The following is a 56,829-nucleotide window of genomic DNA, read 5'->3' on the forward strand; positions in this document are numbered from 1 at the left end:
TGTGTTAAGCACGCCGCCAGCGTTCAATCTGAGCCAGAATCAAACTCTCCAGTTCAAATTCTGTACAAGATTCTCACCCTTGCGGGCGAAAATCGGAATCTCAAAGATTTCCTTCCCACTCGCTATTCACTTGTCAATGAACCACCGGACCTTCCGGCCCCGCCGGACCTTTTCGGTCGGCGCGAGGAGTGTTTATGCTCCCCTTCGCTTCCGGAGTCAACCGTTTTTTTCGCTTCCGGCAAAATTTCTTTTTTGCCGCGTGTTGCTCAAAAATCCGTTTTCTCAAGTCGCGTTGCAGGGTTATGCACCCCACTGCCGTCTCTGTCAACCGTTTTTTTCGCTTCCCGCAAAATTTCTTTTGCCGTGGGCCGAACCGTTCCGGTTTCAAGCGGCGAAAGACGAATGTAGTCCGGCGCCCTCTCCCTGTCAAACACTTTTTGGATTTTTTTCAAAAAAACCCGCAAGTCCGCGCGGGGCACTGTCCTGGCCAAAGGGGCGTCGCCAGGGCCTGCCGCGCCGCAGTGGTTTTACCCCCGGCACAGCCGCCCGGCAACGCGGAAGATGCCCCCGCTGGAGCAAATTCCCCTTGGGGATGCGTATGCTCAAAGTTTACGGCGCGCTCGTTCCGACGTTTAAGCGCGCAAGTAGCTAGCGCTGCGGTTTTTGCCCGTAACTTCCTTCGTCGCAATGGCTGCAGCTGCGCTTACGCAGCCGCCAGAACATTGCAACGTTGCAATGCCCTGGCCGGGGTACGCCTTGTGCGCCACTTGAGGAAAAGTGTTGTAACAGGACAAGAGCTGTAGGGGGGGCAGAGTATTTTTGTAGACAAAAATACCTTGCCCCCCCCCCACCAAGGTCTAACTGCACATGGTAAGGAAGTACTGGTGCAGGCGAGGATCGTCGGTGAGCTCAGGGTGGAAGGAGGTGCCCAGCACATTGTTCTGACGTACGGCCACGGCCTGGCTGCCCACTTGAGCCAGCACGCGCACGTCCGGCCCCACGCGGGTGAGCACGGGCGCGCGGATGAACACGGCGTGCACAGGTTCCGCCCCCAGGTCGGGCAGGGTCAGGTCCGTTTCAAAGCTGTCCACCTGGCGGCCAAAGGCATTGCGCCGCACGGTGGCGTCCAGCACGCCCAGGCGGGGCTGGTCCGAACCTTCGACATCCGTACAAAGCAGGATGAGGCCGGCGCAGCTGCCGTAGACGGGCATGCCCGCCAGGATGCGTTGACGCAGGGGTTCCAGCATGCTCCATTCCTGCAGCAGCTTGCCCATAACCGTACTTTCGCCGCCAGGCAGGACAATGGCGTCCAGCCCGTCCAGATCCTTGAGCTGGCGCACCTCGCGGACTGTGGCGCCCAGACGGGTCAAGGCGTCCCCATGCTCGCGAAAGGCTCCCTGCAGGGCCAGCACGCCCACGCAAAGCCCGGCCACGGCTACCAGCCCCGTTCCTGCATGCGCTGTTCGGTGGGAATAGTGGAGATTTCAATGCCCACCATCGCCTCGCCCAGATCGCGGGAGATTTCGGCCAGCATGGCGAAATCCTTGTAGTTGGTCACGGCCTGCACAATGGCCTTGGCGCGCTTGGCGGGGTCGCCGGACTTGAAAATGCCGGAACCCACAAACACGCCGTCGCAGCCCAGATGCATCATCATGGCAGCGTCGGCCGGCGTGGCAATGCCGCCGGCGGCAAAGTTGACCACAGGCAGGCGGCCTTCCTTACGCACGGCGTAACAGACTTCCAGGGGCGCGCCGATCTCTTTGGCAAAGTTGGCCACCTCTGCTTCAGGCAAGGCGCAGAGCGTGCGGATTTCGTCCATGACCTGCCGGCAGTGGCGCACGGCTTCCACCACGTTGCCGGTGCCGGGTTCGCCCTTGGTGCGGATCATGGCCGCGCCTTCAGCAATGCGGCGCAAGGCCTCGCCCAGATTGCGGCAGCCGCAGACAAAGGGCACGGTAAAGTCGCGCTTGTCAATATGATACTTGTCGTCGGCGGGGGTGAGCACTTCGCTTTCGTCGATATAGTCCACGCCCAGAGCTTCAAGGATGCGGGCCTCCACAAAATGGCCGATGCGCGCCTTGGCCATGACCGGGATGCTGACCACTTCCATAATTTTTTTAACAATGGTGGGGTCGGCCATACGGGCCACGCCGCCCGCGGCGCGGATGTCGGCGGGCACGCGCTCCAGGGCCATGACGGCGCAGGCGCCCGCGTCTTCGGCTATCTTGGCCTGTTCGGGCGTGGTGACGTCCATAATCACGCCGCCTTTGAGCATTTCCGCAAGGCCTGTCTTGAGGCGGATGGTGCCCTGTTCCATGATGCATACTCCTTGTTGTGCCGGGAACCGGCCGGACTTGCCCCGCCTGCCGGAACGGCAACGGGGCTGGCGTGTATATATGCAAATACGCCGCTTCTGACAATACTGCGCCTTGCGCTTCCTCCCGCCACCGGCTATGCTTTTGCCCAGAGGAGAAAGGATGCCGCATACCACTATTGAGGATTGGCGCCGTTCCGCCGGATGCGCGGCGCGGCGGCTGCAGGAGGCCGGGTCATGAGTGCCCGGCTTTTTCCCCACGGGCTCGCCGGGGTCATTTTTGACTGCGACGGCGTGTTGCTGGATTCGCGCGAGTCCAACAGCATTTTTTATAACAGGGTGCTGGCCGTCTTTGGCCTGCCGCCCATGACGCCGGAGCAGGAAAAGTACTGCTTCATGGCCACGGCAGGGCAGGCTTTACGGCATATTGTGCCGCCAGCGTTGCACCAGCGCATTGACGAGGTGGTCAGCCATCACGTGGTTTATGACCGCGACATCGTGCCCCTGCTGCGCCTGCAGGAGGGCTTTCGTCCTTTTGTTGATGACCTGCGCGCCCGCGGGGTGCGCATGGCTGTGCACACCAACCGTCGGCTGCACGGCATTCAGAGGGTTCTGGACATTTTTGCCCTGCCCTCCTATTTTGATCCTGTGGTCGCGGCGGATACGGCCGCGCCCAAGCCCTCGCCGGAAGGCGCGCAGCGCATCTGCGCAGCCTGGGGCTGCAATCCGGCGGACGTGCTTTTTGTTGGCGACAGCGAGCACGACAAAACCACCGCGGAAGGGGCCGGGGTGGTTTTTGCCGCCTTTAACGCCGGCCCCCTGGGCGGACAGATCAAAACCGAGAGTTTTGACGAGCTGCACGCGGCCCTGGCCGAGGCCCTGCCCGGCACTGCCGGCCGCAGCGCCTGACAGACGCGCCGCCGGGGCGGACGCCCTGCGGATTTTTGCGTCGGCACGGGGCGGCAAAGGCGTACGCGGCGTACTTGACCGCACAGATGAAGCCCATCGGGGCGCAGCGCCGGACATGGCGCGCACAGGCCGCGGCGGACGTAAAAAACAGTTGCAATTGCAGGGCGCACTGACGCACTGCTCAAGACAGCCACGCTGGAGGGCGCATGATTGTTCTTGCCAACACCCTGAGCGCCGTTGCCCTGGTGCTGGGGGGGCTTTTGAACCTCTATTTCTGGATTGTTATCATTGCGGCCGTGCTGACCTGGGTGCGGCCCGACCCATACAATCCCATTGTGCGGGCACTGCGCGCACTGACCGAACCGGTCTTTTACCGGGTGCGCAAATGGCTGCCCTTTACCTACACGGGCGGCATGGATTTTTCCCCGGTGGTGGTGCTGCTGGCCATTGAGCTGTTCAACCGCATAGTGGTTGCCTCACTGGCCCAGTACGCCATGACCCTTGTATAGCCCTGCGGGGCGCAAAACCACGGTTTCACGCGCGGGGGCAACGCCCTGTGCACGAACACTATAACACGGGAGCGTTCGTATGGATCAGCACGAACTGGAACTACTAAAAAAGTACGCGGCCACTGATCCGGAGCTGAAATCCCTTTGGGACGATCACGTACTCTACGAAAAGCAGGTGGAAAAACTGGAGCACAAGGCTTTTCGCACACCCACCGAGGAACAAACCCTCAAGCAGCTCAAAAAGCAGAAACTTGAGGGTAAAACCCAGCTTATGGCCATCCTTGACCGTCTGAAAAAGCAAGGATAGCCGAGCTGTTGTAAGGAGCCGGTTATGGAATGTACAGGTGCGCAGATTCTCCTCGAGTCCATGAAGAGAGAAGGCGTGGACGTGCTGTTCGGCTACCCCGGCGGTGCGGTCATTGACATTTACGATGAGCTGCCGCGGCATCCTGAACTGCACCACGTGCTGGTACGGCACGAGCAGGGCGCCGTACATGCGGCCGACGGCTATGCCCGCGCCTCCGGCAAGGCAGGCGTGTGTCTGGTAACCTCCGGTCCTGGGGCTACCAACACGGTAACCGGCATTGCCACGGCCTATGCCGACTCCATCCCGCTAGTGGTATTTACCGGGCAGGTACCCACCCAGCTCATCGGCAACGACGCCTTTCAGGAAGTGGACATCGTAGGCATCACGCGCCCCTGCACCAAGCACAACTTTCTGGTCAAGGATGTGCGCAAACTGGCCAAAACCATCCGCCAGGCCTTCTTCCTGGCCCGCTCCGGCCGTCCCGGCCCCGTGCTGGTGGACCTGCCCAAGGACGTCATGCAGGCCCGGACGGAATTTGTCTGGCCCGATGCCGTTTCCATGCGCAGCTACAACCCCACCTACAAGCCCAACCTGAACCAGTTGCGGCGCACGGTGGAAGAACTGGCCCAGGCGGAACGCCCGGTCATTCTGGCCGGCGGCGGCGTGATCATGGCCAACGCCGGCCAGGCCCTGACCGCTCTGGCCCGCAAACTGCAAATCCCGGTCACCTGCACCCTCATGGGGCTGGGCTCCTTTCCCGCCACAGACCCCCTCTGGCTTGGCATGGTGGGTATGCACGGCACCTACGCGGCCAACCTGGCTATCAACAATGCCGATGTGCTCATGTGCGTGGGCGCACGCTTTGACGACCGCGTCACCGGCAAACTGGCCGCCTTTGCGCCCAAAGCGCGCATCGTGCATATTGATATCGACCCCACCTCCATCCGCAAGAATGTGGAAGTGGAAGTGCCTGTGGTGGGCGACTGTCGCCTGGCCCTGGAGGGCATTGCCGAAATCTGCGACGCCAAACAGCAGGGCCGGGACTGGGCCGATCAGCACGCCGCATGGCTGGCGGCCGTGGCCCAGTGGAAAGAAAGCAAACCCCTGGGCTATCAGAAAAACGGCCACCTCAAACCTCAGGAAGTGATCGAGACCCTCTACGATCTCACCGGGGGCGAGGCCATCATCACCACCGAAGTGGGCCAGCACCAGATGTGGGTGGCCCAGTTCTATACCTTTACCAAGCCCCGCACCCTGCTCACCAGCGGCGGCCTGGGCACCATGGGCTACGGCTTTCCCGCCGCGGTGGGGGCGCAGTTCGCCTTTCCACAAAAGAAAGTCATTACCGTGGCCGGCGACGCCTCGCTGCAGATGAACATCCAGGAGCTGGCCACCGTGGTGGCCAACAAGCTGCCCATCAAGGTCATCATTCTCAACAACCGCTACCTTGGCATGGTGCGCCAGTGGCAGGACCTCTTCTACAACCAGAACTACAGCTCCACCAATATGGAGGCCCAGCCGGACTTTGTAAAACTGGCCGAAGCCTACGGAGCTGAAGGCTACCGCATCACCAGCGCGGCGGACCTGCGCCCCGTGCTGGAAAAGGCCCTGGGCACGCCCAACCCCGCCTTCATCGACGTGGTGGTGGAACGGGAGGAAAACGTGTACCCCATCGTGCCCGCCGGTGCGGCGCTCGACGAAATGTTGCTGGTGTAAGGGAGGCGGTTATGCAAAGACATGTGCTTTCCGTGCTGGTGGAGAACGAACCCGGCGTGCTCTCGCGCGTGGTGGGTTTGTTCAGCGGGCGCGGCTTCAATATCCATTCGCTCAATGTGGCCCCGTCCCTCGAAGAGGGCGTTTCACACATGACCATCACCACCGACAGCGACAGCCTGATTCTGGAGCAGATTATGAAGCAGCTCCACAAAATCGTGTCTGTCATCAAGGTGGTGGACTTTGCGGACATTCCCGCCGTAACGCGCGAGATGATGTTCGTCAAAGTGCAGGCCGAAGGCACGGCTCGCGGCGAAATTCTGCGCACCGTGGAAATATTCCGCTGCAAGGTTGTGGACGTGAGCCACAACGAAATGACCATTGAGGCGACCGGCGACCAGGAAAAACTGGACGCCATCCTGGGCCTGCTGCAGCGTTTCGGCATCAAGGAAGTGGCCCGCACAGGTGCAGTGGCCATGCGCCGCTCCAAAAAAACCGATTGACGCCACCCCCCTTCCGGGGGCATGCCCGAAAGACGCGCACACTGTTCCTCCCCGCGCGGGCGGGGAGGAACCCTTTTTTAACCGTGAGTACCCAGAGGAAGATCAGATGAAAGTTTATTACGATCAGGATGCGGACCTCAGTTGCCTCAAAAACAAGACCGTGGCCATCATCGGCTACGGCAGCCAGGGCCACGCCCACGCCCAGAACCTGCGCGATTCCGGCGTCAAGGTAGTGGTGGGCCAGCGCCCCGGCGGCGCCAACTACGAACTGGCCAAAGAGCATGGCTTTACCCCTGTTTCCGCTGCCGAAGCCGCGGCCCAGGCCGACCTGATCATGATCCTGCTGCCTGACGAAGTGCAGGCCACCGTGTACGAAAGCGACATCAAGCCCCACCTTACCAAGGGCAAGGCCCTGCTTTTCGCCCACGGCTTCAATATCCATTTCAGCCAGATCCTGCCGCCCAAGGACGTGGACGTCTTCCTCATCGCGCCCAAGGGCCCCGGTCATCTGGTGCGCCGCACCTTCACCGAGGGCGGCGGCGTGCCCTGCCTGGTAGCCATTGAGCAGGACGCCACCGGCTCCGCCCTCAAAACCGCCCTGGCCTATGCCAAGGGCATCGGCGGCACCCGCTCCGGCGTTATCGAAACCACCTTCCGCGAAGAAACCGAAACCGACCTCTTCGGCGAACAGGCCGTGCTTTGCGGCGGCCTCTCCGCCCTCATCAAGGCCGGCTTTGAAACCCTGGTGGAAGCCGGCTACCAGCCGGAAATGGCCTTCTTTGAATGCATGCACGAAATGAAGCTCATCGTGGACCTCATCTACGAAGGCGGCCTCTCCCGCATGCGCTACTCCATCAGCAATACCGCCGAATACGGCGACTATGTTTCCGGACCGCGCCTCATCAATGAGAACGTGAAAAAAGAAATGAAGGCCGTGCTCAAAGACATCCAGAGCGGCGTCTTCGCGCGGAACTTCATCCTTGAATCCCGCGCCCGCTACCCCATGTTCCTCACCACCCGCCGCAATGAATCCGAACACCAGATCGAAAAGGTGGGCAAAGAACTGCGCAGCATGATGTCCTGGCTCAAAAAAGACAAGGTTGACTAAAAGGGAGCTTTTTGTAGGGGAGAAAACCTTTTGTGAACAAAGGGGTTCCTCCCCTACGCCCCTTTTTTCAAAAAACATTCTTCTTCCAGGGCGCGCCACCGTGCGTACCCTGGCCCCGCCTCAGCAAGAATTCTGAACACAGAAGCCCCTGTCTTTTTTCGGTCAGGGGCTTCTGTGTTCACGGCACGACAAAAAAATCTATCCTCTAGAGCAGTTAACACTTGAAATGCTCGCTTACGGCAGGCAAAAGCCTGCCTTCTCGCATTTTGTGGCAAGGATTTTCAAGAAAATCCTTGCAGAGCAGTCGTCAGCCATCCCCGCTCTCTGGGGGCCGATGCCCCTCAATATGCCGACGCCACTTCCGTAACTCTTTATCCGATGCCTTTCTTCCCCCCTGCTTGCCCAGGGTCGCGTGTGGCCATGGGGCATAGGGTCGCAAAAGACATCTTCCCCTACCTGCTCAGGGTACGTCCTGCGCAGTTCCGTGAAAGAAAAAAGTTTTTTGAGGGATGGGGGGTGTGGGGGGAAGGGAACTTTTGTGTACAAACGTTCCCTTCCCCCCACAAAAAATCTCAATTCCAAATATGGTGCAGCAGCTTGTAAGCCACGAAGCCCACGCTGCCGGCGGCGGGGAGGGTCAGAATCCAGGCGGTGATGAGGTCGCCGGCCACGTTCCAGCGCACGGCGGAGAGGCGTTTGGTGGAGCCCACGCCGAAGATGCAGGCGGTGATGGTGTGGGTGGTGCTGACGGGCGCGCCCAGAAGGGATGCGCCGGTGATGACCATGGCTGCGGAGCTTTCGGCGGCAAAACCGTGGACGGGTTCCAGTTTGAAGATGCGGTGCCCCATGGTGCGGACAATTTTCCAGCCGCCCACGGCCGTGCCCAGGGCCATGGCCCCGGCGCAGCCCAGTTTGACCCAGAGGGGCACTTCCAGGGAATCGGATTTGCCGAAGATATAGAGCGCCAGGGCGATGATGCCCATGGTTTTCTGGGCGTCGTTGAGGCCGTGGCTGGTGGCCATGAAGGCGGCGGAAAGGAGCTGCAGCCGACGGAAGGCGGCGTTGACCTTACGGCGGTGGATATGCCCGCAGATCCAGTAGATAATCCACATGCTGGCAAAGCCCACGGCAAAGCCAGCCAGGGGCGACCCCACCAGGGGAATGAGCACCTTGTCCACAATGCCCTGAATGTTGAGGGCGTCAAAGCCCACGTCGGCCACGGCCGCACCGATAAGGCCGCCGATGAGCGCGTGGGAGGAAGAGGACGGGATGCCGAAATACCAGGTGATGCAGTTCCAACTGATGGCCCCCACCAGGGCGGCCAGCACGAGCACATGGCTGCCCTCCACCACTTCGGGCAAGACGATGCCGCTGCCCAGGGTCTTGGCCACCTCGGTGCCCAGCAGCGCGCCGCCCAGGTTGAGCAGGGCCGCAGCCCCCACGGCAAAGCGCGGGGTCACCACCTTGGTGGAAACCACGGTGGCAATGGCGTTGGCGCAGTCGTGCGCGCCGTTGGTGAAGTCAAAGAGCAAGGCCACCAGCACGATGAGGGCCAGCAGCACAGGGACGTCAAACATTTTTCAGCACCGCTTCCTCAAGGGTTTCGGCCAGGGCGTTGACCTGCTCCAGCAGTATGCCCATGCGTTCGTAAGCCTGGCTCCACTTGAGCACCTGCATGATCGTGGAGGGCGAAAGTTCCTGGTGTTCGTCCATAAGCTCGGCCAGGCCCACGGCCAGCAACATGTCGCATTCGCCACGCAGGTTGCGGAAGGCGCGGGTTTTGTGGCAGTCGCGGCGGTTGGCAAGGCCCTCAAGCATGAGCCTGGTGAGGTCGATCATGGAACCGATGGTGCGCACCATCTGCAGGGCGGGGAAACGGATGCGGGTAAACTCAAAAATGTGCAGGCGCGTGCTCAGGCTGTGCAGGCAGTCCATACATTCTTCCTGCTCCTGATTGATGCGCAGGATGTCTTCACGGTCAATGGGCGTGATGAAAGTCTGGGAAAGCGCGCGGATGATTTTGCCGTGCAGGACGTCCGCCGATTCTTCCTGAAAGGCTATTTCCTTGTGGATGGCGTCCATGCGGGAGACGTCCTCCAGCATTTCCACCAGCATGCCGGCCATGCGGCGCAAAAGGCCGTTCTGCTCTTCCAGCATGGCGAAAAACGGTGCGGATTTGGGCAATAGTGCGGGAAACATGCATACTCCCTGACCCTGCGCGGGCTCAAGGCCGCCCCGGGGCGGCATTCACTGTGTCTGTCCGCCGAATGTATCCGGCCCGGCGGGTTGTGCCAAGAGGGTGACCCCCCGATAAATCAAACTTTTTCCAACAGTTCAAAAAACTTCTGCAGTTGCGGGCGGGTGAAAAAAATCTTTTTTCGCGTCGCACCACCCGGCAGCAGCAGCCGCCGCCCGCGGCGGCAAGGGCCAGGGCGGCGGCAAGGTGCAGGCCGCGCCGGGCAGGCCCAGCCCCCCGTGGTGCAGCCAAAAAATCCCTTCTCCCAAGCCGCCGTAGAGGCGGTCGCCCCACAGGGGGTGGCCCAGGGCGGCGGCGTGGGCCCGGATCTGGTGCCGGGCGCCACGCCGGATGCGGCAGGCAGCCAGGGTCAGCCCTCCCGCTACGGGCGGGGCAGTGCGGCCTCCAACACCGGGGACAAAAAAAGCCGCCGTCAGGGCAAAAACCCTGTCCGGCGGCCAATAGCACAAAGGAAAGAATTCGGTAGTGTGCTCCAGGTCTACGCTGCCGGGCAATACCCGGCTGCGGCGACGGTCGGCCGTGTCCAGCGCCTCGCGGGCCGTTGTCGGCGCGGCGAGGCGGCCCTGAAGCAGGGCCACATACCTTTTGTCGCACAGGCCGCGCGCCTCGGCCCGCCGAAAGGCTTGCACCGCCTCCGGGCGCAGGGCCGCGCAGACCAGGCCGGAAGTTTCCCTGTCCAGCCGCTGCAGCAGACGGCAAAAGGGACTGACCGCGGACGGGTCTGGACGGGCTGCGCCGACTTCAGGCGCAGGCAGCTCGGCCGTGAGCGCGGGCAACAGACCTTCCAGGCTGGGTCCGGCGTCGCCGGCCAGGGCCGCCGTGTGCAGGCCCGCGGGTTTGAAGAAAAAAGCGTAGTCCCCCTGGCGGGAAAGCAGACGCGCTCCGGCCACGGCCAAGGCCTGGGCTGCGGACAACGCGGCGACCGGCGACACAAGGGTGAGCACATCGCCGGACACCAGCCTGTGGGCTGCCGAGACCGGGCAACCGTTGCACAGGGCTCCGCCGCGCTCCAGGCAACGCCGACGGCCGCGCAGCCCCAGGTGGGGCAACAGCGCAGCCAGGGCCTGGTCACAACGCTGGCCCACCAGCCCGGCGGCAGCGGCCTCCACGGCAACGGCAGGCACGGCAGCGGCCTCCACGGCGGCAGCGGCGGCCTTTGGCGTATCCATGTCCATCACACGCCCACCGCCGCCTGCTGCGGCACTAGGGCCAGGAGCGCCCTGGCCGTGCGTTCCGGGTCATGGCGTGCGGGGTCTTGAGGGCAGACCATGTCCGCATCCACCACTTCCAGCCCCAGACGCTCCAGGGCCGCGCGTTCTTCCCGGTCCAGGTCGCCGGCGTAGCGGCCGTGTCGGCTGTCCACCAGCACCTGCTGCAGCAAGTCCGCGTTGGCCGCATGGGGCGCGTCCTCCCGCAGGCAGCGCAGCAGCGCCGCAGCCTGCGCGCTCAGGGGCAGACTACGGGCTTCGACGTCCAACCCGGAGTTGGGGATGAATATCTTGGGGCAGGCGGCGGCGGCTACAGTGCGGCCGACGCCCTGGGGCAGCAGATTGGCCAGCACGCTGGTATAGAAGCTGCCCATGGGGTAGCAGATGGCCCCGGCCGAACGCAGATAATTGGCGGCCGTAGGGGAAAGGGGCGGCCGACAAGGCGTGCGCGGAAACTGAGCTGCATCTCCCGCACGGTCGGGCTCATGCACGGTAAGGAACAGGCGGCGCACCGGGGCGGGCAGGTTTTTAAACAGATGCTGGCCCACCAGCACGGAACCGTCCTCCAGCTCCGCTGCCAGGTGCAGGCTTTCATTGACAATGGGCAGGACCACGCCCCGGATCTGCAGCAGACGGCTGAAAAAGGCCAGCACCGGCCCGAAAGAGCGTTTGTGCTGCAAATAGCCCCCGGCCAGGACAAGATTGCCCAGGCAGGCGTGGAAGGGATCGAAATCTTCGGGCATGCGCTCAAGAAAAAAATTTAAATGCAGGCGCAGGGCGTCGCCGAAGAGCGTGGGCATACTCTGCCAGACGGCGTGCTGCGGACGGCCCATGGCCGTGAGCTCATGGCGCAGAGCCTGTGCATCCCCGACGGCGGGCAGACGGCGGGCGCAGAATTCCAGCACAGAAGCAGGCACCACAGCGCTGTCGGCCAAGGCCAGAAGGCGGTTGCGCAGGTCACCCACAGCGGGCATGGCAAAGGCCCGCCGCAGGGCCGCGGAGCTGCCGCCGGAATCAAAGGTGGTGACCAGATGTACGGAATTGTGGGTGTGGGCGGTGAGCCTGCGGCTCAAATCGCGCAGGGCTGTACCGCCGGTAAAAAACACCAGACGGGGGCCCAGGGGGGGAAAAGACGAAGCCGCAGGGTTCACGCCGCGCCCCCGTCGTCGGCCTGTCGGCCCAAAGACGCGCGGGAAGACGGAATCAGCCCCAGCTCACGCATGCGCAAAAAAATCAACCGCCCTATCCAGGCGTCGGTGGCGGCGTAGACGATCTGGCGCGGGGTCAGCTCCTTGAGGCTCCAGTTGGAGCACTGCGACCCCTTGGAGATGCGCCAGCCGAATAAATTGGCGGCCAGGGTGCGCAGGCCCTGGCTGGAAAGACGGTGAGCCCGGGCCACGCCCCCCAGATCCACCAGTCCGGCGGGTTCAAAAGCGTGCAACCGGGCCAGGTCGCGCATATCGTCGCCAATGCCCACCCCGGCCTTGACCTGGGAGGGATTGGCCAGAATTTCCGCCACCGGCGCGCCAAAAGGCAGGTTGGCGAGCTGCACCAGGTACACGGACCTGGCCGTGGCCAGCTGGATGAGGGCCGGAGCGTTGCGTCGCCCCTTGCGGAATGAAGGGCGCGTTTCCGTATCAAAGCCCAGCAGGTTTTCGTCCTGCAGGTCCGGCAGGGCCTGCTTCCAGTCGTTCAGACTGCGGATGACCAGCACGGGCCCCGTATAGTGGTACAGGGGCAGATCATTGATTTCGTCGCTGGTCAGCCGACGGCGCAGAATATCCATATCCATAGGCTAAGCTACTTGCCGATGCAGAATTGGTCAAAGATGGCGTTGAGCACCTGGGCGGGCGTATCCAACCCCGTGACCTCGCCCAGATGAGCGGCCGCCGTATCCAAGCGCACCGCGCAGCAATCGTAGGGACGGCCCTCCAGGATGTCCCCCCGCAGCAGTTCCAGCTCCGCCAGGGCATGTTCCAGAGCCAGGGCCTGCCGCCGGTTGGGGGCCAGGCCACCCTCGCCGACGTCGCCCGCCGCCGCGCCCAGCAGCAGTTCCCGCAGAGACGCCGCCAGCGCTTCCATATGTGTACCGGAAAGAGCGCTCACCGCGCAACAGGGATGTGGCCCCAGCCAGCGGGGCGGAAAAACGCGCGGCAGGCAGAGGTCGCACTTGTTCCAGACCGCAAACAGCGGCGTATGGCCCACGGCGGCCAGCACTTCCGCAGCCGCCGCATCGGGGCAGACTGCAGCGGCGGCTCCGGCTTCGCCCAGGCTGCCGCCGTCCAGCACCAGCACTACGGCGTCGGCCTCGGCCAGCTTTTCCCGGCTGCGGGCCACGCCCAAGGCCTCCACGGCCCCGGTCGCATGGCGCAGGCCGGCCGTATCCGTGAGGCGCACGGGCAGGCCGTCCAGGTCGCAGGCTTCTTCCAGAAAATCGCGAGTAGTGCCGGGCAGATCCGTAACCAACGCCCGGTTGCGGCCCAGCAACGCGTTGAGCAGGCTGGATTTGCCCGCGTTGACGGCCCCGGCCAGCACTACCAGGGCCCCCTGCTGCATGAGCCGCGCGCGGCGCTGCCCGGCCAGCAGACCGCGTACCGCATCGGCTACGCCATCTACGGCCACGGCAAAATCCGCCAGCGGCAAATCTTCCACTTCATCTTCGGGAAAATCTACGGCCAGACAGACTCTGGCCCGCAACGCTTCCAGAGCCTGCCGCAGGGCTGCCGTGCGGCGGCCCAGCAGGCCGTCCAGACGGTTCAGGCCATAGCGCAGGGCCTCGCGCGAGGGCGCGGCAATGAGTTCGGCCACAGCCTCGGCCTGACTCAGGTCCATGCGGCCGTTGCAGAAACCCCGATGCGAGAACTCGCCCCTGGCCGCCGGGCGCGCGCCATGCTGCAGGGCGCTTTCCAGCACGGCCTGGACCATAAGAGGGCCGCCGTGACACTGGATTTCGGCCATATCCTCACCCGAGAAGGTGCGTGGGCCAGGCATGAACACGGCCAGCACATCGTCCAGGGGCTGGTCGCAGGCATCCAGCACGCGCCCCCGATGCAGCACCCAAGGCCGAAAATCCGTAAAATCCGCTGCGGCCGGGCGAAACAGTCGGCCCAGCACGCGCCGCGCCTCCGGCCCGGACAGCCGTACAATGCCTATGGCGCCCGCTCCGGGGGCCGTGGCAATGGCCACAATGGTTTCCCTGTCCTGCTCCGGGCTCATGGCCGCACCGCGCCTCAGGCCTTTTCGCCCTTCCTGCGCATGATGACCACCCGCTTGAGGGGGCCCTCGCCGCTGCTGCGGGTCTGCACATCGGGCAGTTCCTGCAGGCAGACGTGCACAACCCGCCGGTGGTAGGAAGACAGGGGTCTGGTGGAAAGCGAACGCCCGCTCTGGCGCACTTTTTCCGCCAGGGCCAAGGCCATCTCGCGCAGCTTTTCTTCCTGACGCTGACGGTACGCGCCCGCGTCCAGCTGCACGCGCACGGCGGCGTCCATGCCGCGCGAAACAATGCGCGAAACCATGTACTGCAGGGCGGCCAGGGTCTGCCCCTCGCGCCCGATGAGCAGGCCGGGATCCGCATCGCAGTCCACACCCACAAAAACACGCCCCTCGTCCACGCGCACGTCCACCTTGGCTTCGCCGCCCACTATGGGGCGCACCAGATTGCCCACGGCTTCGCGCGTAAGGGCCTCCAGACGGACCAAATCCAGCTGTTCCAGGGGGGTGGAAGGCAGGCCCGCGTCAGCCAGGTCTTCTTCCAGGCCTTCGCCCGCCGGTACGGCGTCAAAAGCCGCGGGCCCGGAGGCTTGCTGCCCGGCGGGCGGCTCCCCTTTGCGGCCATTGCGTCGACGGCCCTGGGGGGCCTCGCCGGACTCCCCATTACGGGGGGCTTCCGCAGGGCGCGCTTCCCTGGCGGCACGCGCGTCTCTGGCAGGCGGAGCGTTACGGCGGCGCTCCTGCCCCATTGCTTCGGCCCCGCCGTCGGCGGCTTCGGGCTGACGGCAGGACGCAGCTTTGTTGGCCTCACGGCCTCTGTTGGGGGCAGCGCCGTTGCGCGCTGCCAGGGCCTCGGCCTCCGGGGACGCCTCGTCGCCCGCAGGGCCGCCCGCCGCAACAGGGGCTGCGGGGGAGGCCGCTGCGGCAGGCTTGCCGCCGTTGCGACGGCCCCCGGCAGCGCCGGAACCTTCACGGCCCGCGTGGCGGGACGTTTCCCGCGCGGTTTCACGAGACTTGCGGCCTGCGTCGGCCGTTGTTTCGTCTGCCCCCAGGATGCTGGCCACAGCGTCGTGCAGCTCCACGCGCCGGGCGCGAACTTTGGCCTTACGCGCGCCTACAATGCCAAAGATGCCGGACTTGGCGTCCTCCACGATTTCAATTTCCAGTTTTTCACGCGCGGCATTAAAATACTCGCACGCTTCGCGGATGGCGTCGTCCAGATCCTTGCCCTGGAATTCCTTGAACCCGTCCATATCTACCTCTATGGGGTCCCCAGGGTCGCAGGCTTATTTGCCGTCGGCCAGGGTCTTGAATTTCTTGGCCATCATCTTCTGCTGCGCAATGGACAGAATGTTGTTGACCAGCCAGTAGACCACCAGCCCCGAGGGAAAGCCCAGGAAAAGCACGGTAAAGATCAACGGCAGAAACATCATGATTTTCTGCTGCGTGGGGTCCGTGGCCGGGGGGCTCAGCCTCTGCTGCACAAACATGGTCACGCCCATGATAATGGGAGTGATATAGAAGGGGTCTTTGGCCGAAAGATCTGCCAGCCAGATGATGTCCGTGCCCGGCAGCGTGCTGATGAAGGCGGCGTGCCGCAGCTCAATGGAGGTGAGCAGGGCCTGGTACAGACCAAAGAACACGGGCATCTGGATGAGGATGGGCACGCAGCCGCTGGCCGGATTGACGCCGTAGGTCTTGTACAGCGCCATGACCTCTTTGTTCATCATTTCCTTGTCGTTCTTGTACTTCTCACGAATATTGCCCATAAGCGGCTGGAGCTTCTTCATCTTTTCCATAGATGCGTAGCTCTTGGCCGTGAGCGGCCAGAATACGGCCTTGATGAGCACCGTCAGCAGAATAATGGCCACCCCCCAGTTGTGGACGTACTTCTGAAAGAATTCCAGCAGCCAGAGCAAGCCCTTGGCGATAAGGTGAAACATGCCGAGGTCGATGCTCTTGACCAGCTCGTCGGACACGGCGGCAAGCTGGCTGCGCACCTTGGGGCCGAGCCAGTAAGAGACGCGCAGCTCGCGCTGTTCGCCGGGGGCCAGCACGGTTTCGGGCTCCTCCACCGCAGCGCGGTAGGTGCCCTGCTGCAGACGGCCCTTGACGGTCAGGTTGGCCGTGTCGCCGGGCAGCACAGCCGAGAGAAAATAGGTGCTCATGGCCCCGGCCCAGTAGATCTTGCCCGTGGCCTGCACGCCCGTTTCCTCCAGGGTTTTGGCGGAGGATTCTTCGCTCAGGCTGCCGTCGCTGTCCCAGGCCACGCGCATGAGGTCGTAGCGGCTGCCCGAAGCGTTGCTGCCGTCGGCGGCCACGGTGTAGCCCAGGCGCACGCTGCGGGCCTGGTCGGTCTGGTTGACCAGACGCACGGTCTCCCGGATGAGGTAGCTGTCCGCGCTGAAAGTCAGCTCACGCACCACCGTCAGGCCGTCCACCTGCCCCACCAAGCGCAGCAGGCCCTGCTGACCTTTATCCAAGGTGAGGCCGTCCTTGCCGGCGTCCACACTCCATTGGCCCGTGCTCCAGGAGGGCTGGCTGTTGATAACCAGCCCCAGAGGGGCTACGCGGGCGGTCTGCGGGTCCACCATGTTGACCAGGGGCGCGCCCCTGGCGATGGTGGTATGGTAATTTTTGAGCTTGAACGAACGCAGCGCCCCGCCGCCACTGTAGAGCACCGCTTCATAAAGCGGCGAACGCACTGTGACGTCCTGCCCCGCAGACGGCGCAAAGGCGGGCACGGCCAGGGTTTCCTGCCGGGCCGCTTCCTGGGCTTGCCGCTGCGCTTCCGCCTGCTGGACCTGCTGCTGTTGAGCTTGTTGCTGCTGGGCCACTACTGCGGGGTCGGGCTTCTGCACCCAACCCATGTATTCGGCCAGATAACTCCAGCCCACGATGACGACCAAGCAGAGAACAATGGCAATGACCAGATTTTTTCCGTCTTGCATGGGGGCCTTTACTCCTGGGACAATGGCGGCGTATGGCGGCGGCGCCGCGGTGGTGGTACAGGATCGTAGCCCGAACCGCCCCAGGGGTGACAGCGGGCCAGGCGCTTGAGCGCCAGCCAGCCGCCACGCAGCACGCCGTGGGTCATAACGGCCTCCACGGCGTAGGCGGAACAGGTGGGGGTAAAACGGCAGGCAGGGGGAAGCACCGGCGAAATGCAATACTGGTAGATGCGGATGGGAAAAACGCACAACTGGCGCAGTATGCGGCTCATGGCTGTCCTTCCGGCGCCGGCCGGCCCGGCGCGCGCCGGGCTAGACGCCTGAGCGGCGGCAAAAGCTCGGCGGTCACGCCGGCCAGGTTCAAAGCGGCTTGCCCGGCGTGCTTTTTGGCAACGGTAACGATATGGACGCCCACAGGCAGATCCTCACGGTGCAGACGGTAAAATTCCCGCAGCAGCCGTTTGACGCGGTTGCGCGTCACGGCCTTGCCCACTTTACGGGATACGGCCATGCCCGTGCGCGTGCCGCATTGGGGATGCTCTCCCGACAGCACGAAAACGAGGAAATGTTCCGTATGGAGGCGTCTGCCCCGCTCATAACAGGCAGTGTACTCCGCCCGACGACGGATGCGCAGCTCGCGGGGCAAGGCGTGGGGGCGCATGGATGCGTGTGGCCGGGCGGGCCTGCCCACCCCGTCAGCCTCAGGCGCTGAGACGCTTGCGCCCCTTGGCGCGGCGGCGGCGCAGGATGGCGCGGCCCGCAGGCGTGGCCATACGGGTACGGAAGCCGTGGGTGCGCGCCCTTCTGATCTTGCTCGGCTGGTAGGTTCTTTTCATGACGCTCTCCTTAAAATTTCCGGCGGGCAACCCGCCTGGGGCACGCCGGGCGACGCGGTTTCCGGGGCCGCCCCGGGTCGTGCAGACGCGGGGATAACGGCCAGGCCCTGGCGTTGAATATGGAAGAAGCTACATACACGCCCGCCCGGCCCGCGTCAAGGGCCTGCTGCACCGTTGCGGCAGAACCCCGCCCCCACGTTGCGCAAGCCCGGCCGCAAAAAAAATGCCGCCCCAGGCGCCCCGTCGCCTCAGCGCGCGCCAAAGCCCGGTACGTGATAGCGGCGCTCCAGCCAGCGCAGCAAAAAAGTGGCCAGCGTGACCATGCCCAGATAATATGCGCCCACGGTCAAAAAAACTTCTGTAAACCTGAAGGTGTCCGAGGCCACCACCTTGCCTTCGCCCATAAGCTCCATACAGGTGACCAGATAGGCCAGCGAGCTGTATTTTATCAAATAAATAATCTCATTGCCGCAGCCGGGCAGGGCGCGCCGCGCCGCCTGGGGCACCACAATCCAGGCCACGGTCTGCCAGGCGCCAAAGCCCAGAGCCTGGGCCGCCCGGATCTGCCCCTGCCGGATGGAAAGCAGCGCGCCCCGGATGTATTCCGACTGGTAGGCCGCCGTGCAGAGGATAAAGCTGGTCAACGCCGCGCCGTAGGGAGGAAAATAGATGCCCACCTTGGGCAGAGCGTAGTAGATGAGCATGAGCTGCACGACCAGAGGCACGCCCCGCACCAGGGAGGTGTAGCCGTTGCCCAGACGGCGCAGCCAGCGTGGCCCGAAGGCGCGGGCGCAGCCCAGCAGCACCCCCCCCACAAAACCCAGACTGGCCGCCGGCACGATGAGCGCCAGGGAAACCATCAATCCCCGGTTAAGGGCCGGCAGCAGATCGTGGGCGTAAAAGGCCGTATCCAGCACCTAGGCCCCCATCTCCAGCAGCCGCTGGCAAAAATCACGCGTGCGGGTGGCCGCGCCCTCGGCCAGCAGGTCCTGGGGCGCGCCCTGCTCAATGAGCCTGCCGTGCTCCATAAAAATAATTTCCGTGGCCAGAGCCCGGGCAAAATCCATCTGATGGGTGGCCATGACCATAGTCATGCCGCCGTCGGCCAGGTCGCGAATGACGGCCAGCACCTCGCCCACCAGCTCTGGGTCCAGGGCCGACGTGGGCTCGTCCAGCAAAATGACCTTGGGATCCATGGCCAGGGCCCGGGCTATGGCCACCCGCTGCTTCTGCCCGCCGGAAAGCTGGGCCGGATAGAGCAGGGCCCGCCGGGCCAGGCCCACACGGGCCAGTTCTTCCTGGGCACGTTTCCTGGCCGCCGCCGCAGACATGCCGCGCACCTTGCGCAGGGCTATGGCCACGTTGTCTTCGGCGGTAAGGTGGTCAAACAGGTTAAAATCCTGAAAAATCATGCCCACCTGCGCGCGGAAGGCGCAGAGCGCCGCCTTGTCGGCGCGGTCCAGCCTTTGTCCTTCCAGGTAGATTTCGCCCGCGTCCGGCGGGATAAGGCAGTTGATGCTCTGCAAAAACGTGCTTTTGCCCGCCCCTGAAGGCCCAATAAGGACTTTGAGTTCGCCCCGGCGCACGGTCAGGGAGCAGTCGTTCAGAATGGCTTTGCCGCCCAGGGCCTTGGAGATGTGCTCCACCCGCAGCACGGCCTGAGAATCCATATTCATGTTACCCCATCTCCATGCCGTCCAGGCCCGTTCCCGTAGAATAGCCCGGCACATGGACCTTGTCTTCCAGCAGGCGCAGCAGCCGCAGCACTACCAGGGTCAGCAGGCAGTACAGGGCGCCCGCCGCCGCATACAAGGCCAGGTGTTCGTGCGTGCGGGCAGCGGCAAAAGACGTGCGGGCCATGATGTCCTGGGTGCCCAGCACATAACAGATGGCCGAATCCTTGAGCAGGATGGAAAATTCGTTGGCCCAGCCGGGGATGGAAAGGCGCAGAGCCTGCGGCAGCACAATGGAACGGATACCCGCGCCCTCCCCCATGCCCAGGGCCAGGGCGGCGTTGAGCTGGCCTCGGGGCAGGCTTTCCATAGCGCCGCGAAAAATCTGGGACTGGTAGGCCGTGCTGGTGCAGCCCAGCACCAGACAGCAGGCGAAAAACGGGTCCACGGGCAGGCCCAGGCTCATAAACAGGCCATAACAAAGGAAGAGCAGCACCAGGATGGGCACGCCGCGAAAAAACCAGACATAAAGCGCGGCCAGCCGACGCAGCCACGGCCCGCCGTAAACCTGGCCCACGGCCAGCGGTACCCCCAGCACAAGCCCCATGCCCAAAGACAGGGCCACATTGCCCAGGGTAACCAGGCTGCCCGCCAACATGGAGGGCAGCGCATTGTAAACGACCAGCAGTGAATGCATAGAAAGGGGCCCAAAGGTTGCGGGCGCGGACCGTCAGACACGGCCCGCGCCCCAAAAACACCGCCGAAACGGCTACTTGTTCAGATATTTCTTCTGCAGCTCTTTCCAGTAGGGATCGGCCATGAGCTTTTTATAGCCTTCGTTGACCAGTTTGTGCAGCTCTTTGTCGTCTTTACGCATGGCCACGCCAAACTCGTCGGGCACGCCGTGTGTGCCGGCCTTTTTCACCGCGCGGCCGTGAGCGATGGCGTCGTCGGCGGGCAGTTCGTCCATAAGGGCGGCCTGGATGCGGCCGTTGAGCAGGTCTTCCACCGCCAGCGGGGCGGAATCGTAAAAGCGCAGTTCAAAGGCATAGCCCTTTTCTTCCTGCTCCTTCTTGATGGCATTGGCCTCGGAGGTGCCGCGCTGTACGCCCAGTTTAACCTTCTGAGTCAGAATGTCCTTGGGGGTCAGCTTGGAATCGGCGGGCACCAGAAACACGCGCGAAACCGTCCAGTAAGGATTGGAAAACTGCACCATCTTGGCCCGCTCTGGAGTGATGCTCATGCCCGAATCCACCATATCGATCTGCTTGGCCAGCAGGGCGGGGATGATGCCGTCCCAGGCCAGGGGCTTGTGGGTCACTTCAAAGCCCATATGCTTAGCGATCCAGGTCATGGAATCCACGTCAAAACCAGCGGGCTGGCCGGTTTTTTCATCCACATAGGCAAAAGGCGGGTAGTTGGGGTCGATGCCGTTGACGTAGGTTTTTTTGGCAAAGGCAGGCACCGCGGCCAGCACCGCGGCCAAGACCGCGCAGACAAAAAGTTTTTTCATACTCGGTTCCCCCTGGCAGAAGATATGGACGAACACGGCGGCCACAGGCCTGCCGTCACCCCCCGGTCCGCGCCCGGACACGGTGGCAGAGGTCGGCCCGGACCGCACGCGGCAAGGCCAGCCCCCCCGCGCGAACAGCGGCAAAACAAGGCGTCAGCCTACCAGAAGCCCGCGCCCGTGGCAAGAACCCCCGGCGACGGGCCGGCCTGCCGCCGTTGCCGTTGCGGCCCAAGCATGGTATAGGAGCTGGCGTTGGCGTGTCGTTGCCATAGCCGCACCACATCCTTCAACCCAACAATCGCCCTGCCATGCACCATCCGCCCTTCTGGGTCCGCGCCTTACGCTTCTGCGGATTTGCGCCGCAAAATGCCCTGCTCTGCCTGGCCGATCTGCTGGCCCTCACGGGCACAGCCCTGGCTGTCTTTTTGCTGCGCGCCGCCTTTGGCGGCGTGGACCCCGTACTCTACCAATGGGTGCTGCCCCTGCTGGTGGTGCTGGGGCCGCTCATGGCCGGGGGCCTGGGCCTCTACCAGCGTATCGGCCTGCCCCCGCACCGCGAGGTGCGCGCCCTGTTCCAGCTCGATTGCCTGCTCTACGGCTGCATTGTGGCCGCACTTTTTCTGTCCAAAACAGGCGACGTCTACTCGCGCATCGTGCTCACGGGCGCCTGGGCCTGCAGCGCCTTTACTCTGCCCTGGGCGCGCAGCCTGTGCCGCCGCCGCTTCGCCCGCTGCTGGTGGTGGGGCAGCCTGCTGGTCATTTTTGACCACGGCGGGGGCGGACGCGAATTCTGGCACTATCTTAAACGCCACCCCGAACGCGACCTCAACCCTGTGGACATCCGCCCCCTGCCCTCCCGGCTGGACGAGCTGCGCGCCCTGTTCTCCTCCACAGCAATCCGGCACCCCGAAGCCATCGCCCTCTTTCTGCAGCCCGCGGGCCAGGAACAGTCGGTGGACTACATAACCGAGGCCAGCCGATATTTTCAGCGCATTCTGGTGGTGCCCGTCTTTGGCGACGGCTTCCGGGTGCACTGGCTCAGTCCGCGCGACCTTGGCCAGGCCGTGGGCCTGCTGGTGCGCCAGAATCTGCGCGACAAACGCCGGCTGCGCTTCAAACGCGGCATGGATCTGCTGTTCTGCACGCTGGGGGCCGTGGTGCTCTTGCCGCTGGGGTTTCTTCTGGCTCTGTGCATCCGTCTGGACAGCCCGGGACCCATCTTTTTTCGCCAGCGGCGCGTAGGCCAGGGCGGACGGGAAATCCGCATTTTTAAATTCCGCACCATGGTGCGCGATGCAGACGCTTTTCTGCAGCGCCTGCTGCAGGAAAACCCCGCTTTGCAGGAAGAATGGAAAGAGGACCAAAAACTCAAAAACGACCCCCGCATCACCCGTGTGGGGCGCATTTTACGCAAGCTGAGTCTGGATGAGCTGCCCCAGCTTATCAATGTGGTCAAGGGCGATATGAGCCTGGTGGGGCCGCGGCCCATTGTGGAAAACGAAGAGGAAAAATACGGGCCCGTCTACGAGGAATATTGCCTGGTCAAACCCGGCATCACGGGCCTGTGGCAGATTTCCGGCCGCAACAATACCTCCTATGCGGAACGGGTGGCCTACGACCACTATTATATCAGCAACTGGTCCGTGTGGATGGACCTCTGGATTCTGGGCAAGACCGTGCCGGTGGTGCTGACCGGCTATGGAGCCTACTGATGGCCGAACGCAGCAACACGCTCCTGCGGCGGCTGGATCGCTGGGCTGGCGTGCCCCTGGCGGCTACCAGCGCCCTGCTGCGCCTGGGCCGCAAACCCGTCGCAGACCCGCCGCAACGGGTAGGCTTTCTTTGCCTGGGGGCCATCGGCGACCTGCTGCTGCTCTCGGCCTGTATCGCCGCCCTGCGGGAACGCCTGCCCCGGGCGACCTTTGTCCTGCTCACGTCGCGCGCCAATGCCCAGGCTGCGGCCCTCGTGCCCGGCCTGGACATAACGGCAGCCTTCGGCGTGCGGCAGGTGCCCGCCATGAGCGCATGGCTGCGCGCCCAGCGGCTGGATCTGCTGGTGGACAGCAGCCAGTGGGCGCGCCTGGGCGCGCTGTTGTGCAATCTTTCCGGCGCGGGCAGCACCGTGGGCTTTGCCACGCCGGGCCAGTGCCGGGCCTGGGGCTACAGCCGCACGGCCCAGCACAGCGACCGACGGCATGAAGTGGAAAATTTTCTGGCCTTGGGCCGCACTCTTTACCCCGACCTGACGGGCGCGCCCCGACTGCAATTGCCGCCGCAGCCGACGACAACAGCCGCCGACCTGCTGGCGCGGGTCGGCGTGACGGATCCGCCGGAGCGCTGCGTCTGCCTGCACATGTGGCCTTCAGGCAGTCAGGCCTGGCTCAAGGAGTGGCCCGCCGCCCATTGGGACGCGCTCATCCGTCGCCTGGCCGAGCGCGGTTTCCGGGTCTGTCTCACGGGCGGACCGGGGGACGCGACGCGCGTCACGGCTTTTTTGCGGGAACACCCGGATTGCCCGGCTGTTTCGCTGGCAGGGACAGGCAGCCTGAGCGACCTGGCCTGCCTGTTTGCCCACATTGCCGCCGTGGTGGCGGTCAACACGGGCACCATGCACCTGGCGGCCCTGACGGGCGCGCCCACAGTGGCGCTTAACGGGCCCACCAATCCCTTGCGCTGGGGGCCCATAGGGCCGCGCGTGCGCAGTCTGCTGCCCCACCGCGGGCCCTGCGCCTACCTGAACCTGGGCTTTGAATACCCCAGGCCGCCCCGGCCTTGCCTGGACGCCCTGCCCGTGGAAGACGTACTGGACGCCCTGCACAGCCTGGAAATTTTCTAGCCGTTTTTGTGCAGCCGCACTTGCCCCGCCGCCGGCTGTGTCGTATTTTTTTCTACACATCTCACTGAGCCGCCGTGCGGCCCTCCCCCTGCAGGCAAGTTCCGTCCTTCACCCCTACCGCCAGGAGACCCTCATGAAACTTTTGGAAAAAGCCCGCGCCGCCGGTTGAGCGGCCAAGCTGGCTCCAGGGGCCCTGGAGCGACTTTTGCGGAACACGCCCGCTTCCGGGCGGCCTGATCTGGAAGCCCGCGTGCTGGCCGGCCGCGCCTGCAACGAGGACGCGGTAGTGCTGCGCGTGCCGCCGGGCCACGCCCTGGTGCAGAGCGTAGACGTGCTCACGCCTGTGGTCAACGACGCCTTTGCCTTTGGCCGCATTGCGGCGGCCAACGCGCTTTCGGACATTTACGCCATGGGCGGCGAACCCTGGAGCGCCATGAACGTGGCCTTCTTTCCGCCCGCCCTGGCCGAGGACGACCCGGAAGGCCTGCTGACATCCATTCTGCGGGGCGGCCTGGACGCCATGAACGAAGCCGGGGCCGTGCTGGCCGGAGGGCACACGGTGCAGGACGAAGAGCTCAAATACGGGCTGGCCGTGACGGGGGTCATCGACCCGGAACACCTGGCCCGCAATGACGGGCTCAGGCCCGGCCAGGTGCTGCTGCTGACCAAGCCGCTGGGCACGGGGGTGCTTTCTACGGCCGTCAAGGCCGGCTGGGACGGCGCTGCGGCAAGCGAAGCCAATCTGGTGCGCTGGTGCGGCCGGCTCAACAGCGTGGGCGGGACGGTGATCCGGGAGCTGCGTCTTTCGGCGGCTACGGACATCACGGGCTTTGGCCTGGGCGGGCACGCCCTGGAAATGGCCCTGGCCTCGCACGTCTGCGTGCGCCTGGTCGCCACGGCGCTGCCTCTGCTGCCCCGCGCGCTGGAGTACGCCCGCGACGGGCTCATCCCGGCGGGCAGCCACCGGAACCGCACGCATTGCGCCTGCCGCACGCGCACGGCGCAGGCCGTGGACGAAGCCCTGGAGAGCCTGGCCTTTGACGCCCAGACCTCCGGCGGCCTGCTGCTGGCCGTGCCGCCCGATCAAGTGGAGGCGGCCCGCGCCTTGCTGCTGGGCGGCGGCGACCTGGCCGCCGTGGTGGGCGAGGTGCTGCCTCCGCGGCCGGACGGTATAGCCCTGCTGCTGGAGTAGCGCACACGCGGCCCGCAGCGGCTTTGTCGCAGCCGCCCCTTATGCGGGTCTGCCGTGCGGCCCAGCCGGAATCTTGTTCCCCCAGCTCCGCTCCGCGTGTCTTGCGACCCGCCGGGCCTTATGGTATGCAAGTTCGCTTCGCGAGAGTGGCGGAATTGGTAGACGCACTGGACTTAGAATCCAGCACCATTGGTATGGGGGTTCAAGTCCCCCCTCTCGCACCAAAGACCACAAGCGCTTGATATACAAGCGGAATATAAAGCCCCCCCATGCTGCAACTCCGGTGGTCAGCATGAGGGGGCTACGTTGTTTGGGTTGCAGGAGGAGGGTGTCATGGAGCCTGCGCCAAAGACAGGGCAAGCGTTTTCTCCAGACCGCTATGCCCCCGTCTTTGAGGTAGAGCCAGATTATTTGTTTTTAAGGGGCGACTAAGGTACGACCGTCGCGGTTCTGTGAGGAAAAAAGTTTTTTGAGGGATGGGGGGTGTGGGGGGAAGGGAACTTTTGTTCACAAAAGTTCCCTTCCCCCCACAAAGCCATACACTTTCTTCCCCCACAAAAAGCTCACGCCGCAACGGCGCTACTGCGCTGGTTGTGGATTGCTGGCCATGCCGTCGAGTTTGGGGGCGCGGAGGGTACGGCAGATGGGTTGTGCCGTGGCGCGGCCGGAAAAGATTTCCTCGGCGGTGGCGTCCAGAGCCTGGGGCAGCACTTCGTCCACGTGGTCCACGAAGACGATCTGGAGGTCTTTGAGCACCTCGTCGGGCACTTCTTTGAGGTCTTTTTCGTTATCGCGGGGCATGAGCACCTTTTTGATGCCGCTGCGCCGGGCTGCCAGCAGTTTTTCGCGCAGGCCGCCGATGGGCAGCACGCGGCCCCGCAGGGATATTTCGCCGGTCATGGCCACGTCGTTGCGCACGGGGATGCCCAGCAGGGCGGAAGTAATGGAGGTGGCCAGGGTGATGCCCGCGGAGGGGCCGTCCTTGGGGGTGGCCCCGGCGGGCACATGGACGTGGATATCCACCTTACGGTGGAAGCGAGGGTCCAGGCCCAGCACTTCAGCGCGGGAGCGCACATAGGAGAGTGCGGCCTTGGCCGATTCCGTCATGACTTCGCCCAGTTGGCCGGTGGTGACCACATGGCCTGAACCGGACATGATGGTCGTTTCCACCAAAAGGATTTCGCCGCCGCGCTGGTTGTAAGCCAGCCCCGCGCACACGCCCACCTGGGGGGCATCCTCGCGCTCGTCGTGGCGGTATTTTTTGACGCCGAGCAAGGTGGGCAGATTCTGGAGCGAAATGTTGACGCTGCGGTCCAGGTTGTTTTCCTCCACGAGGCGGATGGCGGTTTTGCGGCAGAGGGCGGCGATTTCGCGCTCCAGGTTGCGCACGCCGGCCTCGCGGGTATAGGAGCGGATGATCTCCAGCAGAGCCTTGTCGGAAACGCGCAGGTTTTCGGGCCTGAGGCCGTGTTCTTCAATCTGGCGGGGCAACAAAAACTGCCGGGCTATGTGGCGTTTTTCGGTTTCAAGGTAGCTGTTGAGCTCAATAATCTCCATGCGGTCCAGAAGGGGGGCCGGGATGGTGTGCAGGGAATTGGCCGTGGTGATGAAGAAGACCTTGGAGAGGTCGTACTCCAGATCCAGGTAATGGTCCATGAAGGTATTGTTCTGCTCTGGGTCCAGCACTTCCAGCAGGGCTGAAGACGGGTCGCCGCGGTAGTCCGAGGTCATTTTGTCCACTTCATCCAAGCAGAACAAGGGGTTGTTGAATTTTACCCTTTTGAGGGACTGGATAATTTTACCGGGCAGCGCGCCCACATAGGTACGCCGGTGGCCGCGGATTTCGGCTTCGTCGCGCACGCCGCCCAGAGAAAGGCGGATAAAGTCGCGCCCGGTGGCACGGGCCACGGACTTGGCCAGAGAGGTTTTGCCCACGCCGGGAGGGCCCACAAAGCAGAGGATGGGGCCGCGCAGCCCGTGGGAGAGCTTCTGCACGGCCAGGTATTCCAGAATGCGTTCTTTGGGTTTTTCCAGCCCGTAGTGGTCGCCGTCCAGAATGGCGCGAGCTTTTTCGATATCTATGTCAATATCTTTAAGTTCGTCCCAGGGCAGGTCCAGAATCCAGTCCACATAGTTGCGCACCACCGTGTATTCCGCGGCGGAGGAAGGCATGGTGCGCAGTTTTTTGGCTTCGGCCAGGGCTTTTTGGCGGGCCTCTTCAGGCATGCGGCGGGCTTTGAGCTTTTGCTCAATTTCGTCCACTTCGGCCTGGGGGTCGTCCTCGCGGCCCATCTCCTTGTTGATGGCCTTGATCTGCTCGTTGAGATAGTATTCGCGCTGGTTGCGCTCCATCTGGACCTTGACGCGGTTTTTGATGCGCTTTTCCACGGTGGCCAGAGCCACCTCGCCCTGCAGCAGGGCGTAGGCGCTTTCCAGGCGCAGGGTCACATCGTCCAGTTCCAGGGCTTCCTGTTTTTTGCGGTAGTCCACCTTGAGGTGGGGCAGGATGGCGTCGGCCAGGGGGCCGGGTTCGTGCAGGGCCATGATGGAGAGCACGGCCTCCTGCGAAATTTTTTTGTTGGTCTTGCCGTATTCTTCCAGGGCTTCGTGGGCAGCCCGCACCAGGGCCTCGGCCTCTTCTGGGCGACTCTGGATTTCGGCCCGGCGGCGCACCATTACGGTGGCGCAGGCCTCGGTTTCGGCAAGGCCGGACCACTGGGCGCGGAAAAGACCTTCAAACAGCACCTTGATGGTGCCGTCGGGCAGGCGCAGCATCTGCAGCACCTTGCAGACCACGCCCACGGGGGCCAGGTCTTCGGCGGCGGGTTTTTCCAGGTCGGATTCGCGCTGGGCCACCAGAAAAATCTTTTTGTTGTAGTCGGCCTGGGCGGCCTCAATAGCCTTGATGGATGCCTCGCGCCCCACAAAGAGGGGCATGATGGAGCGCGGGAACATGACCACCTCACGCAGAGGCATGAAGGGCAGTTGGGCGCCGGCCGCAGCGTCACGCTGAGTATCGGTCATACGGTTCTCCAAAAAATGAGACTGTCCCCCTGGCTGTGGCGCACGGGGGAGGGGGCGGAAAGCCCCCGTCCCGTCAGGATGCCTTGTCCCCGCCGGCCTGGCCGTGAACGGAAGCGGCTTCGCCTTCGTCGCCGAACAGGAGCACAGGTTCCTTGCCCTTGTCGATGACGGCCTCATTGATGAGGCACTCGCGCACGTTGGGCATGGAAGGCAGCTTGAACATGATGTCCAGCATGGTGCGCTCCATGACGTTGCGCAGGCCGCGCGCGCCGGTTTTACGCTCAATGGCCTTGGTCGCGATGGCCTTGAGGGCGTCGGGGGTGAAGCGCAGGTCCACATTTTCCAGCTCAAAGAGCTTCTGATACTGGCGCACCAGGGCGTTTTTGGGCTCGGTGAGAATGCGCACCAGGTCGGGTTCGTCCAGCTCATCCACATGGGTAATAATGGGGATACGGCCCACAAACTCGGGGATAAGGCCAAACTTGACCAGATCCTGGGGGTGAACCCTGTCCAGCAGCTCGCCCATGGGCATATCCTTGCTGGCACGCACCTTGGCGCCAAAGCCCATGGCCCCGCCGGTCATGCGCGATTCCACAATCTTGTCCAGGCCCACAAAAGCGCCGCCCACGATGAACAGGATGTTGCCCGTATTCATACGGATGAATTCCTGCTGCGGGTGCTTGCGGCCGCCCTTGGGGGGGATGTTGGCCTCGGTGCCTTCAATAATTTTGAGCAGAGCCTGCTGCACGCCCTCGCCCGACACGTCGCGGGTGATGGAAGGGCCGTCGCCCTTGCGGGAAATCTTGTCTATTTCATCAATATAGATGATGCCCTTGCCCGCGGCCTCCAGATCGTAATCGGCGTTCTGGAGCAGTTGGACCAGGATGTTTTCCACATCCTCGCCCACATAGCCCGCCTCGGTAAGGGTGGTGGCGTCGGCAATGGCAAAAGGCACGCGCAGCACCTTGGCCAGGGTCTTGGCCAGCAGGGTTTTGCCGCTGCCCGAAGGGCCCACCAAAAGGATATTGCTCTTTTCCAGCTCCACGTCGTCGCCCAGGGCGTCGGCATAGAACACGCGTTTGTAGTGATTGTGCACGGCCACGGACAGAATTTTTTTGGCTTCGTTCTGTCCGATGACGTACTGGTCGAGCTTGTCCTTGATCTCCTGGGGGGAGAGCAGGCGCTCCGGATTTTCGGGGCTTTCCATCTGGTCGCGGGCAATGATTTCATTGCAGGCCTTGACGCATTTATCGCAAATGCAGGCGCCGTCCTGAACGATGAGGTTACGCACCTCCAGCTCACTGCGGCCGCAGAAAGAGCAGCGCAAAGGCTCGCTTACCGTGGGGGATTTTTTTTTGGGCATATCATTCGCTCTTTTCCTGGGCCATTTCGTGGCGTGAAACGAGCACGCGATCGATAAGGCCCAGGTCTTTGGCTTCTTCCGGAGTCAGAAAATTATCACGTTCCGTAGCCTTGACAACTTCCTTGTAGGGCTTGCCGGTATTTTCCGCCAGCATGCGGTTGAGGCGCTCTTTCAGGCGCAGCACTTCCCGTGCGTGGATTTCAATATCCGTAGCCTGCCCCTGAAAACCGCCCGAAGGCTGGTGGATCATAATCTGGCTGTTAGGCAATGCAAAACGCATGCCGGGTTTGCCGGCCGCCAGCAAAAAAGCGCCCATGCTGGCCGCGCGGCCCATGCACACCGTGGACACCGGTGAGGAGATAAACCGCATGGTGTCATAGATGGCCAGACCCGCCGTCACGGAACCGCCGGGGGAGTTGATGTAAAGATAAATTTCCTTTTCCGGATCCTGCGATTCCAGGAACAGGAGCTGGGCGCAGATAAGCGAGGCCACGGCGTCGTTAACCTCCGAGCCCAGCAGCACGATGCGGTCTTTGAGCAAACGGGAATAGATATCGTAGGCGCGTTCGGAACGGCCGGTAGTTTCAATGACCATGGGGACCAGGGACATGACGACCTCGCTGCGCGGCCCGTCAGGGCCGGATGTGGCGGTTTGCGCCGCCGGAGGATGAGGGACGGCCGGGGCGCGTCCTTTTTTTGCTTCGACCGGGGCCGGGACGCGGAACCCGACGCGGGGAAGGGCCCCCTGAAAAGAGGAAACCTTCCCCGCGCCGCCCGAGAAAATACCTGCTCCGCGCGGATCGCGGGCCACGCGGCCGCGGGCCTTTGCCGCCCGGCCCCGTGCCCCTCCGCGTGGGCTGCGCGCCCGGCCTCAGGCCTGGGCGTCCTGCCCTTCTGCCGGGGTGTCGGCGACGGGCTCGGCCGTGGGTGCGGGCTTGGGCTCCACTTCCGTAACCTTGGCCCGCTCGTAAACCAGGTCCATGGCTTTGTCGGCCAGCAGGCGATCACGCAGAACAAAAATCATGCCGCTGCGTTCGTATTCCTCGCGCAGAGCCTTGAAGTCCTCGCCCGATTCCAGCGCAAAGCGGTAGAGCTGGGTGGAAACCTCGGTTTCGCTCACTTCCAGCCCTTCTTTTTTGGCGATGGAAAGCAGCAGCACTTCGGCACGGGTCAGCTCTTCGGCCTGGGGCTGCAGCTCTTTGCGCAGCTCTTCCATGCTCTTGCCCAAAGCCTGCAGGCTACGGCCCTGACGCTCCAGGCGGGAGGCCATGTCGCCCATGAGGGTGCGCATCTGCGTTTCCACCAGGCTGGGGGGCAGCTCAAAAGTAACCATCTTGAGCATGCTGTCCAGCAAGGATTTTTGCGCGGCGCTTTTGCTCAGCCGGGCGCGGCTCTGGGTATAGCTTTCAGTGATGGCCGCGCGCAGGGCGTCCACCGAATCCTTGCCCAGGCTCTTGGCAAAGTCGGCGTCCAATTCGGGCAGCTTGCGCTCCTTGATGGCGTGCACCTTCACCTTCATGGTGACGGTCTTGCCGGCCAGATCCTTGGCCAGAAAATCGTCGGGGAAGTGAATCTGCCCTTCACCTTGCTGGCCGTAGGGCACAGTCTTGACCAGGGCTTCAAATTCTTCCAGCGCCTGGCCTTCACCCAGGGCCAGGTCAAAATTTTCGGCCTTGATGCCCTCCACGGGCGTACCGTCTTCGGCAAAGGCGGCAAAGTCCAGGGTAACCACCTGTCCGTCCACGGCCGGGCCCGCGCCTTCCACGGGCACCAGCTGGGAGCGCTCACGCCGCAGGTGGGTCAGCACGTCTTCCACTTCTTTGGGGTCGACCGCCACCTTTTCCTGCTCTACCTCAAGGCCCTCGTAGGGCGGCAGGTCAACAGCCGGCAAGGTTTCAAACTCAATGCTGTAGACGTATTCCTTGCCGCGCTCAAAATTTTGGGGCGCGTCCACATTGATACCCGACAGGGGCGTGACGCCCAGCTTCTGCATGACGTCGTTGATGTGGACATTGATGAGGTCTTGGCGGGCCTCTTCATAAATTTTGTCGTGGAAACGCTGCTCAATGACCGAGGCGGGCGCTTTGCCCTTGCGGAAGCCGTCCAGCTGCACGGAGGTTTTGTACAGGGCCACGGTGCCCAGAATGGCCGCTTCCACTTCCTGCGGCCCGGTAGTGATGACGACCTTTTTTTTCACCGGCGAGATGTCTTCGGCGCTGTATTCCACGAGGGACTCCTTTTCGGATGGGATTGTGCGGGTAGGGTTGGGCCTCCGCGCCCGGTCTGCCCGGCTCTGGGGCCGCTCCGGCGCATGAGGCCGCAAGCGGCGCACGCTTTGGCACCATATGCCTTTTCCTCTGGCGAGGCAAGACGACGGGCCGCCTGCAAAGTGCGTGCTTGTACCAATGCCGCGGCAGGGGTGTCAACCGCGCGGCCCTGCCCTGCCCTCACAGGGGAACCGTTTGCCCCGACGCCCAGGCAGGAGAGTTCCGGCATGCCGCCGGCACCGGCCCCCGGCAGACGGCGCCGCCCGGTCCCCATGGGGATACCACACAAAAAAACTTCCCCAGGCCCTGCCCCCTACGCGCCTGCGGCGCGGGCGGCTTCGTCGGGGTAGAGGGCGGCGATGCGGGCCAGATAATCCCCGTAGCGATTCTGAAGGATGGCCTCGCGCGCGCCGCGGACCAGATCCAGAAAATAAGTCAGGTTGTGCAGGGAATTGAGGCGAAAGGCCAGCAACTCCTGACTGGCGAAGAGGTGACGCAGATAGGCGCGGGTAAAGGTGCGGCAGGTGTAGCAGCGGCAGCGGGGGTCCAGGGGGCGGTCGTCTTCGGCGTACTGACGGCGTTTGATGTTGACCTTGCCGTAAGAGGTGTAGAGCGTGCCGTTGCGGGCATTGCGGGTAGGCAGCACGCAGTCGAACATGTCCACGCCGGCGTGGATGCCGGTGACGATGTCCAGAGGGGTGCCCACGCCCATGAGGTAACGGGGCTTGTCCTGCGGCAGGAGGGGGGCCGTATGGTAGAGCAGATCGTACATCTGCGGTTTGGGTTCACCCACGGAGAGGCCGCCGATGGCAAAGCCGTCGAAATCCTGGGCGCAGATTTCTTCGGCCGAGCGCCGGCGCAGGTCTTTGAAAAAGCCGCCCTGCACAATGCCAAAGAGCAGATTGCGGGCCGTGCCCGCCGGGTAGGCGACGCGGGCCCGGCGGGCCCAGCGGGTAGTCAGGGCCAAAGAGCGCTCGGTATAGTCATAGTCCGCGCCAAAGGGCACGCACTCGTCCAGAACCATCATGATGTCGGAATTAAGCGCGCGCTGGATTTCCAGAACTTTTTCCGGGGTAAAAAGGTGACGGGAGCCGTCCAGATGGGAGCGGAACTCCACGCCCTCTTCGTGGATTTTGCGCAGGGAACTGAGGCTGAAGACCTGAAAGCCGCCGCTGTCCGTAAGAATTGACCCGGGCCAGGCGGCAAAGTTGTGCAGGCCGCCGCGACGGGCCACCAGCTCATGACCGGGGCGCAGATAGAGGTGGTAAGTGTTGCCGAGGATGATGGGCGCGCCGATGGCCAGCAGATCGTCCGGGGCCAGGGCCTTGACCGAGCCCACCGTACCCACAGGCATGAAGATGGGGGTAGGCACCGGGCCGTGGGCCGTGTGCAACAGGCCCGCACGGGCCGCGCCGTCCGTGTGTTCCAGGGTAAAGGTGGGGTGCGTCATGGGACTAAGGTAGCCGCAAAGGCCGGGGCCTGGCAAGGGCTCCTTCTTGTGCCTGTGGGGCAATGGGGGTAGAATACCGCTCCACGTTCCGGTTTCGCGGTTTCGCGGTACAAACGGAGAGCCGGCACAGAGGCGCGCGCCGTTTTTCAGGAGCACGCTCCGGTGTGGGCCTCTTCTTTACCTTAAGGATGCATATTCTGAAGGAACACGTATGAGCGAGTGTACTTTTTCCCCTTCCGTATGCCATGTGGACCTGGGGGCCCTGCGGCGCAACTTTGCCCGGCTGGGCGAGCCCGCCGCGCTCATGCCGGTGATCAAATCCGACGCTTACGGGCACGGTCTGGTGCCCGTGGCCCGGGCGCTGGCCGAAGCCGGGGCCCGACGCTTTGCCGTGGGCACGGTGGCCGAAGGCATGGCCCTGCGCGAAGCTGGTCTGCGCCAGAAGATTGTGGTTCTGCTGGGCGCGTTGGACGGCGTGGACTGGCAGGGCGCGGCAGCGCAGGATCTGATCCCCGTAGTGGGCAGTTTTGCGGCTTTGGACAAGGCTTCTGCCCACTGCCACGCGGGGCGCACGCTGCACGTGGCGGTCAAATGCGAGACGGGCATGGGCCGCCTGGGTTTTACGCAGGAAGAGCTGCCCCAGGCTGTGGAACGACTGCGGAACATCCAGGGAATCGCGCCGGTGATGGCGCTTTCACACCTTTCCTGTGCGGATACGCCGGGACAGGAGGACTACACGCGCGGGCAGATGAAACGCTTTGCAGCCATGACGGCCACACTTGGGGACGCTTTTCCCGGCATGGAGCGTTCCCTGGCCAATTCAGCGGCCACCATCGCCTGGCCCGAAGCCCATTACGACGTGTGCCGGCCGGGCATCGCCCTGTACGGCGGCAATCCCTTTGCGGGCACAGCCTGGGAAGACAAAGGCGCGGCGCTGGGCCTGGAATGGGCCATGAGCGTGAGCGCGCCGGTCATCCAGGTGCGGCGGCTGGAAGCGGGCCAGAGCGTTTCGTACGGCCGCCTGTTCACAGCGGAACAGCCCACCGCCGTGGCCGTGGTGGGCATTGGCTACGCCACAGGCTTTGCGAGGGCGCTTTCTACCCGTGCGGCTCTGTGCATCAACGGCCGTCGGGTGTCGCAGGTGGGCCGGGTCTGCATGGGCATGATTATGGCCGACGTGACCGATCTGCCCCAGGTGCGTGAAGGCGACACGGCATGGCTGGTGGGCGGACCGACGCAGCCGGGCCAGCAGCCCGTGACGGTGCAGGATCTGGCCGATACCCTGGGCACCATTTCGTATGAGGTGCTCTGCCTGCTGGGGGCCACCAATCCCCGCCTGTATGTCTGAGGCGGCTTTTCCCCTTGACAGCGCGCGCAAAGGGGTTGTACAAAATTCGTTCCTTGCTCGCGCCCTGCGGCGCGGGCTGCCAATCCATAAGGAGAATCAGAATGCGGAAATTTGAAACCCTGCTGCTCCTTTCGCCGGAGCTTTCCGCCGAAAACCGCGAAGGCGTGCTCAGCACGTTGACCGCGGTGGTGGAACGCGAACAGGGCGTCATCACGAACATGGACCACTGGGGCATGCGCGACCTGGCCTACCCCGTGCGCAAACTTATGCGCGGCTACTATGTGCGTATGGAGTATGAAGGCCCGGCCGCGCTGGTGGCCGAGCTGGAACGCAACGTGCGCATCACCGACGGCATCTTCAAGTTCGTGACCGTCAAGCTGGCCGAAGAAGAGGCCGGGGAGGTTGCCTAAATGGCTTTTAAAAAGAGATTCGCCCCGCGCCGCAAGTTCTGCCGCTTTTGCGCCGACAAAGAACTGCCCCTGGACTACAAGCGCCCCGACGTCCTGCGCGACTTCATTACAGAGCGCGGCAAGATCATCGCCCGGCGCATCACGGGCACCTGCGCCCACCATCAGCGTCTGCTGACCCGCGAAATCAAGCGCGCCCGCCAGATGGCCCTGCTCATCTACACCGCCACGCACGATTCCGGCGTCAAGAAAAAGAGCACCATCTAAGGAGGCGCACATGAAACTTATTCTTCGCGCCGACGTGGAAAATCTCGGCAACCTTGGCGACGTGGTTGAAGTCAAGCCCGGTTACGGCCGCAATTTTCTGCTGCCCCAGGGCCTGGCCATGGTGGCTTCTCCGGCTAACCTCAAAGTTTTTGAGCAGGAACGCAAAAAGCTGCAGGCCCGTATGGACGCCCTGCGCGCCGATGCGCAAGGCCTGCAGGCCCGTCTGGAAGCCCTGGACGTGGTCATTCCCATGCATGTGGGCGACAACGACAAGCTCTACGGCTCGGTGACCTCCACCATCATCGGCGACGCTCTGTCCGCCCTTGGCGTGGAAGTGGACCGCCGCCGCATTCTTATGGACGCGCCCATCCGCACCCTGGGCGAGCATCCCGTGCGCGTGCGCCTGCACGCCAGCGTCATCGCCGTGGTGCCGGTGAAGGTTATCTCCGACCACCAGCCCGAGGTGGAGGAAGAACCCGCCGAACCTGCCGCTGACACCGACGAAGCCTCTGCGGACGCTTCCGCCGCCCAATAAGGGTGCGGCGTGTCCGGCTCTTATGATAATATGAATAGTGCCCCCGGCCCCCAGGCCGGGGGCACGTCGTTGCCGGGGGGCGCCCCCGCGCGTGAGCAGCCCCGCGTCAACCGCACGGTGGAACGCGCCCAGCAGGATATGGTGCGCCGCGTACCGCCCCACAGCGTAGAGGCGGAACAGGCCGTGTTGGGCGGCATCTTGCTGCGGCCGCAGCTTTTGCACATTCTGGTGGGCCAACTGGCCCCGGAAGACTTCTACCTGCCGGCGCACGCGATCATTTTTCAGGCCATTCTGGACCTCTACCGCAAATCCGCGCCCATCGACCTGCTTTCTACGGCGGAACAGCTCAAAAACGGCAACCGGCTGGAAGACGCCGGCGGGGCCGTGTATCTGGGTGAGCTGGCCCAGGCCGTGGTTTCCGGCGCCAATGCGGAATACTACGCCACCATTGTGCGGGACAAAGCGCTGCAGCGCGGGCTCATTGAAGCCTGCTCCCGCATCATTGCCAACTGCTACGACGCCTCCCGCGAGGTAGGCGACCTGCTGGATTCCTCGGAGCAGGCAGTCTTTGCCATTTCGCAGCGCACGGTAGGGCGCGACTTTACCCCCACCCGCGAACTGCTGGACAAGGTCTTCGACAACCTTTCCAAACTGGCCGATGCCCGCGACGTCATCACCGGCGTCACCACGGGCTACACCCGCCTGGACAAGCTCACGGCGGGGCTGCAGCCCTCGGACCTGATCATTGTGGCGGCCCGGCCCAGCATGGGCAAGACGGCCTTTTCCATGTGCATGGCCCTGCACGCGGCCGTGCGCCAGGGCGTGTCTGTGGCCGTTTTTTCTCTGGAGATGAGCAAGGAACAGCTCATCCAGCGCATGCTGGCCGTGTGGGGCAAGGTGGACCTTTCCAAACTGCGGCGGCCCTCCCTGCTTACAGATGAAGACTGGCAGCGCCTTTACGAGGCGGCGGACGTAGTGGCCCGCGCGCCCATCTATATCGACGACACCCCGGCCCTGAGCACCCTGGAACTGCGCGCCCGCGCCCGCCGCCTCAAGGCGGAAAAAGGCCTGGGCCTCATTGTGGTGGACTATCTGCAGCTCATGCGCACCAGCCGCCGCACGGATTCGCGCGAACTGGAAATTTCGGACATCTCCCGCTCCCTCAAGGGCTTGGCCAAGGAACTCAACGTCCCCGTGGTGGCCCTGGCCCAGCTCAACCGCAAGGTGGAAGAACGCGGCGACAAACGCCCCATGCTCTCGGACCTGCGCGAGTCCGGCGCTATTGAACAGGACGCGGACGTGATCATGTTTGTGTACCGCGACGACGTCTACAAGTTTCAGAAGCCCGCCGAACGCCCGCCCCAGGGGCTGGCCGAAATCATCATCGGCAAGCAGCGCAACGGCCCGGTGGGCGTGGCCGAGCTCATGTACATCTCGCCTTACACTTCCTTTGAAGACATCTCTCCGGACTGGACCCCGCCCCCTTCGGAAGGCGGGGCGTAGGCCCCTCCCCCCAGCGAGTTCCAATTTTTTTCATGAGCCCCGGACGCCTGCCCGTCCGGGGCTTTTTTCTGCACAGCGCGCAGCATGCCTCTGGTGCAGTGCCTGCGTGCTGCCCCCTAATTGAATATTCAAACACTCTAGTAGCACTTATATTTTCCAAGGAAAAAGCTCTGTTTTTATGCAACACCGTATTGTCATTTTTTTCACCACAAGCTGCACCGAGCGCCATTTATTAATATAATTATTTAATATAACTAATTTTAATGTTAACTTTTGGTCTCATACAGCTTTCTGGGGTAGCGTGCGGCATCGCGCAAAAAAGCGCGCAATGCTAACTTTTTTTGTGCTTTCATTGACAATCCCGCAAAAGCGTGCTTTGGTTACACCAAGGGCCGCGTGCCGGTGATACGTTTTGCCGGAATATCGCGCGGGAAGATTGTTTTTTTTGCGAGGGTGTTTCATGTCCAAGTCCATCTATGTCGGGAACCTTCCCTGGTCCGCCACTGAAGAACAGGTTCAGGATCTTTTTGCCGAATACGGCAACGTTCTGTCCGTCAAACTCATCAGCGACAGGGATACCGGCCGTGCCCGCGGCTTTGGTTTTGTGGAAATGGAAGACGGCGAAGCCGATTCCGCCATCGAAGCGCTGGATAACTTCAGCTTCGGCGGCCGTACGCTGCGCGTCAATGAAGCAAAACCCCGGGCGCCCCGCCAGCCCCGCTACTAGAACCCGCACAGGCAGAACAACGCCCTCTTTGCGGGGGCGTTTTTTGTCGCGTTGCGTCCCCCCGCAGGCTTGCACCTGCACAGCCCTTTGACCGCGGCGGGCAGGCTACGTACCGACTGTCACATCCCGGTTGTCGCCAGCCCGCCTCACCGCGTTCGCCGGAAACGACCCCCCGCGTTCACGCCGCATTTTTTATGGCGCACCCCCGGTTGTCGCCGCCCCACCTTGCCTGGCGCACACCGCCGCTTCCCACCCTGCTTCCGGCTTCGGCCGCCGCAACGCCCCGCCGCCGCGGGGCGTGATTTTTTGCCGCGTTGCCCGCCCCGCCTTGCCCAAGGGCGCTTTTTTTGCGAAGATATCCCCATACGTTTTTACCGCGCCCTTCCGGGCCGGCACAACCACCCTCCGAGGAGGCCCGCATGCTCAACCCCAAACATTGTGTGCTCTACAGCGGCGGCGCCGCGGGAACCGAACAGTTTTTCGGGGCCCTGGCCGAAAGCTGGGGCATGGAAGAGGTGAACTACAGCTTTGAAGGCCACCAGATCGAACGTAGCCGCGGCGTGCGCGTGCTGACGTCCGAAGAGCTGGCCCTCAAGGACGTCAGCCTGACCTACGTCTCCCGCCTCATGAGCCGCGAGTACACGCGCGCGCCCCTGTTCCGCAAAGTTTTGCAGTCCATCTGCTGGCAGGTGAGCAGCGGCGACCAGATCGTGGTGGTGGGCGCCGTGCAGCCCGACGGCACCGTCAAGGGCGGCACGGGCTGGGGGGCGGAATTCGCCAAAATCTGCAACAAACCCCTGCTGGTCTTTGACCAGCCCAAAAATTCCTGGTTTGTCTGGCAAAAAGACCACTGGACCGCCGCGACGGACCCCGTCGTTGAGTGCGCCCACTTTGCCGCCACCGGCACCCGCTTTCTGGAAGACAACGGCCGCGTGGCCATCCAGAACCTTTTTGCCCGCTCCTTTTCCCGCTGACGCAGCGCCTTACGGGCAACGGCCACCGCACGCGGCCGCTGCCCGCAAGGCGCTGCAAAAAAGCCAAGCCCTTTTATCCCCCTCAGGATGGAGCAGCCACATGGCCCAGCAGTTCACCCCGGCGGAATACAGCGTGCTGCGCATCGTGCAGGCCGACCTGCCGGACAGCCTGACCCCCTATGCCGATATGGGCCGCGAGGCCGGCCTGAGTGAAGCGGCCGTGCTGGAGCTGCTCGCCCGCCTCAAAAAAAGCGGAGCTATCCGTCGCTTCGGCGCCAGCATCAAGCACCAGAAAACCGGCTGGACCCACAACGCCATGGTGGCCTGGAAAATCCACCCCGATGCCGTGGACGCCTGCGGTCAGACTGTGGCCCGACACCCCCACGTCTCCCACGCCTACTACCGGCCCAGCGCCGCGCCCGACTGGCCCTACGAGCTCTACACCATGGTCCACGGCCGTAGCGAGGCCGAATGCCTGCAGGTGGTGGAAGAACTCATGCGCGATACCCCCCTGCGGGAGCACGCCATCCTGCGCAGCCTTAAAGAACTCAAAAAAATTTCCATGACCTACTTTGCCTGAAAGGAATCCCTCATGGACCAACGCTCCCAAGAACTGTGGCGGCGCGCCTGCGCCGTCATCCCCGGCGGGGTCAACAGCCCCGTGCGCGCCTGCCACAATGTGGACAGCCTCCCCCTGTTCATCGCCGAAGCCCACGGCTGCCGCCTCACCGACGTGGACGGCCGCCAGTTTATCGATTTTGTCCTCTCCTGGGGACCCATGATCCTGGGCCACGACGAGCCCTCGGTGACCGAAGCCGTGCGCGCTGCCGCAGGACGCGGCACCAGTTACGGCGCGCCTTGCCCCGATGAGGTGCTGCTGGCCGAAGCCGTGACCGCCGCCATGCCCAGCCTGGAGATGGTCCGCATGGTCAATTCCGGCACCGAGGCCACCATGAGCGCCCTGCGCCTGGCCCGTGCCGCCACCGGCAGGGACAAGGTGCTCAAATTTGTGGGCTGCTACCACGGGCACGCCGACCCCTTCCTGGCCGCCGCCGGCTCCGGCCTGGCCACCTTTGCCATCCCCGGCACGCCCGGCGTGCCCGCGGCCGTGGTGGCCGACACCCTGCTGGCCCCCTACAACGACCTCGCAGCCGCCCAGGCCTGCTTTGCCGCCCACGGCGAGCAGATTGCCGCCGTCATTGTGGAGCCCGTGGCCGCCAACATGGGTCTGGTCCTGCCCAAGCCCGGTTTTCTGGAAGGCCTGCGCGCTCTGACCCGCGAGCACGGCAGTCTGCTCATCCTGGACGAGGTCATCACCGGCTTCCGCCTGGCCTACGGAGGAGCACAGGCCCGCTTCCACCTGGACCCGGACCTGACCACCTTCGGCAAAATCATCGGCGGCGGCCTGCCTGTGGGGGCCTTTGGCGGCAAGCGCCGGTACATGGAACAGATCGCGCCCAGCGGCGGCGTCTACCAGGCGGGCACGCTTTCCGGCAACCCCTTGGCTATGGCCGCCGGGCTGGCCACCCTGCGCCTGCTCAAAACCGCCGACTACGCCGCACTGGAAGCCCGCACCGCCGCCTTTGCCCATGAACTGCAGCGCATCCTGGCCGCCAAAAGCGTGCCCATCCAGGTGCCCACCATCGCCTCCATGTTCTGCCCTTATTTCAGCGAACGTGAAGTCACCTGCTTTGCCGACGCCCAGGCCTGCAACCAGGCCCTGTTCACCACCTTTTACAAGCAGATGCGCCATCAGGGCATCTACCTGGCCCCGTCGGGCTTTGAGACGGGCATGGTTTCCTTTGCCCATACGGACGCGGACTTTGACAAGGCCCTGGAGGCTGCGCGCGCCGTACGTTTTTAACCCCTCTCGGGCTCCTATGAAGTGGATTACTCACGAGGCCACGGCCGTGCTGGCGGCCGTGGCCCTGCATTTCCCCTTGCCGGGAGTGGCCGCCGCCTGCGCCGGGGCCATCCTGCCCGACGTGCTGGACCAGAGCATGGCCCGCCTGGCGTCCACTAGGCGGGGACGACAAAGAATCTTCAACGCTGTGCACCGGGGCACCACCCACTGGCTGGGCTGGTGGCTGCTGGGCTGCGCCCTGGCCCTGCTGCCCGCTGTGCTGCCCACACTGCCGGCGGCCCTGCGCCCCGTGTTGCTGGGCCTGTGCTTTGGCGGCCTGAGCCATGTGCTGCTGGATATGCTGACCCCGGCGGGCGTGCCCCTGACGCCCTTTTCACGCAAACACAAACTCTCTCTCAAGCTCTGCGCCACAGGCAGTCTGGGAGAGTATCTGTTCCTGACCGGCGTGCTGGCCGTTGGGTGGCTGTTCTGGGGGAAGGATCTGCTGCGGCTGCTGGGATAGAGCCTGGCAACGCTGCAATTGCCCTGACTCTGGAGGACTTGCCGCGTGTGCCGCCCAGGAAAAACGTCTTTTTGAAGGACAGGAGCGCGGGGGCAAGGCGTTCGCGCAAAAGTTTTCCCCCCGTCGCCGCCCTTTCCCTTGCCAAGGAGCCCGCATGCTGCTCAAAATTCTGCTTACGCCGTTGTTAATTCTGTTATGTGCCGGGGTAACGCGGCGCTGGGGAACATTTCTGGGTGGGGCGGTGGCGGGCCTGCCACTTATTTCCGGGCCCACGTCGTTTTTTTTGACCCTGGAGCAGGGCCCGGCCTTTGCAGCGGCGGCCTCCTACAACACCTTACTGGGGGTAGTGGCCTGCGCGGCCACGGCGCTGGCGTATCCTTGGCTGGCCGTTTGGGGGCTGCCCTGGTTTGGGGCTTTGCCCCTTTCACTGGCAGGTTTTTTCGTCACGGGTTGGCTGGTGTTGGGTTTGCCGCACGCGCCGTGGCTGGCGGTGGTTTTGGCGCTGGCCATGCCGGTGGGCATTCTGGCTCTGCTGCCGGCCGCGCCGCAGGGGCCGCCGCCCCCGCCGCACCCTTTGGCCGCCCGGCTGCGCTTGCCTCTGCAAATGGCCTGGGGGGCGGCGCTGGTGCTGGGCGTCACGGCCGCCGCGCAACGGCTCGGTCCGGGCTGGAGCGGCGTGCTCATGTTTTTTCCGGTCATGATCTGCGCCATCGTGCCCTTTGTGCACGCTTCCGGCGGCCCAACGGCCGTGGTGCGCATCATGCGGGGCTTTATGGCGGGCTGGTTCGGCTGCATTGCCTTTGCCGTGGTCATCATGGCCGGGGTGGAGCGTCTGCCGCTCTGGCCCTGCTACACCCTGGCCGCCACGGCGGCCCTGGTCACAGGCGCGGGCGTGACCCTGCAGGAGGAACGCCGCTTTGGGGCCGCCGTACGCGGCAAAGAGGCGCGCTGAGTCCGGGGAAGGGGCCGGACCGCAAAGGCCCGGCCCTGTGGCGCAGCCTTCACCTGCAGCCAGCACTGTTGTCTTTGCCCGTAACTTCCTGCGTCGTAACGGCTGAAGCCACGCTTGTGCCTCCACAGCGGGCTTCGGCTTACGCACCCGCCTATTCCACAACTTCGGCTTTTTTGATGAGAATGGTCTGCGCGGGCACGTCGTCGTAATAGCCCTTGCGTCCGGTGCTTACGGCGGCGATTTTATCCACCACGTCCTGGCCCTTGATGACCTTGCCAAACACCGCGTAGCCCCAGCCCTGGGCGGTCTGGTTCTTGAAGTCCAGGAAGGCGTTGTCCTTCACATTGATAAAGAACTGGGCCGTGGCCGAGTGGGGTTCGCCGGTGCGGGCCATGGCGATGGTGTATTTTTTGTTTTTCAGACCGTTGTCCGCCTCATTGCGGATGGGCGTGCGGGCTTCTTTCTGTTTCAGGTCCGGGGTAAGGCCGCCGCCCTGGATCATGAAGTTTTTGATGACGCGGTGAAAGACCGTGCCGTCATAGAAACCCGACTTCACATACTGCACAAAGTTGGCCGTGCTGATGGGGGCCTTGCGGGCGTCCAGGCGCAGCACAATGTCGCCCATGCTGGTTTCCAGCCGCACCGTGGGGTCCGGGGCCGCCGCCCGCGCCGGGGACGCGGCGTTCAGGCCAAAGCCCGCCGTCAGCAATGAAAAGCACACTGCGAGCACCATGCGGCGMAACGTCGTGCCGGAAAAAATTCTGCGCATATCCACTCCTTGGTTTTTCTGTTGGGGCATCTGCGCCCGCAGCGCGGGCGTGCGTCATGGGTAGCACGGGGCCGTTGCCGCCCGCAAGCGTTCGCGGGCACTGCAAAGGCGCGGCACGGGCGGCGCAGCCCCGCCCCGGCGCGGGGCCGTTGGCGCAAAGCACTTGCTAATTGCGGCACAAGTCATATATACAGAACATGAAACCCTGCGGAAAATTCCGCCGCACACGGGCGCGTTTGCCCGCGCGGGGGGCGTCCGGTTTGCGTTTCCAACCCTTTTCGGAGGATATGATGTCCATCAATACCCGCAGTGTCGCCCAGAGCGGCGTCAGCAGTGTCGCTTCCCTCTACATGCGTCAGGTCTACCAGTGGATGACCGCCGGTCTGGCTCTGACCACTGTGGTGGCTTACGCTGTAGCCACCTCGCCGGCGGTGCAGGCGGTTCTCTTCGGCAACACCCTGATCATGATTTTGCTGCTGGTGGCCCAGTTCGGCCTGGTCATCGCCCTTTCGGCGGCAGTGCACAAGATGTCCGCAGGCACGGCCACAAGCCTGTTCCTGCTCTATTCAGCCGTGACCGGGGCCACGCTTTCGTCCATCTTCGTGGTCTACCCCATTGCCTCCATCGCCAACGCCTTTCTGGTGACCACAGGCACCTTTTTGGCCATGAGCGTTTACGGCACTGTGACCAAACGCGACCTCACCTCCATGGGCAGCTTTCTGTTCATGGGGCTGATCGGCCTGGTCATTGCCATGCTGGTCAATTTGTTCCTGCGCAGCACCATGATGGACCTGATCATCAGCTGCATCGGCGTGCTCATCTTCACCGGCCTTACCGCCTATGACACGCAGAAGCTGCGCCAGTTCGGCACCGCCGCCCCCCTGGAAGACGGCACCGCCGTGCGCCGGGGAGCCATTTTGGGCGCGCTGACCCTGTACCTTGACTTTATCAACCTTTTCCTCATGATGTTGCGCCTCTTTGGCGGCAACCGCGAGTGAGCGCATAACGCGCCTTAAGAGTTTTGCTGCGGGGGTGAAAGGCCTGGCCTTTTGCCCCCGTTTCGTGCTCCCACGGATAGTACATGAAAAAAAACCCCTCCAACCGCGGTCTTCCGGCAGCCCTGCCCCACGCCGCACAACTGGAGCAGACCTTTGCTGCCCAGGCCCGGCCCATGCGCCTGGACGATTTGCTGCGCGTGCTGCGCCTGCCCCGTCGCTCCAAAAAAAATCTGCTTGACCTGCTGGAAAACCTGGCCGACCAGGGCCGGCTGATCCGCCTGCCCGGCGGCCTCTGGGCGCAGCCCCAAAGCCTGCGCACCGTGATTGGCCGCTTCAGCGCCCTGCGTAACGGCGGCGGCCTGGTCAGCCCGCAGCGCGACCCTGCCAACGGCCGTGTGCCGTCTGAAATTTACATCCCCCCCGAAGCCACAGCCGGGGCCTGGCATCAGGATACGGTGCGCGCGGCGCTCACCCCCGGCAACGCGCGCGGGGGCACGGGGCGCGTGCTGGAAGTGCTGGAACGCGGCCTGAAGGAAGTGCCCGCCCACGTGCGCTGGCGCACGGGCAGCCGTCTGCTCTGCAGTCCGGCCGACGCCCGCCTGCCTGTAGAATTCAGCGTGGAGCTGCCGCCGGACGCCGCCCCCCCTGCCACGGGCGCCCTGGTTCTGCTGGCCCCGCTGGAGCCGCTCGCCGCCGACCTCTGGGCCGCGCGACTTTTGGGCGATTATGGACAGGAAGACACCGTGGACGTGCAGGAGGCCTTGGTCAAGATCAACCATCAGGCCCCGCGGGACTTTCCGCCCGCCGCCCTGGACGAGGCCGCCGCCCTGCCGAGTGGCCCCACAGCGCAGGATCTGGAAGGGCGTGAAGACCTGCGCGGCCTGCCCATGGTCACCATTGACGGCGCGGACGCCCGCGACTTTGACGACGCCGTGCAGGTGTCTCCCCGCCCCGGCGGCGGCTGGCTGCTGCGCGTGGCCATTGCCGACGTGAGCCATTATGTGCGCCCGCGCGGACGGGGCGCGGTCGGCGCTCTGGACGCCGAGGCCCTGGCGCGGGGCAATTCATGGTACTTTCCCCGGTCGGTGGAACCCATGCTGCCCCCGGCCCTCTGCGACGGCCTGTGCAGCCTGCGCCCCGGCGAGGACCGTTTGGCCGTGCTGGCCGAAATTCCCTTTACCGCTGCCGGCGCACCGGGTCAGGCCCGCTTTGCCCTGGCGGTCATGCGTTCCGCGGCGCGGCTGACCTACGATCAGGTCAAGGCCTGCCTGCTGGACAAGGACGTGGACGCCCGCGCAGCCCTGGCGGCCCAGCCGCGCGGGCAGGAAGTGCTGGACATGCTGGAAACAGCCTTTCAGCTTTTTGCCGTGCTGCGCGCTGCGCGTGAGGCCAGGGGCAGCCTGGATTTCGATCTGCCCGAAGCCGACAGCCGACAGGACGCGGCGGGCCGGGTGGTCTGGCTGGGGCACCGGCAACGCCACAACGCCCACCGGCTGATCGAAGAATTCATGATTGCCGCCAATGAGGCCGTGGCCCGGCATCTGCGCGACGCGGGCCTGCCCTTTCTCTACCGCGTGCACCCGCAGCCCGACCCGGAGCGCCTGGAAAGCCTGTTTGACACGCTCACAGCCGCGGGCCTGCCCCTGCCGCCGCAGCCTGCGGCAACCGCGCTGCAGGGCATTTTACGGGCCGCCCACGGCACGGAGCAGGAATTTCTGGTCAACCGTCTCTGCCTGCGGGCCATGCCCCAGGCCCGCTACCAGCCCATCAATGAAGGGCACTTCGGCCTGGCCTCGGCGGCCTACTGCCACTTTACCTCGCCCATCCGCCGCTATGCCGACCTGCTGGTGCACCGGGCGCTCAAATACGCCCTGGGACACGACGTGGGCCGCCTGCCCGCCGGGCAAAAACTGCTGCGCATAGGCGACCAGCTCAACCGCAGCGAACGTGCGGCCCTGGCCTGCGAGCGTGAAATGGAACGCCGCCTGGGCTGTCTGGCCCTGCTGCCCCGCGTGGGCGAACATTTCAGCGGCGTGGTGGCCGGCCTCAATGAACACGCCCTGTTTGTGGAACTGGGGCAGATGCCTGTGGAAGGCATGATTCGGGTAGAGGACCTGGGCGGCGACTGGTACCAGTTTGACGCCCGCCGCATGGCCCTGGTGGGCGAACACAGCGGCGCGCTCTGGCGCATGGGGCAGCAGGTGGACGTGGCGCTGACCGAAGTCAACCTGGGCCGCCTGGAAATCCGCCTTTTGCCCCTGGCCCTGCCCAAAGGCGTCACCATGCGGCGCGGACGCAGCCGCCCCCAAGGACGGGACGCACGCCGCGGCCCTGCGGGCCGAACGGTGCGGACAGGCAAACCCCGTTCAGACAAACCCCGCAATGGCAAGACCCCTGCGGACAAAACCGCGCGCCGCAAGACCGCTTCGGATACGTCCGCGCGCAACGCCCGTACCCCCACCCCGACCCGCCGCTCACGCACAAGGAAGTCTTCATGAGCCGTCTGGGCGCGCAGCAACGCATGGGCGCGGCGGCCATTCTTCTGGCCGTGGCCAGCATTCTTTCCCGGCTTATGGGCCTGGTGCGGGACAAGGTCATCTCCTGGCAGTTCGGCGCAGGCGGCGAATCGGACATGTACTTCGCCGCCTTTGTGGTGCCGGACATCATCAACTACCTGCTGGCCGGCGGGTTCATGTCCATCACCATCATCCCCCTGTTCACACGCCGTCTGAGCGAAGACGAAGAGGACGCTTGGCGCTTTTTCTCCTGTGTCTTCTGCTGGATGACTGCCGCCGCCGTGGCGCTGACCCTGGCGGGCATGACCGCCGCCCGCCCCCTGGCGCGTCTGGTGGCCCCGGGCTTTGACCCGGAGCAGGTGGAGCGCCTGGCCTTTTTTATGCGCATTGTCTTGCCTGCCCAGATCTTTTTCCTCTGTGGGGCCTGCTTCACGGCCCTGCTCTTTGTACGGCGGCAGTTCCGCGTGCCGGCCCTGGCCCCGCTCATCTACAACCTCTGCATTATCAGCGGCGGGTTGCTGGCGCCGCAACTGGCCCGGCTGGATCTGCTGCGCGCCCTGTTTTCGCCCGCCGCGCTGGCCCAGCTGGGCGGCATGACGGGTTTTTGCGCCGGAGCTACCCTGGGCGCCTTTATCGGCGCATTTCTGCTGCCCCTGCGCGTCGCCAGGGAAGACGGCCTGCACCTGCATATGCGCTGGCGACATCCGCTTCTGGGGCGCTTTCTGCTCACGGCCCTGCCCCTCATGCTGGGCCAGACCGTCATCATGCTGGACGAGCAGTTCCTGCGCGTGTTCGGCAGCCTGGCCGGCGACGGCGTGGTAAGCCTGCTGAGCTACGCCCGACGCATTTCCCAGGTGCCCGTAGGGCTCATGGGACAGACGGCGGCCGTGGCCTCGTATCCCTTTTTGGTCAACCTCCTGGCCGCCGGCGATGTGGCCGGCTTTGACAACACGCTGCGCAAGGCCCTGCGCGCCGGTCTGATGCTGATCATCCCCTGCGCCCTGTGCATCGCGGCCCTGGCCTGGCCCGTCCTGACCGTGATTTTTCAGGGCGGACGCTTCGGCCCGGAAGAAACCCTGGCCGCCCTGCCCCTGACCAGGCTCATGCTCACGGCCACGCCCTTCTGGCTCATCTATGCCATTCTGGTACGCGGCTACTACGCCCAGGGCGACACCCTCACCCCCGCCGTCAGCGGCACGGCCATGACCCTGCTCTGCCTGCCCCTCTATCGTTACTGGGCCGTACCCCACGGCGGCCTGGGCATAGCCGCGCTTTCCTGCATCAGCGTCAGCCTCTATGTGCTGCTGCTCATGGGCATCTGGACGCGCCGTAAAGGACGCAACGCCTTCAGCGGGCTTCTGGGCCTGACCCTGCGCATGCTGGCCTGCTCCCTGCCTGCCGCCGGGGCCGCATGGTTCTGCGCCGACGCCGTGCAAAACCGCGTGCCCCTCCATCCTTTCCTGGCCGCCTGCGCGGCTTTGGCCGCCGGGGGCCTGGCCTTTGCCCTGGTCTTCCTGCCCCTGGCCTGGCGCGCCGCGCCCGGCGCCGTGGAAAATATCCGCGCCCGCCTGCGCCGCCGCAGCCAGGGCTGACGCCACGGCTTTTACAAAAAAACTTCCTTACACGTCCCCTGCGTCACGGCAGAAACCCACAGCCAGGGCATTGTAACGTTGCAATGCCCTGGCTGTTGCGTCAGCAGACGCCCGTCGTGGAAGCGGAAGCGTAGCTGCAACTATTTTAACATGTGGTATAAAATATACAAATTGATGTAGCACGCATAAAAGTCACGGGGGATCACGCCAACGTGCGGAAGCGGGTTACGGCAGTAACCGCAACCCGCTTCCCTATGCTGTACATTATGTACTTCTGCCAGACGCTGTTGTGCCATCGGCAAAAGTGATTTGGGCGATCAGCCCTGTTTTTTCATATCGGCAATCAGGCTTTGCAGTACATGCGATTGCTCCGCCAGATCAACCACGGCACGATTTGCCTGCACCATGGCCTGGGCGGTCTGCATCGAGATGGTGGACACCTGTTCCACGGAATGGTTAATCTCGTCGCTGGCGGCGGATTGCTCTTCGCTGGCCGTGGCTATGGACTGCACCTGGTCGTTGACCTCGGCCACCAGAGCCAGTATCTGCTGCAAAGATTCTCCGGATTTGAGGGAGAGGGACGTGGCGCTTTCAATAGCTGCGGCGGCCTGTTCCACATTGGTGATGTTTTTGCGCGTGCCTTCCTGCACACCGTGGATGGCTTCGCCCACTTCCTGCGTGGCGGCCATAGTTTTTTCCGCCAGTTTGCGCACTTCGTCGGCCACGACGGCAAAACCGCGTCCGGCTTCGCCGGCGCGGGCCGCCTCAATGGCCGCGTTGAGGGCCAGTAGATTGGTCTGATCCGCGATATCGGCGATAACGTTCATGACCTTGCCGATGGCTTCCGCTTGATTGCCCAACTGGGCCATATCGTCTTTAACAGCCAAGGCCTGCTCACGCACCGTTTTAATGCCGCTGACGGCCTTATTGACTATGTCCGCGCCCTCCTGAGCCTTTTCTTTGGTTTCATGGGAAGCATTGGCGGCCTGCAGCGCATTGCTCGCCACCTCGCGCACTGTGGCATTCATTTCTTCCATAGCCGTGGCCGTTTCCCGCACGCGACCGGACTGCTCTTCAGCTCCCCTGCTGGACTGCTCAATCTGGGCGGAAAGCTCCTCTGAAGCCGACGTAATAATTTCAACAACACCCTCCAGCTGGCGTGCGGCGGCCAACATGCCTTCGGCCTTGGCGTGCTCTGCCCTGGCTTTGGCCTCCTGCGCCTCCCGCATGGCTTGCTGCGCTTCGCCCATAGCCTTCTGGGCTTCTTCGCCCTTGGCTTTAGCCCGACCGATCATCTCTTGCAGTTCTGCTACCATGGTGCGCAACGCATCAGCCAGGATGCCGATCTCGTCCTGCTGACGCACATTAAGCTGCTGGTCAAAATTCCCCTGTGCCACATGCTCTGCAAAGACTGTGGCCCGTACCAGAGGCCGGGTGAGGGTTCCTGCAAAGTACCACAGGACCGCAAGACCCAGAAGTGTAATAACCGCGCCCACGGTTATCTGCCACAGGACATCGGTGCTGGCGCGGGCTTCCAGCTCATTTTGCAGGGCCACGGCATCTGCAAGCACAACCTCGCGCGGCAACTGCACCAATACAGACCAGAACTTGCCGGAGCGCCCCAAAGCTACCGGGGCGCAGCCCAAAATCTGTTTGCCGGAAGAGTCCGCCCGCATGGCTTCTTTGCCCGACTGCACGTCGCGCAGGATGTCTTCACTTTGGGGCAGAGACTCGCTCAGCGGCTTGCCCACCATGCCGGGATTGGCGCTGTCCGCCACCAGCAAGCCCTGATGGCTGATAATCAACAGCCGACCTTTGCCTGAATATATTTTTTGATTAACCTCCTCAGCCATTTTTTGCAGGAAGGTCAGCCGCAGGTCTGTGCCAGACACGCCCAGGAATTTGCCTTTTTCCTTGATGGGCACAGAAATAGTGGTCAGCCATTCTGTCTTGCCCTGAATGGTGTAGGGGATAGGATCAAGGACGCTTTCCTTACCCGTCTCCCTGGGGGTCAGGTACCAACCACCCTTACGCACGCCATTGGGATGCGTGCCCTGACTTTCGTAATCCACCAGAGCCTGACGGTTGATTTTGCCTGCGGCATCGCGATTCCAGTAAGTGATGAAACGCCCGCTGGCGTCGTGCGCCGTGGTGTTGGCATAGGCCATGTCGTTGCCGTCCAGGGCATTGGGTTCCCAAGCCGAATAAGAACCGAGATAGGCCGGGTTATTTTCCAGGTTGGCGCGCAGGATGGTGGTCACCAGTTCGCGAAGGTGCTCTTTTTGCGGTTGGGCGTGCAATACTTCAAAAATCTTTCCGGTAGTGCGGGCCGTGTCCAGGTTGTCCTGCAGGGCTTTTTCTACCGTTGCAGCGCAGGATGACAAAAGATAGGTAAGCGCTGTTTTGCTTTTTGTTTCCAGGATGTGAGAAACTTTTTCCGTGACAATATGCTGTGTTGTACCTGTTGAATATACACTAAAGACAACAAGCACCGTTGCGATTATCGCCATGCACAACCCTGAAACCAGGATAATTTTTTGTTTTATTGAACGCATTTATCCCTCGCATTGTTTACAAATTTCATTTGAATAGCAGAGCTTAATTTTTTCTGCCAATTCAATAACTGAGGCATTTTTTTCATTCCGCCTATATACACAGGCCGACTCTACACAGTAGTTTCCGCCATTGATCGGAAGATAGACGTAGCCAGGAATAGCAGCATTGGCGATGTTGCGCGGCAGCAGCCCCACACAGACGCCGGTGGCGATAGTGGCCAGTGCCGACATGAAGCCATTGGCGCAAAATGTGATGTCTGGGCTGAATCCCGATACGGCGCAAGCATCACAAAGGAGCTTATTCATATTTTCGTGCACGTCTCTTTTGAGAACAACAAACTTTTCATCTTTCAACTCACGCAAATAAATTGATTTTTTTCCAGAAAGCCGGTGTGATGCCGGTACTACGGCAAAAATCTCATTATTAAAAAATGGTAAACATTCGAGATCTGGAAACGAAAAATCATCAGCATATCGTATTATAGCAAGATCAAGCAGCTTATCCTTTACAGCAGCTATTTGTTTCATGGAGTTGAACTCAAAAAAGCGTAAATTTTTTACATTGTATCCAACATATTTTAGCTTTTCTATAATTTCAAATATATATATGCTTGAACAAAAACCAACATTTATGATGCTGTTGCTACGCTCAATTTTGCATATTTCAAATTTTGCCTCATTCATTATTGACAGTACTCTGTTAGCATACATGAAAAATTTTTCACCAGAAGAAGTCAATGTCATGCCGGATGACGTTCTATAGAAAAGTGGAATGCTTATTTCATCCTCTAATTCATGTATTACGCGACTCACTGACGGCTGCGATACATTTAGCTGCAAAGAAGCCCTTGAAACGCTTCTTTCTGCAGCTACAGTTAAAAAATATCTAAGGTGTTTCAGTTCCATGACACGTTCCTGTTACATGCAAAGCGTATCTATGACTCCATGTTATAGATGCGCGTATTCCCCAGCTTCCATACGGAATAATGGCAGATGTTGTTAAAAATATCACATGCGAATTTATTTTTTCACCCACGCCCGCAGGGTGGAGTGCGTGCCCAGAATATTCTCTGGCATTTTGTTATCATGCCTTTTTCAAGCCAGATTTTGTGCTCAGGGAGAAATTAGTTCATTATAACCCGATGTACCCAACAGCGCAATATTCATTACGATTATTCGTTATATGTATGGAGCTTGCAGGATTTTTGGGTCGTGATATCGACGAAACTACGGCATTTTTTACGAATAAACGCTAGAGGCAACATACTGCAACGACGATGCTTCATAATTCAATGCAATAACGCTAAACAACAAAAGGCGCGGGATAACGCATGGGGGCAAACAGATTAGAAACCCGTTTCCGGCGGCATGCTGTAGTATCTTAAAAAATTAAGGATGTTGCATAAAAATATTACAACAACCATTTAGTATACCTAATTTTCTAACCCATGGCATTACTCTGTTGAATTATTCCGTAGTGTTAACAAAGACCATCATTGCAAAAGACGTTATGCCCCTGGCAAGCTCGAAACGGGGAGCGCCAACCTCCGCGACCACGTGGAGAAAAACTGCAAACGCGCCGGAGCGTACCGGTCACGGGCAACAGAAGGCCCCCCGACAAAGCAGGGGGCCACATACAAAAGCGCCGCCCACATCCGGTATCCCGGACATGGGCGGCACCCAGCGTTTTTATTTACGGGTAGCGGAGGAGAGGCTACAGGCTACACCACGCCGTGTTCACCGGGGCGCTCGTATTGTCCCTTTTTCTGGACCAGGTTGACGTAGAAGGCCGTGTCGCCCAAGGCCAGCAGCACGGCGGAGGATACGTAGATGGACGAAGCCGTGCCCACCACCACGCCGATGAGCATAGTCAGGGCAAAGTCGTGGATGACGCCGCCGCCCAGCAGGAACAGGGAAAGCGTGGCCAGAAAGGTGGTGCCGCTGGTGAGGATGGTGCGTGAAAGGGTCTGGTTGACGCTGCGGTTGATCAGAGCCGCCATGTCCATGTGCGGGTCGGCGCGCAGATTCTCTCGCAGGCGGTCGTAGACAATGATGGTATCGTTGAGGGAATAGCCCACCAGGGTCAGCAGGGCGGCCATGACATTAAGGTCGATCTCCACGCCCATAAGGGCCAGCAGCCCCACGGTGATCAACACGTCATGCAGCAGGCCCACCACCGCGCCCAAGGCAAAGTTGAGGCGCAGCGCCAGGCAGACGCCCATGGTGATGCCCAGAGAGAGCAGCACCAGCCAGCCCATGCTCAGGCCCGTAAGCCCCACCACATACATACCGCCCCAAAGGGCGCCGGCCATAGCCGCGCCGGCCATCCAGCGCTGCTCGAAACGGCCGGAAATGTATACGGCAATGAGCAGAATGGAATAGTACAGGGCGCTCAAAGCCTTGTTGGTCAGATCCGCGCCCACCTTGGGGCCCACGATTTCCAGGCGGACGATTTCCGCCGGGTTGCCGGGAAAGGCCGCCGCCAGGGTACCGGTTACCGTGGTGCGCAGCTGCGTGGCGTCGGCGTTTTCGGCTTTGGAGAAGCGCAGCAGATAGTCGCGGCCGCCTTCGCCGTAGCGCTGGGTGGTGATGCCGGGCAAGGCCGGCACGTCCAGACTGGTTTTGAGGGCCTCGTCGCTCACCGGCTGGGCAAACTGCACCTGCACGATGACGCCGCCGGCAAAGTCGATGCCCATTTTGAGACCGTTGCCCCAGATGGCCGCGCCCAGCCCCACCAGAATCAGCAGAACGGAAATGCCATAGGACCAGTAGCGGTAGCCGATAAAGTCAATATTGGTATCGTGCTTGATAAAACTCAAACCCATGACGCTGCCTCCCCGGCGCTAGATGCTGATGCCCTTGGGGCCGCAGTGGCGCGCCCATTCTTCAAAAATGGCCCGCGAAACAAAGATGGCCGTGAACATGGAGGCCATGATGCCCAGCCCCAGCGTGACGGCAAACCCCCGGATGGGGCCTGTGCCAAACTGGTAAAGGATGATGGTCACGATGATGGACGTCAGGTTGGAGTCCGTAATGGAGATGGCCGCGCGGTCAAAACCCGCGCGCACCGCCGCCAGCGGCGTGAGCCCCAGGCGTAGTTCCTCGCGGATGCGCTCGTAGATGAGCACGTTGGCGTCCACTGCCATGCCGATGGTCAGCACAATGCCCGCAATGCCCGGCAGGGTCAGGGTGGCCCCAAAGGCCCCCATGCCCGCCATGACGATGAGCATGGTAAAGCAGAGCATGAGGTCGGCAATGAGGCCGCTCAGGCCGTAATAGACGCCGATGAACAGCACCACGGCGGTCGCGCCCACCATGGCCGCTCGCATGCCGCTGTCAATGGCTTCCTGCCCCAAAGAGGGCCCCACGGTGCGCTCTTCCAGCACAGAGACAGGCGCTGGCAGGGAGCCCGCGCGCAGCACGATGGCCAGATCCTGCGCCTCGGCAGTGGTGAAACTGCCCGATATGCTGGCCCGGCCGCCGCCGATGCGTTCTCGGATGACCGGGGCGGAATAGACCTTGCCGTCCAGCACAATGGCCATGCGCCGCCCCACGCTTTCGCCCGTGACGCGCTCAAAAATGCGGCCGCCGCGGGCGTTGAAGGTCAGCGTCACATAGGACTGGTTCATGTTGTCAAAGGCGGGCCTGGCGTCGGCCACGTCCTCGCCCGTGAGCATGGCGTCCTTTTCCACGGCAATGCGCCCCTCGCGCTGCTGATGCTGCCCAGGGTTTTTCTCCAGCAAGGGCAGCACAATAACGCCGGGGGGCAGCACGGCCTTGCCCGGATCCACATCTTCGCGCACCAGATGGAATTCCAGGTGCGCGGTCTGGCCGATGATCTGCACGGCGCGGCGCGGGTCTGAAATGCCGGGCAGCTGCACCTGAATGCGGTTGCCCTCCTGTTTGCGGATATCCGGCTCGGCCACGCCGAACTGGTCAATGCGGTTGCGGATGGTGCGCAGGGCCTGGTCCAGGGCAAGACCTTCCAGGCGCTTCACTTCCGCGCCCGTAAAATGGGCCACATAGCGCAGCTGCCCGGCGTCGCCCTTTTGGGGTTCGCCCACACTCAACTGGGGAAAATGCTTGGCCAGAAGCTCACGCAGGGCGGGTTCGTTTTCCGCCCTGGGCAAGAGAAATTCCAGCGAAGTGCCGCCCACCACGCGGGGGCGCAGCACCACAATTTTTTCGTCCTGGGCCATGCGGCGCAGATCCTGGCCGGCCAGGGCCAACGAGTTGCTCACGGCCTTGGCCACGTCCACCCCCAGGGTCAGGTGGATGCCGCCCTTGAGGTCAAGCCCGAGGTTGATTTTGCTCTTGGGCAGCACGCCCTGCAGCGCGGGCCCCACCACGGGCACGCTGGGCAGGGTGTAGACCAGGGCAAGGACAAATACCAGAATGGACAGGGACAATCGCCAACGCAGACCCATCATTCACCTTCCGCTCGAGAACGTTGCGCCATGAGTGCAGTGCGCGCTCAAGGACATAAAGACCGTGGCGGCGCTTTTACAGCCAACGGCAAAAGGCCCAGAACCGAGCCTTTGCGGCCCGGCCCACGGGCCCGGCATGCGCGCCGCCGCGCGCGACCACAGGGGCCGCCCCAAGGGGACGGCACGGCCGCGAGGCGCGCCGTACCGCGGTCTACTTCTTTTCTTCTTTGGCTGCGTCCTTGTTGCCGCCCTTACCGGACAGCAGACCGCCGATGGCGCCGCGCGAAACACGCAGCTTGGCCTCGCCGCATTCCAGCAAGACCTGCTCGTCGTCGATCTCAAGGATACGTCCCAACAGACCGCTGGAGGTCATCACATGGTCGCCGCGCTTGAGCTCGGAGAGCATCTGCTTGTGCGCCTTGGCCCGCTTTTGCTGCGGACGGATGAGCAGGAACCAGAAAATGGCGAACATGATAATGAGCGGCAAAAACTGCATCAGCATGTCCGTACCGCTGGCGGGAGCGCCGCCGGCCTGGGGCGTGCCCATGGCATACGCTAGGGATTCAAACAAAACGCACCTCCAAATAGGTGGACGGGCCCATGGCCCGAAGGCTGCCGCACCCGCGAGGGCGGCAAGGCCCGGCGCGGTCTGCGCGTTATACCAGCGCATTTCTATATACGTTGCGGCGCAATCTTGCAAGCCCCGCGCCCCGCCCCTTGTCAGCCTGCCGGGCAGCCGCTAAACTCGCCCCGATCTAAGCCCTTATTTCAAGGAGAACTCATGCAACAGTGCGACATGCTGCTCCACGCGGCGATTATCGTCACCCAGGACAGTGAGCGCCGGGTGCTGGAAAACGCCTCTCTGGCCGTGGACCACGGACAGGTGGCCGCCGTGGGCCCGCGCGCAGATCTGGCCCCGCACTGGCAGCCCCGGCGAGATCTTGACCTGGGCCGGGCAATCCTTTTGCCGGGCCTGGTCAACGCCCACACCCACGCGGCCATGACCCTGCTGCGCGGCCTGGCCGACGATATGCCCCTCATGGACTGGCTCAACCAGCGCATCTTTCCCGTGGAGCAAACCCTTACGGCCGAAATGGTCCACCTGGGCTGCCTTATGGGCTATGCGGAAATGCTGCGCACCGGCACCACGGCCTGCATGGACATGTACCTTTTTGAAGAAAGCGTACTGCGGGCCGCTGCAGAGGCCGGGCTGCGCTGCACGGGCGGCGAAGCCGTGTTTGCTTTTCCCTCCGCAGCCTGCGCGAGCCCCCAGGCCGCACTGGAGGCCACTCGCGCCCTGGCCGCAGCCTGCAAGGACAACGACCGGCTGCGTGTAGCCGTAAACCCGCACAGCGTCTACACCACCACGCCGGAAATCCTGACCGCCTGCCGCGATCTGGCCGCGGAGCTGCACCTGCCCCTGCACATCCACCTGGCGGAAACCCCGACGGAAACCCAAATCTGCGTGGGCACACAGGGCCAGCGGCCTGTGGCCTACTGCGCGAGTCTGGGGCTGCTGGATCTGCCCTGTACGCTGGCCCACGTAGTGGACGTCACCCCCCGCGAACTGGACCTGCTGGCCCGCAAAAATATTGTGGTGGCCCACAACCCTTCCTCCAACATGAAGCTGGCTTCGGGCGCGGCCCCCGTGGCCGCCATGCTGGAACGAAAAATGTCCGTGGGCCTGGGCACGGACGGCGCAGCCAGCAACAACCGCCTGAACATGTTTACCGAAATGGGCCGGGCC

53 protein-coding genes and 1 tRNA gene (1 of these 54 only partly in view) are annotated in these 56,829 nt (G+C 63.1%); 26 read left to right on the forward strand and 28 right to left on the reverse strand.

Translation table 11 applies throughout. The annotated features are described in order from the left end of the window. Positions 1-408 (forward strand): hypothetical protein (locus tag EB812_RS11735; RefSeq protein WP_207287373.1); only part of this gene is annotated, 408 nt, incomplete at its 5' end. Positions 409-857: 449 nt separating this feature from the next. On the opposite strand, the gene pdxT is transcribed toward EB812_RS11735, so the two are convergent. Continuing rightward, a complete protein-coding gene (gene pdxT, locus EB812_RS10185; protein WP_130958247.1) occupies positions 858-1,433 on the reverse strand; it encodes a pyridoxal 5'-phosphate synthase glutaminase subunit PdxT in 576 nt (191 codons plus the stop codon). Between the two features lie 2 nt (positions 1,434-1,435). Then, positions 1,436-2,317, reverse strand: coding sequence for a pyridoxal 5'-phosphate synthase lyase subunit PdxS (gene pdxS / locus EB812_RS10190; protein ID WP_118230510.1), 882 nt, complete (start codon positions 2,315-2,317; stop codon positions 1,436-1,438). Between the two features lie 234 nt (positions 2,318-2,551). Here pdxS and EB812_RS10195 point away from each other — a divergent pair, with 234 nt between their 5' ends. The 6 genes from EB812_RS10195 to ilvC all read left to right on the forward strand — a co-directional run bounded on the left by EB812_RS10195 (position 2,552) and on the right by ilvC (position 7,363). Continuing rightward, positions 2,552-3,223 (forward strand): HAD family hydrolase, encoded by a 672-nt coding sequence (locus EB812_RS10195; protein ID WP_118230511.1) that lies wholly within the window; start codon positions 2,552-2,554, stop codon positions 3,221-3,223. Between the two features lie 206 nt (positions 3,224-3,429). After that, positions 3,430-3,732, forward strand: coding sequence for a YggT family protein (locus EB812_RS10200; protein WP_118230512.1), 303 nt, complete (start codon positions 3,430-3,432; stop codon positions 3,730-3,732). 79 nt (positions 3,733-3,811) lie between these two features. Then, a complete protein-coding gene (locus EB812_RS10205; protein ID WP_118230513.1) occupies positions 3,812-4,039 on the forward strand; it encodes a DUF465 domain-containing protein in 228 nt (75 codons plus the stop codon). A gap of 24 nt (positions 4,040-4,063) precedes the next feature. Next, positions 4,064-5,755, forward strand: coding sequence for a biosynthetic-type acetolactate synthase large subunit (gene ilvB, locus EB812_RS10210; protein WP_130958248.1), 1,692 nt, complete (start codon positions 4,064-4,066; stop codon positions 5,753-5,755). A gap of 11 nt (positions 5,756-5,766) precedes the next feature. Beyond that, complete coding sequence (ilvN, locus tag EB812_RS10215; protein WP_118230515.1) at positions 5,767-6,255, forward strand: acetolactate synthase small subunit; 489 nt, start codon at positions 5,767-5,769, stop codon at positions 6,253-6,255. Between the two features lie 106 nt (positions 6,256-6,361). Then, positions 6,362-7,363 carry a ketol-acid reductoisomerase gene (ilvC, locus tag EB812_RS10220; protein WP_118230516.1) on the forward strand — a complete coding sequence of 334 codons (1,002 nt, stop codon included), beginning with the start codon at positions 6,362-6,364 and terminating at the stop codon, positions 7,361-7,363. A 572-nt stretch (positions 7,364-7,935) separates the two neighbouring features. On the opposite strand, the gene EB812_RS10225 is transcribed toward ilvC, so the two are convergent. The 15 genes from EB812_RS10225 to EB812_RS10295 all read right to left on the reverse strand — a co-directional run bounded on the left by EB812_RS10225 (position 7,936) and on the right by EB812_RS10295 (position 21,014). After that, positions 7,936-8,940, reverse strand: a complete 1,005-nt coding sequence (locus EB812_RS10225; protein WP_118230782.1) for an inorganic phosphate transporter — start codon at positions 8,938-8,940, stop codon at positions 7,936-7,938. Further along, positions 8,933-9,562, reverse strand: a complete 630-nt coding sequence (locus EB812_RS10230) for a DUF47 domain-containing protein (protein WP_118230781.1) — start codon at positions 9,560-9,562, stop codon at positions 8,933-8,935. The genes EB812_RS10225 and EB812_RS10230 overlap by 8 nt, the downstream gene beginning before the upstream one ends. Before the next feature lie 135 nt (positions 9,563-9,697). Further along, the gene (locus EB812_RS10235) at positions 9,698-10,795 is read right to left on the reverse strand and encodes a pseudouridine synthase family protein (protein ID WP_242621276.1); all 1,098 of its coding nucleotides are present in this window, start codon (positions 10,793-10,795) and stop codon (positions 9,698-9,700) included. Next, positions 10,795-11,979 carry a GAK system CofD-like protein gene (locus EB812_RS10240; RefSeq protein ID WP_130958249.1) on the reverse strand — a complete coding sequence of 395 codons (1,185 nt, stop codon included), beginning with the start codon at positions 11,977-11,979 and terminating at the stop codon, positions 10,795-10,797. Before EB812_RS10240 ends, EB812_RS10235 begins: the two co-directional genes overlap by 1 nt. Further along, complete coding sequence (locus EB812_RS10245; protein ID WP_207287374.1) at positions 11,976-12,620, reverse strand: 3'-5' exonuclease; 645 nt, start codon at positions 12,618-12,620, stop codon at positions 11,976-11,978. The genes EB812_RS10240 and EB812_RS10245 overlap by 4 nt, the downstream gene beginning before the upstream one ends. Before the next feature lie 8 nt (positions 12,621-12,628). Beyond that, entirely contained in the window at positions 12,629-14,044 is a 1,416-nt protein-coding gene (gene mnmE / locus EB812_RS10250) for a tRNA uridine-5-carboxymethylaminomethyl(34) synthesis GTPase MnmE (RefSeq protein ID WP_118230779.1), read from the reverse strand. Positions 14,045-14,058: 14 nt separating this feature from the next. Then, positions 14,059-15,294: an RNA-binding cell elongation regulator Jag/EloR gene (gene jag / locus EB812_RS10255; protein WP_130958250.1), complete on the reverse strand. Its 1,236-nt coding sequence runs from the start codon at positions 15,292-15,294 to the stop codon at positions 14,059-14,061. Positions 15,295-15,327: 33 nt separating this feature from the next. Further along, positions 15,328-16,992, reverse strand: a complete 1,665-nt coding sequence (gene yidC, locus EB812_RS10260; RefSeq protein WP_118230777.1) for a membrane protein insertase YidC — start codon at positions 16,990-16,992, stop codon at positions 15,328-15,330. Positions 16,993-17,000: 8 nt separating this feature from the next. Next, positions 17,001-17,264 carry a membrane protein insertion efficiency factor YidD gene (gene yidD / locus EB812_RS10265; RefSeq protein ID WP_092153714.1) on the reverse strand — a complete coding sequence of 88 codons (264 nt, stop codon included), beginning with the start codon at positions 17,262-17,264 and terminating at the stop codon, positions 17,001-17,003. Next, a complete protein-coding gene (gene rnpA / locus EB812_RS10270; protein WP_130958251.1) occupies positions 17,261-17,653 on the reverse strand; it encodes a ribonuclease P protein component in 393 nt (130 codons plus the stop codon). The genes yidD and rnpA overlap by 4 nt, the downstream gene beginning before the upstream one ends. Before the next feature lie 40 nt (positions 17,654-17,693). Continuing rightward, positions 17,694-17,828, reverse strand: coding sequence for a 50S ribosomal protein L34 (gene rpmH, locus EB812_RS10275; RefSeq protein ID WP_118230775.1), 135 nt, complete (start codon positions 17,826-17,828; stop codon positions 17,694-17,696). Between the two features lie 248 nt (positions 17,829-18,076). Continuing rightward, entirely contained in the window at positions 18,077-18,745 is a 669-nt protein-coding gene (locus EB812_RS10280) for an amino acid ABC transporter permease (protein WP_118230774.1), read from the reverse strand. Beyond that, on the reverse strand, positions 18,746-19,504 hold the full coding sequence (locus EB812_RS10285; protein ID WP_130958252.1) for an amino acid ABC transporter ATP-binding protein: 759 nt from the start codon (positions 19,502-19,504) through the stop codon (positions 18,746-18,748). A 1-nt stretch (position 19,505) separates the two neighbouring features. After that, positions 19,506-20,198, reverse strand: coding sequence for an amino acid ABC transporter permease (locus EB812_RS10290; protein ID WP_118230772.1), 693 nt, complete (start codon positions 20,196-20,198; stop codon positions 19,506-19,508). Between the two features lie 72 nt (positions 20,199-20,270). Then, complete coding sequence (locus EB812_RS10295; protein WP_118230771.1) at positions 20,271-21,014, reverse strand: ABC transporter substrate-binding protein; 744 nt, start codon at positions 21,012-21,014, stop codon at positions 20,271-20,273. A gap of 308 nt (positions 21,015-21,322) precedes the next feature. Between EB812_RS10295 and wbaP the strand changes: the two genes are divergently transcribed. From wbaP to EB812_RS10315, 4 genes are all read left to right on the forward strand, one after another. Continuing rightward, positions 21,323-22,726 (forward strand): undecaprenyl-phosphate galactose phosphotransferase WbaP, encoded by a 1,404-nt coding sequence (gene wbaP, locus EB812_RS10300; protein ID WP_130958253.1) that lies wholly within the window; start codon positions 21,323-21,325, stop codon positions 22,724-22,726. After that, positions 22,726-23,850, forward strand: coding sequence for a glycosyltransferase family 9 protein (locus EB812_RS10305; RefSeq protein WP_130958254.1), 1,125 nt, complete (start codon positions 22,726-22,728; stop codon positions 23,848-23,850). The genes wbaP and EB812_RS10305 overlap by 1 nt, the downstream gene beginning before the upstream one ends. Before the next feature lie 133 nt (positions 23,851-23,983). Further along, positions 23,984-25,042 carry a selenide, water dikinase SelD gene (selD, locus tag EB812_RS10310; protein ID WP_130958255.1) on the forward strand — a complete coding sequence of 353 codons (1,059 nt, stop codon included), beginning with the start codon at positions 23,984-23,986 and terminating at the stop codon, positions 25,040-25,042. A gap of 140 nt (positions 25,043-25,182) precedes the next feature. After that, positions 25,183-25,266: transfer RNA gene (locus tag EB812_RS10315), tRNA-Leu, on the forward strand. A gap of 355 nt (positions 25,267-25,621) precedes the next feature. Here EB812_RS10315 and lon read toward each other — a convergent pair. From lon to tgt, 5 genes are all read right to left on the reverse strand, one after another. Continuing rightward, positions 25,622-28,066: an endopeptidase La gene (gene lon / locus EB812_RS10320; protein WP_130958256.1), complete on the reverse strand. Its 2,445-nt coding sequence runs from the start codon at positions 28,064-28,066 to the stop codon at positions 25,622-25,624. A gap of 73 nt (positions 28,067-28,139) precedes the next feature. Continuing rightward, the gene (clpX, locus tag EB812_RS10325) at positions 28,140-29,429 is read right to left on the reverse strand and encodes an ATP-dependent Clp protease ATP-binding subunit ClpX (protein ID WP_118229670.1); all 1,290 of its coding nucleotides are present in this window, start codon (positions 29,427-29,429) and stop codon (positions 28,140-28,142) included. Between the two features lies 1 nt (position 29,430). After that, complete coding sequence (gene clpP, locus EB812_RS10330; RefSeq protein WP_118229671.1) at positions 29,431-30,039, reverse strand: ATP-dependent Clp endopeptidase proteolytic subunit ClpP; 609 nt, start codon at positions 30,037-30,039, stop codon at positions 29,431-29,433. A 261-nt stretch (positions 30,040-30,300) separates the two neighbouring features. Further along, positions 30,301-31,656: a trigger factor gene (tig, locus tag EB812_RS10335; protein ID WP_118229672.1), complete on the reverse strand. Its 1,356-nt coding sequence runs from the start codon at positions 31,654-31,656 to the stop codon at positions 30,301-30,303. A 353-nt stretch (positions 31,657-32,009) separates the two neighbouring features. Then, entirely contained in the window at positions 32,010-33,146 is a 1,137-nt protein-coding gene (gene tgt, locus EB812_RS10340) for a tRNA guanosine(34) transglycosylase Tgt (RefSeq protein ID WP_118229749.1), read from the reverse strand. 211 nt (positions 33,147-33,357) lie between these two features. Here tgt and alr point away from each other — a divergent pair, with 211 nt between their 5' ends. From alr to EB812_RS10395, 11 genes are all read left to right on the forward strand, one after another. Then, positions 33,358-34,494, forward strand: coding sequence for an alanine racemase (gene alr / locus EB812_RS10345; RefSeq protein WP_118229673.1), 1,137 nt, complete (start codon positions 33,358-33,360; stop codon positions 34,492-34,494). A gap of 101 nt (positions 34,495-34,595) precedes the next feature. Continuing rightward, positions 34,596-34,904 (forward strand): 30S ribosomal protein S6, encoded by a 309-nt coding sequence (rpsF, locus tag EB812_RS10350; RefSeq protein ID WP_118229674.1) that lies wholly within the window; start codon positions 34,596-34,598, stop codon positions 34,902-34,904. Next, on the forward strand, positions 34,905-35,168 hold the full coding sequence (rpsR, locus tag EB812_RS10355) for a 30S ribosomal protein S18 (RefSeq protein ID WP_118229675.1): 264 nt from the start codon (positions 34,905-34,907) through the stop codon (positions 35,166-35,168). A gap of 10 nt (positions 35,169-35,178) precedes the next feature. After that, entirely contained in the window at positions 35,179-35,703 is a 525-nt protein-coding gene (gene rplI / locus EB812_RS10360; RefSeq protein WP_118229676.1) for a 50S ribosomal protein L9, read from the forward strand. A gap of 138 nt (positions 35,704-35,841) precedes the next feature. Then, positions 35,842-37,206, forward strand: a complete 1,365-nt coding sequence (gene dnaB, locus EB812_RS10365; protein ID WP_165450937.1) for a replicative DNA helicase — start codon at positions 35,842-35,844, stop codon at positions 37,204-37,206. Positions 37,207-37,666: 460 nt separating this feature from the next. Next, a complete protein-coding gene (locus EB812_RS10370) occupies positions 37,667-37,933 on the forward strand; it encodes an RNA recognition motif domain-containing protein (RefSeq protein ID WP_118229678.1) in 267 nt (88 codons plus the stop codon). 419 nt (positions 37,934-38,352) lie between these two features. Next, positions 38,353-38,907: a hypothetical protein gene (locus EB812_RS10375; RefSeq protein WP_118229679.1), complete on the forward strand. Its 555-nt coding sequence runs from the start codon at positions 38,353-38,355 to the stop codon at positions 38,905-38,907. Positions 38,908-39,007: 100 nt separating this feature from the next. Continuing rightward, positions 39,008-39,487 carry a siroheme decarboxylase subunit beta gene (gene ahbB / locus EB812_RS10380; protein ID WP_118229680.1) on the forward strand — a complete coding sequence of 160 codons (480 nt, stop codon included), beginning with the start codon at positions 39,008-39,010 and terminating at the stop codon, positions 39,485-39,487. Between the two features lie 12 nt (positions 39,488-39,499). Beyond that, positions 39,500-40,771, forward strand: coding sequence for a glutamate-1-semialdehyde 2,1-aminomutase (hemL, locus tag EB812_RS10385; RefSeq protein WP_130958257.1), 1,272 nt, complete (start codon positions 39,500-39,502; stop codon positions 40,769-40,771). A gap of 16 nt (positions 40,772-40,787) precedes the next feature. After that, positions 40,788-41,273 carry a metal-dependent hydrolase gene (locus EB812_RS10390; protein ID WP_130958258.1) on the forward strand — a complete coding sequence of 162 codons (486 nt, stop codon included), beginning with the start codon at positions 40,788-40,790 and terminating at the stop codon, positions 41,271-41,273. Between the two features lie 154 nt (positions 41,274-41,427). Beyond that, on the forward strand, positions 41,428-42,225 hold the full coding sequence (locus EB812_RS10395; RefSeq protein WP_130958259.1) for a hypothetical protein: 798 nt from the start codon (positions 41,428-41,430) through the stop codon (positions 42,223-42,225). A 151-nt stretch (positions 42,226-42,376) separates the two neighbouring features. On the opposite strand, the gene EB812_RS10400 is transcribed toward EB812_RS10395, so the two are convergent. Further along, positions 42,377-42,994: a peptidylprolyl isomerase gene (locus tag EB812_RS10400; protein ID WP_242621273.1), complete on the reverse strand. Its 618-nt coding sequence runs from the start codon at positions 42,992-42,994 to the stop codon at positions 42,377-42,379. 290 nt (positions 42,995-43,284) lie between these two features. Here EB812_RS10400 and EB812_RS10405 point away from each other — a divergent pair, with 290 nt between their 5' ends. From EB812_RS10405 to murJ, 3 genes are all read left to right on the forward strand, one after another. Beyond that, entirely contained in the window at positions 43,285-43,992 is a 708-nt protein-coding gene (locus EB812_RS10405) for a Bax inhibitor-1/YccA family protein (protein WP_130958269.1), read from the forward strand. Between the two features lie 83 nt (positions 43,993-44,075). Beyond that, positions 44,076-46,490, forward strand: a complete 2,415-nt coding sequence (locus EB812_RS10410; protein WP_130958260.1) for a ribonuclease R family protein — start codon at positions 44,076-44,078, stop codon at positions 46,488-46,490. Then, a complete protein-coding gene (gene murJ / locus EB812_RS10415; protein WP_118229686.1) occupies positions 46,487-48,100 on the forward strand; it encodes a murein biosynthesis integral membrane protein MurJ in 1,614 nt (537 codons plus the stop codon). Before EB812_RS10410 ends, murJ begins: the two co-directional genes overlap by 4 nt. A gap of 317 nt (positions 48,101-48,417) precedes the next feature. Here the strand turns inward: murJ and EB812_RS10420 are convergent, their stop codons facing one another. The 5 genes from EB812_RS10420 to yajC all read right to left on the reverse strand — a co-directional run bounded on the left by EB812_RS10420 (position 48,418) and on the right by yajC (position 55,653). Beyond that, positions 48,418-50,610, reverse strand: coding sequence for a methyl-accepting chemotaxis protein (locus tag EB812_RS10420; protein WP_242621274.1), 2,193 nt, complete (start codon positions 50,608-50,610; stop codon positions 48,418-48,420). Positions 50,611-50,655: 45 nt separating this feature from the next. Further along, positions 50,656-51,561, reverse strand: coding sequence for a LysR substrate-binding domain-containing protein (locus tag EB812_RS10425; RefSeq protein WP_130958262.1), 906 nt, complete (start codon positions 51,559-51,561; stop codon positions 50,656-50,658). A gap of 815 nt (positions 51,562-52,376) precedes the next feature. Continuing rightward, the gene (gene secF / locus EB812_RS10430) at positions 52,377-53,480 is read right to left on the reverse strand and encodes a protein translocase subunit SecF (RefSeq protein WP_130958263.1); all 1,104 of its coding nucleotides are present in this window, start codon (positions 53,478-53,480) and stop codon (positions 52,377-52,379) included. An 18-nt stretch (positions 53,481-53,498) separates the two neighbouring features. Then, positions 53,499-55,082, reverse strand: coding sequence for a protein translocase subunit SecD (gene secD / locus EB812_RS10435; RefSeq protein ID WP_118229751.1), 1,584 nt, complete (start codon positions 55,080-55,082; stop codon positions 53,499-53,501). A 211-nt stretch (positions 55,083-55,293) separates the two neighbouring features. Beyond that, positions 55,294-55,653, reverse strand: coding sequence for a preprotein translocase subunit YajC (yajC, locus tag EB812_RS10440; protein ID WP_242621275.1), 360 nt, complete (start codon positions 55,651-55,653; stop codon positions 55,294-55,296). 210 nt (positions 55,654-55,863) lie between these two features. Between yajC and EB812_RS10445 the strand changes: the two genes are divergently transcribed. Further along, positions 55,864-56,829: the 5' portion of an amidohydrolase family protein gene (locus EB812_RS10445; RefSeq protein WP_118229691.1), read on the forward strand. The gene runs 354 nt beyond the window's last position; the window shows 966 of its 1,320 coding nt (coding positions 1-966); the start codon lies at positions 55,864-55,866; the stop codon falls past the right edge of the window.

The organism is Desulfovibrio legallii (assembly GCF_004309735.1).
Taxonomy (GTDB): Bacteria; Desulfobacterota; Desulfovibrionia; order Desulfovibrionales; family Desulfovibrionaceae; genus Desulfovibrio; species Desulfovibrio legallii.

Excerpts from the sequence above, each read along its gene's own strand:
- pdxS (WP_118230510.1), bottom strand. The coding sequence starts at position 2,317 with ATGGAACAGGGCACCATCCGCCTCAAGACAGGCCTTGCGGAAATGCTC.
- EB812_RS10195 (WP_118230511.1), top strand. The coding sequence starts at position 2,552 with ATGAGTGCCCGGCTTTTTCCCCACGGGCTCGCCGGGGTCATTTTTGAC.
- EB812_RS10200 (WP_118230512.1), top strand. The coding sequence starts at position 3,430 with ATGATTGTTCTTGCCAACACCCTGAGCGCCGTTGCCCTGGTGCTGGGG.
- EB812_RS10205 (WP_118230513.1), top strand. The coding sequence starts at position 3,812 with ATGGATCAGCACGAACTGGAACTACTAAAAAAGTACGCGGCCACTGAT.
- ilvB (WP_130958248.1), top strand. The coding sequence starts at position 4,064 with ATGGAATGTACAGGTGCGCAGATTCTCCTCGAGTCCATGAAGAGAGAA.
- ilvN (WP_118230515.1), top strand. The coding sequence starts at position 5,767 with ATGCAAAGACATGTGCTTTCCGTGCTGGTGGAGAACGAACCCGGCGTG.
- ilvC (WP_118230516.1), top strand. The coding sequence starts at position 6,362 with ATGAAAGTTTATTACGATCAGGATGCGGACCTCAGTTGCCTCAAAAAC.
- EB812_RS10225 (WP_118230782.1), bottom strand. The coding sequence starts at position 8,940 with ATGTTTGACGTCCCTGTGCTGCTGGCCCTCATCGTGCTGGTGGCCTTG.
- EB812_RS10230 (WP_118230781.1), bottom strand. The coding sequence starts at position 9,562 with ATGTTTCCCGCACTATTGCCCAAATCCGCACCGTTTTTCGCCATGCTG.
- EB812_RS10235 (WP_242621276.1), bottom strand. The coding sequence starts at position 10,795 with ATGGACATGGATACGCCAAAGGCCGCCGCTGCCGCCGTGGAGGCCGCT.
- EB812_RS10245 (WP_207287374.1), bottom strand. The coding sequence starts at position 12,620 with ATGGATATGGATATTCTGCGCCGTCGGCTGACCAGCGACGAAATCAAT.
- mnmE (WP_118230779.1), bottom strand. The coding sequence starts at position 14,044 with ATGAGCCCGGAGCAGGACAGGGAAACCATTGTGGCCATTGCCACGGCC.
- jag (WP_130958250.1), bottom strand. The coding sequence starts at position 15,294 with ATGGACGGGTTCAAGGAATTCCAGGGCAAGGATCTGGACGACGCCATC.
- yidC (WP_118230777.1), bottom strand. The coding sequence starts at position 16,992 with ATGCAAGACGGAAAAAATCTGGTCATTGCCATTGTTCTCTGCTTGGTC.
- yidD (WP_092153714.1), bottom strand. The coding sequence starts at position 17,264 with ATGAGCCGCATACTGCGCCAGTTGTGCGTTTTTCCCATCCGCATCTAC.
- rnpA (WP_130958251.1), bottom strand. The coding sequence starts at position 17,653 with ATGCGCCCCCACGCCTTGCCCCGCGAGCTGCGCATCCGTCGTCGGGCG.
- rpmH (WP_118230775.1), bottom strand. The coding sequence starts at position 17,828 with ATGAAAAGAACCTACCAGCCGAGCAAGATCAGAAGGGCGCGCACCCAC.
- EB812_RS10285 (WP_130958252.1), bottom strand. The coding sequence starts at position 19,504 with ATGAATATGGATTCTCAGGCCGTGCTGCGGGTGGAGCACATCTCCAAG.
- EB812_RS10290 (WP_118230772.1), bottom strand. The coding sequence starts at position 20,198 with ATGCATTCACTGCTGGTCGTTTACAATGCGCTGCCCTCCATGTTGGCG.
- EB812_RS10295 (WP_118230771.1), bottom strand. The coding sequence starts at position 21,014 with ATGAAAAAACTTTTTGTCTGCGCGGTCTTGGCCGCGGTGCTGGCCGCG.
- wbaP (WP_130958253.1), top strand. The coding sequence starts at position 21,323 with ATGCACCATCCGCCCTTCTGGGTCCGCGCCTTACGCTTCTGCGGATTT.
- EB812_RS10305 (WP_130958254.1), top strand. The coding sequence starts at position 22,726 with ATGGCCGAACGCAGCAACACGCTCCTGCGGCGGCTGGATCGCTGGGCT.
- lon (WP_130958256.1), bottom strand. The coding sequence starts at position 28,066 with ATGACCGATACTCAGCGTGACGCTGCGGCCGGCGCCCAACTGCCCTTC.
- clpX (WP_118229670.1), bottom strand. The coding sequence starts at position 29,429 with ATGCCCAAAAAAAAATCCCCCACGGTAAGCGAGCCTTTGCGCTGCTCT.
- clpP (WP_118229671.1), bottom strand. The coding sequence starts at position 30,039 with ATGTCCCTGGTCCCCATGGTCATTGAAACTACCGGCCGTTCCGAACGC.
- tgt (WP_118229749.1), bottom strand. The coding sequence starts at position 33,146 with ATGACGCACCCCACCTTTACCCTGGAACACACGGACGGCGCGGCCCGT.
- alr (WP_118229673.1), top strand. The coding sequence starts at position 33,358 with ATGAGCGAGTGTACTTTTTCCCCTTCCGTATGCCATGTGGACCTGGGG.
- rpsF (WP_118229674.1), top strand. The coding sequence starts at position 34,596 with ATGCGGAAATTTGAAACCCTGCTGCTCCTTTCGCCGGAGCTTTCCGCC.
- rpsR (WP_118229675.1), top strand. The coding sequence starts at position 34,905 with ATGGCTTTTAAAAAGAGATTCGCCCCGCGCCGCAAGTTCTGCCGCTTT.
- rplI (WP_118229676.1), top strand. The coding sequence starts at position 35,179 with ATGAAACTTATTCTTCGCGCCGACGTGGAAAATCTCGGCAACCTTGGC.
- dnaB (WP_165450937.1), top strand. The coding sequence starts at position 35,842 with ATGGTGCGCCGCGTACCGCCCCACAGCGTAGAGGCGGAACAGGCCGTG.
- EB812_RS10370 (WP_118229678.1), top strand. The coding sequence starts at position 37,667 with ATGTCCAAGTCCATCTATGTCGGGAACCTTCCCTGGTCCGCCACTGAA.
- EB812_RS10375 (WP_118229679.1), top strand. The coding sequence starts at position 38,353 with ATGCTCAACCCCAAACATTGTGTGCTCTACAGCGGCGGCGCCGCGGGA.
- ahbB (WP_118229680.1), top strand. The coding sequence starts at position 39,008 with ATGGCCCAGCAGTTCACCCCGGCGGAATACAGCGTGCTGCGCATCGTG.
- hemL (WP_130958257.1), top strand. The coding sequence starts at position 39,500 with ATGGACCAACGCTCCCAAGAACTGTGGCGGCGCGCCTGCGCCGTCATC.
- EB812_RS10390 (WP_130958258.1), top strand. The coding sequence starts at position 40,788 with ATGAAGTGGATTACTCACGAGGCCACGGCCGTGCTGGCGGCCGTGGCC.
- EB812_RS10395 (WP_130958259.1), top strand. The coding sequence starts at position 41,428 with ATGCTGCTCAAAATTCTGCTTACGCCGTTGTTAATTCTGTTATGTGCC.
- EB812_RS10405 (WP_130958269.1), top strand. The coding sequence starts at position 43,285 with ATGTCCATCAATACCCGCAGTGTCGCCCAGAGCGGCGTCAGCAGTGTC.
- EB812_RS10410 (WP_130958260.1), top strand. The coding sequence starts at position 44,076 with ATGAAAAAAAACCCCTCCAACCGCGGTCTTCCGGCAGCCCTGCCCCAC.
- murJ (WP_118229686.1), top strand. The coding sequence starts at position 46,487 with ATGAGCCGTCTGGGCGCGCAGCAACGCATGGGCGCGGCGGCCATTCTT.
- EB812_RS10420 (WP_242621274.1), bottom strand. The coding sequence starts at position 50,610 with ATGGCGATAATCGCAACGGTGCTTGTTGTCTTTAGTGTATATTCAACA.
- EB812_RS10425 (WP_130958262.1), bottom strand. The coding sequence starts at position 51,561 with ATGGAACTGAAACACCTTAGATATTTTTTAACTGTAGCTGCAGAAAGA.
- secF (WP_130958263.1), bottom strand. The coding sequence starts at position 53,480 with ATGGGTTTGAGTTTTATCAAGCACGATACCAATATTGACTTTATCGGC.
- secD (WP_118229751.1), bottom strand. The coding sequence starts at position 55,082 with ATGGGTCTGCGTTGGCGATTGTCCCTGTCCATTCTGGTATTTGTCCTT.